The 57,671-nt window shown below is 71.8% G+C and carries 48 protein-coding genes and 3 rRNA genes (2 of these 51 only partly in view); 42 read left to right on the top strand and 9 right to left on the bottom strand.

All coding sequences use genetic code 11. The features are described 5' to 3' along the window. Positions 1-435, bottom strand: the 5' portion of a protein-coding gene (locus tag BDZ31_RS16350; protein WP_183343404.1) for an MBL fold metallo-hydrolase. Its footprint begins 252 nt before the window's first position; the window shows 435 of its 687 coding nt (coding positions 1-435); the start codon lies at positions 433-435; its stop codon lies off the left edge, out of view. A gap of 153 nt (positions 436-588) precedes the next feature. Here BDZ31_RS16350 and serA point away from each other — a divergent pair, with 153 nt between their 5' ends. Beyond that, positions 589-2,205: a phosphoglycerate dehydrogenase gene (gene serA, locus BDZ31_RS16345; protein ID WP_183343403.1), complete on the top strand. Its 1,617-nt coding sequence runs from the start codon at positions 589-591 to the stop codon at positions 2,203-2,205. Positions 2,206-2,406: 201 nt separating this feature from the next. Beyond that, the gene (locus BDZ31_RS16340; protein ID WP_183343402.1) at positions 2,407-3,996 is read left to right on the top strand and encodes a 2-isopropylmalate synthase; all 1,590 of its coding nucleotides are present in this window, start codon (positions 2,407-2,409) and stop codon (positions 3,994-3,996) included. Between the two features lie 266 nt (positions 3,997-4,262). Here the strand turns inward: BDZ31_RS16340 and BDZ31_RS16335 are convergent, their stop codons facing one another. From BDZ31_RS16335 to BDZ31_RS16325, 3 genes are all read right to left on the bottom strand, one after another. Next, positions 4,263-5,567, bottom strand: a complete 1,305-nt coding sequence (locus BDZ31_RS16335; RefSeq protein ID WP_183343401.1) for a DNA glycosylase AlkZ-like family protein — start codon at positions 5,565-5,567, stop codon at positions 4,263-4,265. 216 nt (positions 5,568-5,783) lie between these two features. After that, the gene (locus BDZ31_RS16330) at positions 5,784-6,887 is read right to left on the bottom strand and encodes a patatin-like phospholipase family protein (protein ID WP_183343400.1); all 1,104 of its coding nucleotides are present in this window, start codon (positions 6,885-6,887) and stop codon (positions 5,784-5,786) included. Continuing rightward, entirely contained in the window at positions 6,884-7,597 is a 714-nt protein-coding gene (locus BDZ31_RS16325) for a TetR/AcrR family transcriptional regulator (RefSeq protein ID WP_183343399.1), read from the bottom strand. The genes BDZ31_RS16330 and BDZ31_RS16325 overlap by 4 nt, the downstream gene beginning before the upstream one ends. A 303-nt stretch (positions 7,598-7,900) precedes the next feature. Between BDZ31_RS16325 and BDZ31_RS16320 the strand changes: the two genes are divergently transcribed. The 12 genes from BDZ31_RS16320 (at position 7,901) to BDZ31_RS16265 (ending at position 20,446) form a co-directional block, all read left to right on the top strand. Then, positions 7,901-8,977 carry a multicopper oxidase domain-containing protein gene (locus BDZ31_RS16320; protein WP_183343398.1) on the top strand — a complete coding sequence of 359 codons (1,077 nt, stop codon included), beginning with the start codon at positions 7,901-7,903 and terminating at the stop codon, positions 8,975-8,977. Positions 8,978-9,009: 32 nt separating this feature from the next. Beyond that, complete coding sequence (locus BDZ31_RS16315; protein WP_183343397.1) at positions 9,010-10,374, top strand: right-handed parallel beta-helix repeat-containing protein; 1,365 nt, start codon at positions 9,010-9,012, stop codon at positions 10,372-10,374. A 9-nt stretch (positions 10,375-10,383) separates the two neighbouring features. Continuing rightward, positions 10,384-10,740, top strand: a complete 357-nt coding sequence (locus tag BDZ31_RS16310) for a cupredoxin domain-containing protein (RefSeq protein ID WP_183343396.1) — start codon at positions 10,384-10,386, stop codon at positions 10,738-10,740. Positions 10,741-10,895: 155 nt separating this feature from the next. Continuing rightward, positions 10,896-11,486 carry a helix-turn-helix domain-containing protein gene (locus BDZ31_RS16305; protein ID WP_183343395.1) on the top strand — a complete coding sequence of 197 codons (591 nt, stop codon included), beginning with the start codon at positions 10,896-10,898 and terminating at the stop codon, positions 11,484-11,486. Between the two features lie 38 nt (positions 11,487-11,524). Beyond that, positions 11,525-12,895, top strand: a complete 1,371-nt coding sequence (leuC, locus tag BDZ31_RS16300) for a 3-isopropylmalate dehydratase large subunit (RefSeq protein WP_183343394.1) — start codon at positions 11,525-11,527, stop codon at positions 12,893-12,895. A gap of 3 nt (positions 12,896-12,898) precedes the next feature. After that, positions 12,899-13,459 carry a 3-isopropylmalate dehydratase small subunit gene (gene leuD / locus BDZ31_RS16295; RefSeq protein WP_183343393.1) on the top strand — a complete coding sequence of 187 codons (561 nt, stop codon included), beginning with the start codon at positions 12,899-12,901 and terminating at the stop codon, positions 13,457-13,459. A 13-nt stretch (positions 13,460-13,472) separates the two neighbouring features. Continuing rightward, positions 13,473-14,498, top strand: coding sequence for a 3-isopropylmalate dehydrogenase (gene leuB / locus BDZ31_RS16290; protein WP_183343392.1), 1,026 nt, complete (start codon positions 13,473-13,475; stop codon positions 14,496-14,498). 9 nt (positions 14,499-14,507) lie between these two features. After that, entirely contained in the window at positions 14,508-15,443 is a 936-nt protein-coding gene (locus tag BDZ31_RS16285) for a branched-chain amino acid transaminase (RefSeq protein ID WP_183343391.1), read from the top strand. A gap of 140 nt (positions 15,444-15,583) precedes the next feature. Further along, the gene (gene cimA, locus BDZ31_RS16280; protein WP_183343390.1) at positions 15,584-17,203 is read left to right on the top strand and encodes a citramalate synthase; all 1,620 of its coding nucleotides are present in this window, start codon (positions 15,584-15,586) and stop codon (positions 17,201-17,203) included. Continuing rightward, positions 17,200-18,321: an aminotransferase class I/II-fold pyridoxal phosphate-dependent enzyme gene (locus tag BDZ31_RS16275; protein ID WP_183343389.1), complete on the top strand. Its 1,122-nt coding sequence runs from the start codon at positions 17,200-17,202 to the stop codon at positions 18,319-18,321. Before cimA ends, BDZ31_RS16275 begins: the two co-directional genes overlap by 4 nt. Positions 18,322-18,332: 11 nt before the next feature. Beyond that, positions 18,333-19,691, top strand: a complete 1,359-nt coding sequence (gene argH / locus BDZ31_RS16270; RefSeq protein ID WP_183343388.1) for an argininosuccinate lyase — start codon at positions 18,333-18,335, stop codon at positions 19,689-19,691. Positions 19,692-19,798: 107 nt separating this feature from the next. After that, a complete protein-coding gene (locus BDZ31_RS16265; protein ID WP_183343387.1) occupies positions 19,799-20,446 on the top strand; it encodes a DNA-3-methyladenine glycosylase in 648 nt (215 codons plus the stop codon). Between the two features lie 338 nt (positions 20,447-20,784). Here the strand turns inward: BDZ31_RS16265 and BDZ31_RS16260 are convergent, their stop codons facing one another. After that, positions 20,785-23,277, bottom strand: a complete 2,493-nt coding sequence (locus BDZ31_RS16260) for a transglycosylase domain-containing protein (protein ID WP_183343386.1) — start codon at positions 23,275-23,277, stop codon at positions 20,785-20,787. Positions 23,278-23,385: 108 nt separating this feature from the next. On the opposite strand from BDZ31_RS16260, the gene tyrS reads away from it, so the two are divergent. The 5 genes from tyrS to BDZ31_RS16235 all read left to right on the top strand — a co-directional run bounded on the left by tyrS (position 23,386) and on the right by BDZ31_RS16235 (position 31,746). Beyond that, the gene (gene tyrS, locus BDZ31_RS16255) at positions 23,386-24,582 is read left to right on the top strand and encodes a tyrosine--tRNA ligase (RefSeq protein WP_183343385.1); all 1,197 of its coding nucleotides are present in this window, start codon (positions 23,386-23,388) and stop codon (positions 24,580-24,582) included. 1,054 nt (positions 24,583-25,636) lie between these two features. Further along, positions 25,637-27,184 (top strand): 16S ribosomal RNA (locus tag BDZ31_RS16250). Between the two features lie 273 nt (positions 27,185-27,457). Next, a 23S ribosomal RNA gene (locus BDZ31_RS16245) occupies positions 27,458-30,457 on the top strand. 108 nt (positions 30,458-30,565) lie between these two features. Further along, positions 30,566-30,682: ribosomal RNA gene (rrf, locus tag BDZ31_RS16240) — 5S ribosomal RNA — on the top strand. Together the 16S, 23S and 5S rRNA genes form the textbook arrangement of a ribosomal RNA operon. Before the next feature lie 704 nt (positions 30,683-31,386). Continuing rightward, positions 31,387-31,746: a hypothetical protein gene (locus tag BDZ31_RS16235; RefSeq protein WP_183343384.1), complete on the top strand. Its 360-nt coding sequence runs from the start codon at positions 31,387-31,389 to the stop codon at positions 31,744-31,746. 573 nt (positions 31,747-32,319) lie between these two features. Here the strand turns inward: BDZ31_RS16235 and BDZ31_RS16230 are convergent. Next, positions 32,320-33,423, bottom strand: coding sequence for an isocitrate/isopropylmalate family dehydrogenase (locus BDZ31_RS16230; protein ID WP_183343383.1), 1,104 nt, complete (start codon positions 33,421-33,423; stop codon positions 32,320-32,322). A 114-nt stretch (positions 33,424-33,537) separates the two neighbouring features. Here BDZ31_RS16230 and BDZ31_RS16225 point away from each other — a divergent pair, with 114 nt between their 5' ends. Further along, positions 33,538-33,870: a hypothetical protein gene (locus BDZ31_RS16225; RefSeq protein ID WP_183343382.1), complete on the top strand. Its 333-nt coding sequence runs from the start codon at positions 33,538-33,540 to the stop codon at positions 33,868-33,870. Positions 33,871-34,041: 171 nt separating this feature from the next. Here the strand turns inward: BDZ31_RS16225 and BDZ31_RS16220 are convergent, their stop codons facing one another. Together BDZ31_RS16220 and BDZ31_RS16215 are read right to left on the bottom strand one after the other, a co-directional pair. Next, entirely contained in the window at positions 34,042-35,283 is a 1,242-nt protein-coding gene (locus BDZ31_RS16220) for an MFS transporter (RefSeq protein WP_183343381.1), read from the bottom strand. Further along, on the bottom strand, positions 35,283-35,927 hold the full coding sequence (locus tag BDZ31_RS16215) for an HDIG domain-containing metalloprotein (RefSeq protein ID WP_183343380.1): 645 nt from the start codon (positions 35,925-35,927) through the stop codon (positions 35,283-35,285). Before BDZ31_RS16215 ends, BDZ31_RS16220 begins: the two co-directional genes overlap by 1 nt. An 82-nt stretch (positions 35,928-36,009) precedes the next feature. On the opposite strand from BDZ31_RS16215, the gene murA reads away from it, so the two are divergent. The 9 genes from murA to BDZ31_RS16170 all read left to right on the top strand — a co-directional run bounded on the left by murA (position 36,010) and on the right by BDZ31_RS16170 (position 46,412). Beyond that, positions 36,010-37,314 carry a UDP-N-acetylglucosamine 1-carboxyvinyltransferase gene (murA, locus tag BDZ31_RS16210; RefSeq protein WP_183343379.1) on the top strand — a complete coding sequence of 435 codons (1,305 nt, stop codon included), beginning with the start codon at positions 36,010-36,012 and terminating at the stop codon, positions 37,312-37,314. Between the two features lie 11 nt (positions 37,315-37,325). Beyond that, positions 37,326-38,399, top strand: coding sequence for an ATP phosphoribosyltransferase regulatory subunit (gene hisZ / locus BDZ31_RS16205; protein WP_183343378.1), 1,074 nt, complete (start codon positions 37,326-37,328; stop codon positions 38,397-38,399). Then, positions 38,396-39,034 (top strand): ATP phosphoribosyltransferase, encoded by a 639-nt coding sequence (gene hisG / locus BDZ31_RS16200; RefSeq protein WP_343075608.1) that lies wholly within the window; start codon positions 38,396-38,398, stop codon positions 39,032-39,034. The genes hisZ and hisG overlap by 4 nt, the downstream gene beginning before the upstream one ends. Further along, positions 39,024-40,334 (top strand): histidinol dehydrogenase, encoded by a 1,311-nt coding sequence (hisD, locus tag BDZ31_RS16195; protein ID WP_183343377.1) that lies wholly within the window; start codon positions 39,024-39,026, stop codon positions 40,332-40,334. Before hisG ends, hisD begins: the two co-directional genes overlap by 11 nt. Further along, complete coding sequence (gene hisB / locus BDZ31_RS16190; RefSeq protein ID WP_183343376.1) at positions 40,331-40,927, top strand: imidazoleglycerol-phosphate dehydratase HisB; 597 nt, start codon at positions 40,331-40,333, stop codon at positions 40,925-40,927. The genes hisD and hisB overlap by 4 nt, the downstream gene beginning before the upstream one ends. After that, positions 40,924-41,661 (top strand): imidazole glycerol phosphate synthase subunit HisH, encoded by a 738-nt coding sequence (hisH, locus tag BDZ31_RS16185; protein ID WP_343075607.1) that lies wholly within the window; start codon positions 40,924-40,926, stop codon positions 41,659-41,661. The genes hisB and hisH overlap by 4 nt, the downstream gene beginning before the upstream one ends. Next, on the top strand, positions 41,658-42,395 hold the full coding sequence (gene hisA, locus BDZ31_RS16180) for a 1-(5-phosphoribosyl)-5-[(5-phosphoribosylamino)methylideneamino]imidazole-4-carboxamide isomerase (RefSeq protein WP_183343375.1): 738 nt from the start codon (positions 41,658-41,660) through the stop codon (positions 42,393-42,395). The genes hisH and hisA overlap by 4 nt, the downstream gene beginning before the upstream one ends. 9 nt (positions 42,396-42,404) lie before the next feature. After that, entirely contained in the window at positions 42,405-43,172 is a 768-nt protein-coding gene (gene hisF, locus BDZ31_RS16175; RefSeq protein ID WP_183343374.1) for an imidazole glycerol phosphate synthase subunit HisF, read from the top strand. A 255-nt stretch (positions 43,173-43,427) separates the two neighbouring features. Further along, positions 43,428-46,412, top strand: a complete 2,985-nt coding sequence (locus tag BDZ31_RS16170) for a GMC family oxidoreductase N-terminal domain-containing protein (RefSeq protein WP_183343373.1) — start codon at positions 43,428-43,430, stop codon at positions 46,410-46,412. Between the two features lie 3 nt (positions 46,413-46,415). On the opposite strand, the gene BDZ31_RS16165 is transcribed toward BDZ31_RS16170, so the two are convergent. Continuing rightward, complete coding sequence (locus BDZ31_RS16165; RefSeq protein WP_183343372.1) at positions 46,416-47,969, bottom strand: PQQ-binding-like beta-propeller repeat protein; 1,554 nt, start codon at positions 47,967-47,969, stop codon at positions 46,416-46,418. Between the two features lie 28 nt (positions 47,970-47,997). Between BDZ31_RS16165 and BDZ31_RS16160 the strand changes: the two genes are divergently transcribed. From BDZ31_RS16160 to uppS, 13 genes are all read left to right on the top strand, one after another. Further along, entirely contained in the window at positions 47,998-49,371 is a 1,374-nt protein-coding gene (locus tag BDZ31_RS16160) for a CCA tRNA nucleotidyltransferase (RefSeq protein ID WP_183343371.1), read from the top strand. A gap of 103 nt (positions 49,372-49,474) precedes the next feature. Then, positions 49,475-50,245: a peptidoglycan editing factor PgeF gene (gene pgeF, locus BDZ31_RS16155; RefSeq protein WP_183343370.1), complete on the top strand. Its 771-nt coding sequence runs from the start codon at positions 49,475-49,477 to the stop codon at positions 50,243-50,245. Next, positions 50,233-50,901, top strand: a complete 669-nt coding sequence (locus BDZ31_RS16150; protein ID WP_183343369.1) for a YggS family pyridoxal phosphate enzyme — start codon at positions 50,233-50,235, stop codon at positions 50,899-50,901. Before pgeF ends, BDZ31_RS16150 begins: the two co-directional genes overlap by 13 nt. A 98-nt stretch (positions 50,902-50,999) precedes the next feature. Then, positions 51,000-51,602, top strand: a complete 603-nt coding sequence (locus BDZ31_RS16145; RefSeq protein WP_183343368.1) for a cell division protein SepF — start codon at positions 51,000-51,002, stop codon at positions 51,600-51,602. A gap of 58 nt (positions 51,603-51,660) precedes the next feature. Further along, complete coding sequence (locus BDZ31_RS16140) at positions 51,661-52,419, top strand: pyrroline-5-carboxylate reductase family protein (RefSeq protein WP_183343367.1); 759 nt, start codon at positions 51,661-51,663, stop codon at positions 52,417-52,419. Continuing rightward, positions 52,416-52,730 carry a YggT family protein gene (locus BDZ31_RS16135; RefSeq protein WP_183343366.1) on the top strand — a complete coding sequence of 105 codons (315 nt, stop codon included), beginning with the start codon at positions 52,416-52,418 and terminating at the stop codon, positions 52,728-52,730. Before BDZ31_RS16140 ends, BDZ31_RS16135 begins: the two co-directional genes overlap by 4 nt. Next, entirely contained in the window at positions 52,730-53,215 is a 486-nt protein-coding gene (lspA, locus tag BDZ31_RS16130; protein ID WP_183343365.1) for a signal peptidase II, read from the top strand. Before BDZ31_RS16135 ends, lspA begins: the two co-directional genes overlap by 1 nt. Continuing rightward, entirely contained in the window at positions 53,196-54,125 is a 930-nt protein-coding gene (locus tag BDZ31_RS16125; RefSeq protein WP_183343364.1) for an RluA family pseudouridine synthase, read from the top strand. The genes lspA and BDZ31_RS16125 overlap by 20 nt, the downstream gene beginning before the upstream one ends. A gap of 131 nt (positions 54,126-54,256) precedes the next feature. Then, positions 54,257-55,306, top strand: a complete 1,050-nt coding sequence (rpsB, locus tag BDZ31_RS16120) for a 30S ribosomal protein S2 (protein ID WP_183343363.1) — start codon at positions 54,257-54,259, stop codon at positions 55,304-55,306. Then, the gene (tsf, locus tag BDZ31_RS16115) at positions 55,303-55,899 is read left to right on the top strand and encodes a translation elongation factor Ts (protein ID WP_183343362.1); all 597 of its coding nucleotides are present in this window, start codon (positions 55,303-55,305) and stop codon (positions 55,897-55,899) included. The genes rpsB and tsf overlap by 4 nt, the downstream gene beginning before the upstream one ends. Next, on the top strand, positions 55,889-56,632 hold the full coding sequence (gene pyrH, locus BDZ31_RS16110) for a UMP kinase (RefSeq protein ID WP_183343361.1): 744 nt from the start codon (positions 55,889-55,891) through the stop codon (positions 56,630-56,632). The genes tsf and pyrH overlap by 11 nt, the downstream gene beginning before the upstream one ends. Continuing rightward, positions 56,629-57,186: a ribosome recycling factor gene (frr, locus tag BDZ31_RS16105; RefSeq protein WP_183343360.1), complete on the top strand. Its 558-nt coding sequence runs from the start codon at positions 56,629-56,631 to the stop codon at positions 57,184-57,186. Before pyrH ends, frr begins: the two co-directional genes overlap by 4 nt. A gap of 7 nt (positions 57,187-57,193) precedes the next feature. Further along, a protein-coding gene (uppS, locus tag BDZ31_RS16100; RefSeq protein ID WP_343075606.1) for a polyprenyl diphosphate synthase crosses the window boundary here: on the top strand, positions 57,194-57,671 show its 5' portion. It continues 239 nt past the right edge of the window; the window shows 478 of its 717 coding nt (coding positions 1-478); its start codon is at positions 57,194-57,196; the stop codon falls past the right edge of the window.

The raw sequence follows: 57,671 nt of genomic DNA, 5'->3' as shown, positions 1-57,671 counted from the left end.
CGCGATCTGGCCGGGCGTGTGACCCGGCGCCCGATGGACCTCGAGCGAGCCGACGCGGTCGCCGGGGGAGAGCAGCGTCGTCGGGCGCGTGGTCGTGCGGACGATCCTGCCGCCGCCGAGCGGCGGCTCGCCGGCCTCCATCGCGCGGTCGCCGTCCATCAGCCTCGCCTCGCGCGCGCCGACCAGCACCGGCACGTCGGGGAGCAGCGCGTGCAGCTCGTCGAGCGAGCCGGCGTGGTCGCTGTGCCCGTGCGTCAGCACGATCCGCGCGATCTCGCCGCCGGCCGCCCGCGCGCCCTCGACGATCGCCCTCCCGCTGCCCTTGACGCCGGTGTCGACGAGCGTGAAGCCGTCCTCCTCGCGCACGAGGAAGACGTTCACCGCCCCGAGCCGGGTCAGCTTGACGAGGTGGGCGCCGTGGGTGCTGGTGTTCATGCCGGTTGTGCCTCCGCGGGAGAACGGTCTCAGGCGAGACGCTAGTCTTCCCGCGCCGCCGATGACGACGATCAACCCTTGGAACGAGCCGATTCACATGACCGCTGAGCCCCTCCCGCAGGCCCCGAGCGCGACCCCTGAGGAGGTCGCGGCATGAGCGAGAGACTGAAGATCCTGGTGAAGGAGAAGCTCGCCGACAGCGGCGTCCAGCTGCTGCGCGAGCACTTCGACGTCGACCTCGGCGACAGCTGGAGCGACGACGAGTTCCGCGCGAGAATCGGCGACTACCACGGCATCCTGATCCGCTCGGCGACGAAGATGACCGAGGAGTACATCGCCCTCGGCAGCAACCTCCGCGTGATCGGCCGCGCCGGCGTCGGCGTCAACAACGTCGACGTCCCGGCCGCGACCAGACGCGGCATCATCGTCGCCAACGCCCCGCAGTCGAACGTCGTCACGGCCGCCGAGCACACGCTCGCGCTGCTGCTGTCGCTGGCGCGCAACGTCCCGCAGGCCGACGCCTCGCTCAAGGGCGGCAAGTGGGAGCGCTCGAAGTTCGGCGGCGTCGAGGTCTACGAGAAGACGCTCGGCGTGATCGGCTTCGGCCGCATCGGCCAGCTCGTCGCCGAGCGCGCGAAGGGCTTCGGCATGAAGGTCGTCGCCTACGACCCGTTCGTCGCCTCCGACCGCTACCGCGACCTCGGCGTCGAGAAGGCCGAGACGATCGCCGACGCCGTCGGCGACGCCGACTTCATCACCGTCCACCTGCCGGTCACGCCGGAGACGCGCGGCTCGCTCGACGCCGACTTCTTCGCGCACGTGAAGGAGGGCGCGCGGCTGATCAACTGCGCGCGCGGCGAGCTGGTCGACGACGCGGCGCTGAAGGCCGCGCTCGACTCCGGCAAGCTCTCCGGCGCGGCGCTCGACGTCTTCCCGAGCGAGCCGATCACCGACTACCCGCTGTTCGACGGCTACCCGAACGTCGTCGTCACGCCGCACCTCGGCGCCTCCACCGCGGAGGCCCAGGATCGCGCCGGCGTCCAGACGGCCGAGCAGGTGATCGCCGCGCTGACCGGCGGGACGGTCACGACCGCCGTCAACATCCCCGCGATCGCCGCCGAGGACATGGAGGTGCTCGGCCCGTTCGTGCCGCTCTGCCAGCAGCTCGGCAAGCTCGCCGTCTCGCTCGCGGACGGCTCGATCGACGCGCTCGAGCTGGAGTTCTTCGGCCGCATCGGCGAGCGCGACACGCGCCTGCTGTCGATCGCGGTCCTGCAGGGCGTCCTCTCCGGGCACACCGAGGAGGAGGTCAACCAGGTCAACGCGCCGAGCATCGCCGAGGAGCGCGGGATCGAGGTGACCGAGACCAAGCGCGCGACGGCGCGGGACTTCACCGACCTCGTGCGCGTCACGGTCGTCAGCGGCGACACGCGCCAGCGGGTCGTCGGCACGAACGTCGGCCGCCGCAACCGCCCGCACCTGCTCGAGGTGTGGGGCCAGCGCTTCGACCTGCAGCTGGAGCGAGACCTCGCGCTGTTCCGCTACGAGGACGTGCCGGGGATGATCGGCCGCGTCGGCTCGATCTTCGGCGAGAAGGGGATCAACATCGTCTCCGCCGCGGTCGGCCGCACGCCCGGCGACGACGACGGTCCCGCCCGCGACGGCAACGCGGTGATGGTCGTGACGACCGACGCGCCGGTCCCGGCGGAGGTCGTCGGGGAGATCGTCGCCGGCGCCGGCTTCCTCGACGGGCGCGCCGTCACGCTCTGACGCCGTCCCGGTGCGGGCGCGCCATCGGCGGCGCCCGCACCGGCTCGACGACGCTGGTAAGCTGCTCTGCGTTCATGTCGCGCCAGCTCGCCCTTCGACTTCTTCTCCTCCCCCCTCGGGGGGAATAGTGCGTGGCGGCCGCGTAGCCGCAAACCCAGCGAGAAGAGATCGAAGCACCGAGCCGACAAGGAAGAGCACGACATGACTCCCGCAGAGCAGGACCCCAACCGAGTACTGATCTTCGACACGACGCTGCGCGATGGCGAGCAGTCGCCGGGGATCTCGCTCAACACCAGCGAGAAGCTGGAGATCGCGCAGCAGCTCGCCCGGCTCGGCGTCGACATCGTCGAGGCCGGCTTCCCGATCGCCTCCCCGGGCGACTTCGAGGCCGTCCAGGCGATCGCCCGCCAGGTCGAGGGCCCGGTCATCGCCGGCCTCGCGCGCATCCACCCGGGTGACATCGACGCGGCCTGGAACGCGCTGAGAGACGCGCCGCGGCCGCGCATCCACACCTTCGTCTCGACCTCCGACATCCACATCGAGCACCAGATGCGCGCGACGCGCGCCGACGTGCTCGGGCTGACGCGGGCCGGCGTCGCGCACGCCAAGCAGTACGTCGACGACGTCGAGTTCTCGCCGATGGACGCGACCCGCTCCGACGTCGAGTTCACCGCCGAGGTGCTGCGGATCGCGATCGAGGAGGGCGCGACGACGATCAACATCCCGGACACCGTCGGCTACACGATGCCGCACGAGTACACGGCCTTCCTGGAGCGGCTGTACGAGCTGACGCCGAGCCTCAGAGACGTCGTCCTGTCGGTCCACTGCCACGACGACCTCGGCCTCGCGGTCGCCAACTCCTTCGCGGGCGTGCTGGCCGGCGCCCGCCAGGTCGAGTGCGCCGTCAACGGCCTCGGCGAGCGCGCCGGCAACGCGTCGCTGGAGGAGATCGTGATGCTGTTGCGCACGCGCAAGGCCGACGTCGGCCTCGACACGCGCGCCGTCACGACCGAGATCGCGCGCACGAGCCGCCTCGTCTCGCGCCTGACCGGCTACGCGGTGCAGCCGAACAAGGCGATCATCGGCCGCAACGCCTTCGCGCACGAGTCCGGCATCCACCAGGACGGCGTGCTGAAGCACCGCGAGACCTTCGAGATCATGGACGCGCAGTCGATCGGCCTCGACTCCAACTCGCTCGTGCTCGGCAAGCACTCCGGCCGCCACGCGCTGAGAGACGCGCTGGCGCAGCTCGGGATCGTCGTCGACGGCCAGGCGCTGAACACCGCCTTCAAGCGCTTCAAGGAGATCGCGGACAAGAAGAAGCAGGTCACCGCGATGGACCTGGAGGCGCTCGTGACCGACGAGCTGCGCGAGGAGATCCCCGCGTACTCGCTCGAGTGGTTCGAGGTCGAGGCGTCGTCGAGACGGCCGCCGCACGCGACCGTCGGCGTGAGACTGCCCGACGGCGCCGAGGCGACCGGCTCGTTCACCGGCGACGGCCCGATCGACGCGGTCTTCCACGCGATCAACGCGGCGACGTCGGTCGACGCGAAGCTGCGCGACTTCCGCATCGACGCGGTCACCAGCGGCCAGGACGCGCTCGGCGAGACGTCGGTCGTGCTCGAGGTCGACGGCGTCTCCGGCTCCGGCCAGGGCGTCTCGACCGACGTGATCGAGGCGGCCGGCCGCGCCTACGTGCGCGCGCTCTCCAACGCGGTCCGCCGGCGCTCCGTCGCCGCCGAGGCCGAGGAGGCGACCGCCGAGGCCGCCTCCCGCGTCACCACGCCGTAGCCCTCCTCGCCTCAGGCCGGCAGGCGCCCGTCGGACGGGCGCCGCGCCGGCCACCCCGCGCCGGCCGCCGTGCCGCGTCAGCCGCCGTGCCGCGCCGGCCGCCCCACGCCGTCCGCCGTGCCGCGCCGGCCGCCGCGCGCCGGCCGCCGCGCGCCGGCCGCCGTGCCGCGCCGGCCGTCCCGCGCCGACCGCCGTGCCGCGCCCGGTCGCCGCGCGCCGGCCGCCGCGCCCGTCCGGTGGCCGCCGGCCCGCTTGTCGCCGCGCGCTCACGCGGCGGCGATCTCGGCCGTCGCGCATCCGCGATGGGGCGCGAGGCGCCGGGCCTCGCGCTCGGCGGCGGCGACCGTCGCGGCCGGCAGCGCGCCGTCGAGCGCGGTCAGCTCGACCGCCAGCCGTCTGCCGCGCTTGCGGGCGCGCCACAGCGCCGCGGGGCGCCCGTCGACCAGCGCGACGCCCGGTCCGTTGATCGCCGCCCAGATCCGTCTGCGCGTGCCGGCGTCCGAGACGAGCAGCTCGCGGTCGCGCGCCAGCAGCAGCGGATCGCCGGCGGGGAGGAGGCGGACCCGCGGGGCGCCGGCGTCCGCGCCCGCCTGCGCGCCGCCCGCGCCCACGCCGCCCGCGCCCACGCCGCCCGCGCCCGCGCCGCGCGGGCCCGCGCCGCGCGGGCCCGCGCCGCGCGGGCCCGCGCCGCCTGCGTCCGCGCTGCCCGCGCCCGTTCCGCCCGCGCCCGCTGCCTCCAGCGCATCGCGGTCGGCGGCGAGCAGCCAGGCGGTCCCGCCGCCCTCCAGCTCGATCGCCTCCAGCTCGCCCGCGACCAGCGCCCACGCTCGCAGCGCCTGCGCCGGCGCGATCCCGGCCCACTGCGCGAACCGCGCGGGCGTCGTCGGGCCGTACCAGCGCAGGTGTCGGCGGACGACCTCGGCGGCCGCCTCGTCGCGGTTGACCGCCTCCGGAGCGGCCTGCGGCCCGAGCCACCGGTCGGTGCGGGCGAAGAGCGGCTGCCGCCCGGCCCGGCCGGCGATGCACAGCCGGCCGTGGAGGCTCGCCGCCACGAGCAGCCCGCGGCGGGCGTGGTGGCTCTGGCAGCCGTCGCACCACGGCAGCAGCTCGTCGGGCAGCCGCTCGCGCAGCTCGGCATGGAGGTCGTCGCGGCTGAGCGGACCGCCGTCGAGCGCCGCCTCGAACGCGGGGAGCGCGACGTCGAGCGCGGCCGCCGGGCCGACCCCCTCGCCGGCCGGCGGGATCGCCCGCCCCAGCAGGAACCGCCAGGAGGCCTCGTCGGCGGGCATCAGCCCGGCGGTGAAGGTCGCGACGTCGCCGGCGGGCACGAGCGCCGTCGCCGTCCGAGGGTTGTAGAGCGCGACGACGGTCCTGTCGTCGTGGAGCGCCGCGTCGAGCCAACCGACGCTGAGCTCGTCGCAGCGAGCGCTCAACGCCGCCGCGGCTGCGCCCGGCGGCGAGTCCTGGAAGGCCCAGCCGCCCGCGAGCGCGTCGAGCGGCTCGCGCGCAGGCCCGACGAGCCCTTGAGCGGCGAGGCGAAACGCGACGATCTGGCCCGAGGAGAAGCTCATGGCGCCCAGCCTACGACCGCCGCGCCGGCCGCGATTGGAGGAACGCGACACCCACGCCCGTCCCGCCGCGGCCCGTCGCGCCTCGCCGCCGCCCGTCGCGTCCCGCCGCCGCCCGTCGCGCCCCAGCCTCCGCACCCTGCATCCCCGCCGAACTCCGGTCGTTTGGGGGTCGTATGGAACCCCAGACGACCGGACTTCGGTCGCCGGCGCCTGGCGTCAGCTCGCGGACGCGAGCGCGAGGCCCTGGCGGAAGCCGGCGGCGAACGCGTGGGCGGCGTGGTCGTCGTCGCCGGGCGGTGCGGCGAGGACGGCGGCGGCCGGGCGGTCGGGCGCGACGATCGTCACCTCGGCGCCGCGGCGGCGCAGCGTCAGCGCCTCGAGCGCGGCGGCCGAGCGGGAGGTGGCGCGGATGACGCCATGCGGCGCGGCGTCGCCGGCGGCGCTGCCCGTCGGGTTGAGGCACAGCACCCGTGTCTCGCGGCCTGCCGGCGCGACGTCGATGCTGGTCGGGCTCCACAGCCCGCCGTCGACGTACTCGCGGTCGCCGATCCGCACCGGCCGGTAGAGCCACGGGACCGCGCACGACGCCTGGACCGCCTCGGCGACGGTCGCGGATGGAGCGCCCGGCGAGCCGAAGACGACCCGCCGGCCGCTCTCGCGCTCGACGCAGACGACGCGCAGCCGGCCGTCGAAGCGCAGCTTGTCGCGTGCGATCCGCCGGCCCAGCTCGTCGAGCGTCGCGCCCGGCCGCTCGATCCTCCCGAGCACGTTCGCGCGCAGCAGCGCCCCGGGCGGCCGCGTCGCCGCCAGCGCGTACGGCGCCAGCGGCGTCCCGGCGGCGCGCGCGACCCTCGCCGCGCCGCGAGGGACGACGCCGAGCACCCCGCGCGCCCGCGCCGGCAGCCCCCGCCGCCCGCCGCCCGCCTCCGTGCCACCCTCGCCGGCCGCTTCGCTGCCGCCCGCCTCCGCGTCGCCCTCGCCGGCCGCTTCGCCGCCGCCGCCCGCCGCGCCCGTCGACGCCGCGCCGGCGCCGGTCGCGCCCGCGTCGACAGCGTCGCCCGCGGACGGACCGCCGCCCGTCATCTTGTCGCCCGCCGCCGTCGGCAGCGCCGGCGCCGTGCCGGCCTCCGGCCGCTCCGGCGCGCGGCCGGCGAGCAGCGACGCGGCGACGATCGCGCCGGCAGAGGTGCCGACGAGGTGCTCGCAACGCCGGAAGTCGATGCCGGCCCCGTGCGCGAGCCCGGCGAGCACGCCGTGCATCCACCGCTCGCCGAGCGCGCCTCCGGCACCGAGCACGAGCACGTCGGGCCCGTCGTTCACCGCCCCCGCCCGTGCGTCTGATCGGCGGCCGGCGCGCCGCCCGCCACCGCCGCGCCACCCCGCGGCTCGGCGAGTCGCTCCGCCCACGCGGCGCGCTCGTCGGCGCCCATCGCGAAGGGGATGAACAGCTCGGTCAGCGCCGCGCTCAGGTCGGCGGGGGTGTGGGGCCGGTCGGACGGCGCGAAGCTGCCGTGCAGGCCGAGCCCGTCGGCGAGCGCGACGAACAGGCGCGCCCCCTCGGCAGCCCGTGGCGAGCCGGCGGCGGTCAGCGCGACCTCCGTCAGCTCGACGTAGGTCGCCACGCACTGCTGGGCGGCCTCGCGCAGGCGCGGCCGTCGCGACGCCTCCAGGTAGAGCTCGAACTGGACCCGCTTCAGCGGCCGCTCCCACGGCGATCCCTCGGCCAGCTCACGCGCGAAGTCGGCGGCGATCTCGGCCGGCGAGGCGGTCGTGCCGCGCAGCCGCTCGGCGAGCGCGCGCAATCGCGCCGCCTCCTCGGTGACGAACAGCATCAGCGCCTCTTCGAGCAGATGGTCGATCGACTCGAAGTAGTAGGTCGTCGTCGCGAGCGGGACGCCGGCTGCCTCGGCGACGGCGCGGTGGGTCGTCGCCTGCACGCCGCGCTGGTCGATCACGTCGAGCGCCGCCTCGAGCAGCTCGCGCCGGCGGCGCTCGCCGCGTGCCCGGCGCACCTTCGTCACGGAAGCCATCTCGCCAGAATCCTAGAGACCGCATGGTGACAAAGGCTGGACTTTTGTCCAGCTTCTGCCGTAGCATGCGCCAAGCCGTGTGCGATCCCGCACATCGCGTGCGGCGTCGGAGGAGAAACGGCACGTTCGTGCGGCCTTCCGGTCGCACGGAGTTGGAGGACGAAGGTGACGAAGGAACCGCGACAGCGCGGGACGCAGTCGTCCCGCGAGGCCCCGATCGCGCCGCAGACGCCCGACGAGCCGCGACCGCCCCTGCCCGGCGAGCCGTTCGGCGACCCCGCACCGGCGCCGAGCTTCGGAGGCATGGACCGACGCGGCTTCTTCGCGCTCGGCGGCGCCGGCGCCCTCTACTGCACGCTCGCGGCGACCGGCAACATCGGCAGCGACCCGAAGCAGACGCGCAAGGCCGTCGCGGCCGCCGACAAGGCGGCGTCGAAGGTGAGACGCCCGAGACGGATCGCGCTCGACCCGCGCGACCGCGACAGATTCCCGACGCCGGACCCGCAGCCGGGCGGCCAGGTGCGCGAGTACTGGGTCCAGGCCCGCTCGACGATGTGGGACTGGGCGCCGAGCGGCCGCGACGAGTGGATGAACGCGCCGATCCCGGCGAAGAAGAGAAAGCGCCAGTTCCGCGCGTTCACCTACCAGCTGTTCAGCCCCGGCTTCGTGCGGGCGCTCGCGCCGGCGACGATGCCCGGGCCGACGCTGCACGCCGAGGTCGGCGACACGATCGTCGTCCACCTCCGCAACGCCGACAGGCACTTCAACCAGGCGATCACGATGCACCCGCACGGCGTGCGCTACACGCCCGACTACGACGGCTCCTACTTCGGGCCGTTCACCCGCGTCGGCGGCTTCATCGCGCCGGGGGAGGAGTTCACGTACACGTGGGAGTGCCCGCCCGACTCGGTCGGCGTCTGGCCCTACCACGACCACGGGCCCAACCACACGCTCAACACCTTCCGCGGCCTCTTCGGCGCGATCGTCATCCGCGAGAAGGGGGCGAAGGCGCCCGACGTCGAGGAGATCGTCTGGTTCCACTCGCTCGGCCCGGAGGTGACCGGCCTCAACCGGGTGCTCCACTGCATCAACGGCTACGCCTACGCCGGCAACACGCCGACGTTCCGCGCGAAGGTCGGGCAGGACGTCGCCTTCCACGTGATCGGCGGCAACAACGACTTCCACACGTTCCACATCCACGGCCACCGCTGGAAGGACAACGGCGGGCAGCTCAACACCGACACGCCGACCGTCGGGCCGTTCGAGACGATCACGGCGCGGTTCGTCGAGGACAACCCCGGCCGCTGGATGTACCACTGCCATGTCATGTCTCACCAGGACGCCGGGATGGCGGGCTGGTACATCGTCGACCCGGCATGAGATCCGGGCGCGCGACACGAGAGGAGAGGTGCATGCGGCTCACGCGAGCCACGATCGCGGCACTGGCGATCGCGCTCACCGTCCCGGCGGCCGCCGTGGCGCAGAGCTATCCGGGCCCGTCCGACCCCGGCAAGGTCAGACCGCGCCCGGGCGGCAAGACGGTGACGTTCAAGGTCTGCACCAAGGCGCAGGCCAAGCAGCTGAAGAAGAAGCGGGGCAAGAAGAAGCCGAACTGCTCGCCGACGATCCAGGCGGCGGTCGACAAGACGCGCCCGGGCGACACGGTGCGCGTGCCGCCGGGCGTCTACCGGGAGAGCGTCACGATCGACGCCAGACATCCGCGGATCAAGCTGATCGGCTCGCCGAAGAACCCGCGCAGAACGGTGATCGACCTCGCCGGCCTCAGCAAGGCCAAGCGCCAGAACGGCGTGATCGTCAACGGCGCCCACGAGGTCACGATCAACGGCTTCTACGCTCGCAACTACCTCGGCAACGGCTTCTTCGCGATCAACGTCACCGGCTACAAGCTGACCAACCTCGTGGCCGGCTGGGGCGGCACCTACGGCGTCTACGCCTTCAACTCCAAGGGCGGCGAGATCTCCAACTCGGAGGCGTTCTACAACAACGACTCCGGCTTCTACATCGGCCAGACGCCGAAGCAGTCCAAGCCGATCCGCTCGATCGTCAAGAACGTCCGCTCGTGGGGCAACCAGCTCGGCTTCTCGGGCACGAACATGCGCTACACCACGATCACGAGAAGCCGCTGGTACAACAACGGCCTCGGCATCGTCCCGAACGCGCTCGACTCCGAGAAGTGGCCGCCGCCGGAGCAGAACGTCATCGCCGACAACGACGTCTTCTGGAACAACTTCAACTACTTCAGAGGCGCGCCGTTCGAGGTCCGGCAGGGCGCGAAGGGCCTGGCGTACCCGGTCGGCAGCGGCATCCTGCTGTACGGCAGCCAGAACACGAAGATCGAGAGCAACCGCGTCTTCGGCCACTTCCTCGTCGGGGTCGGGCTGGTCGACGCGATAGAGCTGAGAGACGACGACCAGGCGGCGATCCGCGGCGTCGAGGTGCGCGGCAACGTCTTCGGCCGCGACGGCACCGACCTCAACAACTACGACCTGTTCTACCCGGGCACGACGATCAAGGGCGAGAGCCGCGACGTCTGCTTCGCCGACAACGTCGGCGTCCAGCGGACGCTGCCCTCCGACGGCGCGACGATCAAGCCCTGCCCGTTCACGGGCGGCATCCCGATCAGCGGCGAGGCCTTCTCGACCGCGACGAGATGGCTGACCGACTCGACCCACGAGGCGGCCTGGGTCCGTCATGACCATCCGCCGTACGAGGGGATCAGACCGCTCGTCTACTACACCGGCAGAAAGTCGAAGTAAGGAGCCGCGATGTCCCGCCGCCTGATCGTCCTGCTCGCCGCCGTGGCGCTCGCCGCGCTCGCGGTGGCGCCGGCGCAGGGCGCCAAGAAGAAGCCCCGCAGCAAGACGGTCGGCGTGATCGACTACGCCTTCACCCCGGCGAAGATGACCGTCAGACCGGGGACGAAGATCGTCTGGAAGTGGAGCAAGGCCAACAGCGCCCCGCACGACGTGAAGCTCGCGAAGGGGCCCAAGGGCGTGAAGAAGTTCACCTCGCCCGTCTACACGGCCAGCATCTCGTGGTCGCGGACGTTGAAGGTGAAGGGCACCTACCGGCTGCTCTGCACCTACCACGCCAACATGCGCCAGACGATCGTCGTGAAGTAGCGCTTCGGGGGAGGAGCAGGGGCGCCGCCGGGCACGGGCGGCGCCCCGACCTCCCGCCGTCGCCCCGGCATCCCAGCGCCGGGGCGGCCCGCCCGCCCGCGGCCCACGCGACGGCCACGGTCGAGACGCGCGTACGTGATAACGTACAGCCGACCATGGCCGCCGTCGACGCCAACTCAGTCGTCGCGATCGGATCGCGCGTCCGCGCCCTGCGCGAGGCGATGGATCTGTCGCTGCGCGACCTCGCCGAGCGCTCCGGCGTCAGCGCCCCGATGCTGTCGCAGGTCGAGCGCGGCGAGACGAGCCCGACCCTCCAGGTCGCGGCCCGCATCGCCAACGGCCTCGACCTGCGGCTCTCGCAGCTGCTGCGCCTCGACGAGGACGGCGCCGTCACGATCGTGCGCGCCGACGAGCGCCGCAGAGGCCCGACCAGCGTCAGAGGCCACCGCTACGAGGTGCTGACCCCGCCGCTGCCCGGTCAGCGTGCCGAGCTGTCGCGCCACGTGCTCGACGGCGGCGCCGCGACCGGCGGCCCCGGCGACCCGCCGGTGCACGAGCCGGGCAGCCGCGAGACCGCGTTCGTGCAGAGCGGACGGGTCGTCCTCCACTGCGACGGCGCCGTCTACGCGCTGGAGGCCGGCGACACCGTCACGTTCGACGCCGACCTGCCCCACCACTTCGAGAACCCCGGACCGGAGGAGGCGTCGCTGCTGGCGATCGTCTCCGCCGGCCTTCGCCGCAGCTAGCCCCGCCGCCCCCGCCCCGCAGAAGGAGCCCCGCACCGATGCCAACGACGCTGTTCGACAAGATCTGGGCCGCCCACGAGGTGGCTCCCGGCCTGATCTACGTCGACCTCCACCTCGTGCACGAGGTCACCAGCCCGCAGGCGTTCGACGGGCTCCGCATGGCCGGCCGCAGCGTGCGCCGCCCGGACCGCACGCTCGCGACCGCCGACCACAACACGCCGACGGACGGCACGCCGGTCGCGCGGCTGATCAAGGACGAGCTGTCGCGCGTCCAGGTCGAGACGCTCGAGCGGAACTGCGCCGAGTTCGGCGTCCCGGTCTACTCGCTCGGCTCCGAGCGCCAGGGGATCGTCCACGTCATCGGCCCGAACCTCGGCGTCACGCAGCCGGGGATGACGATCGTCTGCGGCGACTCTCACACCGCCACCCACGGCGCCTTCGGCGCGCTCGCCTTCGGCATCGGCACCAGCGAGGTCGAGCACGTGCTCGCGACCCAGACGCTCGTGCAGAAGAAGCCGAAGTCGATGCGGATCCTCTACAGGGGCGACCTCGGCTTCGGCGTCACCGCCAAGGACCTGATCCTTGGCACCATCGGCCAGATGGGCACCGACGGCGCGACCGGCCACGTCGTCGAGTTCGCCGGCCCCGTCATCGAGAAGCTGTCGATGGAGGGCCGCATGACGATCTGCAACATGACGATCGAGGGCGGCGGCCGCGCAGGCATGATCGCCCCCGACGAGACGACCTTCCAGTTCGTCGAGGGCCGCCCGGCGGCGCCGCAGGGCGCCGAGTTCGACGAGGCCGTCCGCCAGTGGCGGACGCTGAAGACCGACGACGGCGCGACCTTCGACCACGAGATCGTCGTCGACGCCGCGGCACTCGCCCCGCAGGTCACGTGGGGCACGGCGCCCGACATGGTCACCGACGTCGCCTCGGTCGTCCCCGACCCGCAGCACGAGGGCCACGAGCGGGCGCTCCACTACATGGGCCTGGAGGCCGGCACGCCGATCCAGGAGATCAGACTCGACCGCGTCTTCATCGGCTCCTGCACCAACTCGCGGATCGGCGACCTGCGCGCCGCGGCGGAGGTCGTCAAGGGCCGCAAGGTCGCCAGCTCGGTCAACGCGATGGTCGTGCCGGGCTCGCAGGAGGTGAAGGCGCAGGCGGAGGCCGAGGGCCTCGACGAGGTCTTCAAGGCGGCCGGCTTCGACTGGCGCGTCGCCGGCTGCTCGATGTGCCTCGGCATGAACCCCGACATCGCCGCGCCCGGCGAGCGCGTCGCTTCGACCTCGAACCGCAACTTCGAGGGCCGTCAGGGCCGCGGCGCCCGCTCGCACCTGGTCAGCCCGCAGATGGCCGCCGCCGCGGCGATCGAGGGCCGTTTCGTCGACATCCGCGACTGGAGCTGAGCAATGGAGCCGTTCGAGACGATCACGTCGAGACCCGCCGTGCTGATGCGCGACGACGTCGACACCGACCAGATCATGCCCAAGCAGTTCCTGAAGCGGGTCGAGCGGACCGGCTTCGGCGAGTTCCTCTTCTACGACTGGGCCAAGGAGGACGGCTGGGACCTGCCGAGAACGCAGGTGCTGGTCACCGGCCGCAACTTCGGCTGCGGCTCCTCGCGCGAGCACGCGCCGTGGGGCCTGGAGGACTACGGCTTCAAGGCGATCGTCGCCGAGAGCTTCGCCGACATCTTCAGATCGAACTGCACGAAGATCGGCCTGCTGCCGATCCAGCTCGACCGCGCCACGGTCGAGGCGATCTCCGCGTCCGACACCGTCCAGGTCGACCTCGCCGAGCAGGAGGTCCGCTGGGACGGCGGCAAGGCGTCGTTCGAGATCGATCCCGACACCAAGCACCGCCTGCTGAACGGCCTCGACGACATCGCGCTGACGCTCCAGCAGGGCGAGGCGCTGTCGGCCTACGAGCAGCAGCGCGAGCGCTCCGGCCCCGTCACGACGGCGCTCTGAGCCCGGCACAGATATGACGAAGACCATCGCACTCCTGCCCGGTGACGGCATCGGGCCGGAGATCACCGCGCCGACGGTCGAGCTGCTGAACAAGCTCGGCGACTTCTCCTTCGAGGAGCATCTGTTCGGCGGCGCCTCGATCGACGCCCACGGCACCGCCCTCACCGACGAGGTGACGGCCGCCTGCCAGCGCGCCGACGCCGTCCTGCTGGCCGCCGTCGGCGGTCCGAAGTGGGACACGACCGACCCGGCCAAGCCGCGCCCGGAGCAGGGCCTGCTCGGCCTGCGCAAGGCGCTCGGCCTCTACGCCAACCTGCGCCCGGTCCGCCCGGTGCCGGCGCTGTACGACGCCAGCCCGCTGAAGCGCGAGATCATCGACGGCACCAACCTGCTCGTCGTGCGCGAGCTGACCGGCGGCTTGTACTTCGGCGACCGCGGCCGCAGAGACGACGTCGCCTGGGACACGATGATCTACTCGGTCGAGGAGATCGAGCGGATCGTCCGCACCGGCTTCAAGGCCGCCAGAAAGAAGCTGACGAGCGTCGACAAGGCCAACGTGCTCGAGTCCTCCCGCCTCTGGCGCGAAGTCGTCCTGCGCGTCCACCGCGACGAGTTCAGCCACATCGAGCTGGAGCACGTGCTCGTCGACAACGCGGCGATGCAGCTGATCTCCAACCCGACCGCGTTCGAGGTGATCGTCACCGAGAACATGTTCGGCGACATCCTCAGCGACGAGTCGGCGATGCTGACCGGCTCGATCGGCCTGCTGCCGAGCGCGTCGCTCGGCGGCGACGGCCCCGGCCTGTTCGAGCCGGTCCACGGCTCGGCCCCCGACATCGCCGGGAAGGGGATCGCCAACCCGCTCGCGATGTTCCTGTCGGCGGCGCTGCTGCTGCGTCACGGCTTCGCGATGGAGGACGAGGCGGCGGCGGTAGAATCGGCGGTCGATCGAGCGCTGGCCGAGGGCCTGCGGACGGCCGACCTGGGCGGAGACGCCAACACGGCGGACGCGGCCGCGGCCGTGCTGAACTACCTGTAAGGAGCAGTCGTGGAGCAAGCGGACCTCATCTGGATGAACGGGGAGCTCGTCGCCTGGGAGGACGCGAAGATCCACGTACTCACGCACGCGCTGCACTACGGCACCGGCGTCTTCGAGGGCATCCGCGCCTATGAGACGGAGCGGGGCACGGCGATCTTCCGCAACGACGACCACGTCGAGCGGCTGTTCAGATCGGCCGACCTCTACTACATGCCGGTGCCGTACACGCGCGAGCAGATCAAGGCCGCCACGCACGAGCTGATCGCGCGCAACGGCCTGCCGGCCTGCTACATCCGGCCGATCGTCTTCCGCGGCACGGGCGTCATGGGCCTCAACCCGCTCGACGCCCCCGTCGAGGTGGCGATCGCCGCCTGGTCGTGGGGCGCCTACCTCGGCGACGAGGGCAAGACGAAGGGCGTGCGCGCCAAGGTCTCCAGCTGGCGGCGGATCAGCGGCGAGTCGCTGATCCCGCACGCAAAGGCCTCCGGCCAGTACCTCAACAGCGTGCTGGCGAAGATCGAGAGCCACAAGGCCGGCTACGAGGAGGGGATCCTGCTCGACGACAACGGCTTCGTCTGCGAGGGGACCGGCGAGAACCTCTTCCTCGTGCGCGACGGCAAGATCATCACGCCGTGCGAGACGAACGGGATCCTCGACGGGATCAACCGCCGCTCGGTCGTGCAGATCGCCCGCGACGAGGGCTTCGAGCTGGTCGAGCGCAACATCGCGCGCGCCGAGCTCTACCTCGCGGAGGAGATCTTCATGACCGGCACGGCCGCCGAGCTGACGCCGATCCGCGAGATAGACGACCGCCCCGTCGGCGCCGGCGAGCCCGGCCCGGTCACGAGGAAGCTGCAGAAGATCTTCGACGACGCGCTCCATGCGCGCGACGAGCGCTACCTGCACTGGAACGACATCGTGCCGGTCGCGGCGGAGACCGCGTAGACTGCTCCGAGCGGTCATGACCTTCCACTCGTTCATCGGGCGAATTACCGGCGCGGCCGGCTGAGCGCGCGCAGCGTGCGCGCGCGTGCCGGTCGCCGCAGCCGACCGAACGCCCACCGAACGAGAATGGAACGCACGAGATGACCACGATCCAGCTGTACGACACGACCCTCCGCGACGGGATGCAGGGGGAGGGCATGTCGCTCTCCGCCGCCGAGAAGCTGCGCGTCGCGCACAGACTCGACGCGCTCGGCGTGCACATGATCGAGGCCGGCTTCCCCAGCTCCAACCCGAAGGAGCTGGAGCTGTTCGACCTGCTCTCGCGCGAGCGCTTCGAGCACGCGCTGATCGCCGCCTTCGGGATGACACGCCGCCGCGACGCGCGCGCCGAGGACGACCCGGCGCTGCGCGTGCTGGTCGACTCGTTCGCGCCGGTCTGCACGATCGTCGGCAAGACGTGGAGCCTCCATCTGGAGAAGGTCGTGAAGGTCGACCGCGACGAGAACCTGCGGATGATCGAGGAGTCGATCGCCTTCCTGCGCGCGGAGGGCAAGCGGGTCGTCTACGACGCCGAGCACTGCTTCGACGGCTGGCACGCCGACCGCGACTACGCGCTGCGCTGCCTGCGCACGGCCGCCGAGGCCGGCGCCGAGACGGTCGTCATGTGCGACACCAACGGCGCCCACCTGCCCGGCCAGATCGCGACCGCGGTCGCCGACGTCGTCGCCCATCTGGAGGGCACCGGCGTCCAGGTCGGCATCCACTGCCATGACGACGCCGGCGTCGGCGTCGCCAACTCGCTCGCGGCGGTCGGCGCCGGCGCGACCCACGTGCAGGGGACGATGAACGGCTACGGCGAGCGCTGCGGCAACGCCAACCTCGTCTCGATCGTCCCCAACCTGCAGCTGAAGCTCGGCCACGCCTGCATCAGCGACGAGCAGCTGGCGTCGCTGACGGCGACCTCTCACTACCTCGACGAGCTGCTCAACCGGACGCCGAACGCCGACGCGCCGTACGTCGGCAAGAACGCCTTCGCGCACAAGGGCGGCATGCACGTCGCGGGCGTGATGGCCGACGCGACGACCTTCGAGCACATGGATCCGGCGCTGGTCGGCAACCGTCGCGAGCTGCTGATCTCCGAGCTCGGCGGCAAGGGCACGGTGCAGGCGCGCGCCGAGGAGGCCGGCATCACGCTCGACGACGCCGCCTCGCGCCGGCTGATCGAGCGGGTCAAGGAGCTGGAGCACCGCGGCTACCAGTTCGAGGCCGCCGACGGCTCCTTCGAGCTGCTGCTGCGCAAGGAGGCCGGCGACTACGAGCCGCTGTTCACGCTCGAGTCGTGGCGCGTGATCGTCGAGCAGCGCGCCGACGGCAAGGTCGAGACCGAGGCGACGATCAAGATCTGGGTCGACGGCGAGCGCTACGTCCGCACCGGCGAGGGCAACGGCCCGGTCCACGCGCTCGACAACGCGCTGCGGGCCGTCCTCAGCGACACCCACCCGCATCTCGACGACACCGGCCTCGTCAACTTCAAGGTCCGCATCCTCGACGAGACGAAGGGGACCGAGGCGGTCACCCGCGTCCTGCTCGACGCCTCCGACGGCCAGGAGGTGTGGGGCTCGATCGGCGTCTCGGAGAACGTGATCGCCGCCTCCTGGTACGCGCTGGTCGACTCGCTCGAGTACGCCGTCCAGGACGGGCGCGAGGAGCAGGCGGCAGCCGCGCGCGCCGCCGGCGCCGGGAAGAGCGCCGCCCCGTGACCGTCGAGACGGAGACGATCCCGCTCGCCAAGCCCGTCATCGGCCCCAAGGAGGAGGCGCTCGTCCTCGAGGTCCTGCGCTCCGGCCAGCTGTCGCTCGGCCCGCGCCTCGCCGCCTTCGAGCAGGCCTTCGCCGCGCGGCTCGGCGTCGAGCACGCGGCGGCGGTCTCCTCCGGCACCGCGGGCCTCCACCTCGCGCTGCGCGCCGTCGGGGTGGAGGAGGGCGACGAGGTCGTGACCAGCCCGCTGTCGTTCGTCGCCTCCTCCAACGCGATCCTCTACGAGCGCGCGACACCGGTCTTCGCCGACATCGACCCGGTCACGCTCAACCTCGACGTCGACGCCGCCGCGGCGGCGATCACCGAGCGCACCCGCGCGCTGCTGCCGGTCCATATCTTCGGCTACCCGGCCGACACCCCGGCGCTGGAGGCCCACGGCCTGCCGATCGTCGAGGACGCCTGCGAGGCACTCGGCGCCTTCCACGCCGACGGCCTCCCGGTCGGCGGCCGCGGCCATCCGGCGGTCTTCGGCTTCTACGCCAACAAGCAGATCACGACCGGCGAGGGCGGCCTGATCGCGCTCGGCGACCAGCGCCACAAGGTCCGGATCGACTCCGAGCGCAACCAGGGCCGCGCGCCTGACATGGGATGGCTCGACCACGATCGGCTCGGCTTCAACTACCGGCTCTCCGACGTCGCCTGCGCGCTCGGGATCGCCCAGCTTGGCCGGCTCGACGCGATGCTCGCCGACCGCGCCCGCGTCGCCGACGCCTACCGCGCCGCCTTCGCGGCCGATCCCGTCGAGGACCTGACGCTGCCGTGCGAGGACCGCGGCGGTGAGCGCCGCGGCTGGTTCGTCTTCGTCGTCCAGCTGCCGCACCGCGTCGACCGCGACGCGACGATCCGCGCGCTGGCGGCGAGGGGGATCCAGAGCAAGCCGTACCTGCCGGCGATCCACCTGATGAGCTTCTACCGCGAGCGGTTCGGCTTCCGCGAGGGCCAGTTCCCGATCTGCGAGGACGTCGCCGCCCGCTCGATCGCGCTGCCGTTCTTCCCGGCGATGACCGAGGGCCAGGTCGCGCGCGTCGTCCGCGAGCTGCGCGCCGTGCTGGGCGCGTAGACTCGCCGGCCATGTCCCGCTTCTCCGAGCCTCAGCACCCCGTCTTCCAGCAGCTCAACGCGTCGATCGGCTTCGACTGGCGCCTCGGGCCCTACGACGTCGACCTGTCGCGCGCCCACGCGAAGATGCTCGCGGCGCAGGGGATCATCGGCGAGGACGACCGCGACGCGCTGCTGCGCGCGCTCGACGCCGTCGAAGGCGAGCTGCGGGAGGGGAGCTTCCCGTTCGAGCCCGACGACGAGGACATCCACATGGCGATCGAGCGGCGGATCACGCAGCTCGCCGGCAGCGTCGGCGGCAAGCTGCACACCGCCCGCTCGCGCAACGACCAGGTCGCCACCGACATGGCGCTGTTCACGCGCGCCCACGCGCAGGCGGCGCAGACGGCGATCAAGGCGCTGATGGGGGCCCTCGTCGACGCCGCAGAGCGCCACCTCGACTGGAAGATGCCGGGCTACACCCATCTCCAGCGGGCGCAGCCGGTCTATCTCAGCCACCACCTGCTCGCATACGTCTGGATGCTGGCGCGCGACCTGGAGAAGTTCGCCGCGGTCGAGCGGGCGACGGCGAGACTGCCGCTCGGCGCCGGCGCGCTGGCCGGGGTCAACTTCGACACCGACCGGCAGCTGGTCGCCCGCGAGCTCGGCTTCGCCGGCGTCGCGGAGAACTCGATCGACGCCGTCTCCAACCGCGACTTCGTGCTCGACTACCTCGCCGCCGCGGCGACCTGCGGCACGCACCTGTCGCGTCTCGGCGCCGAGATCGTGCTGTGGTCGAGCTCCGAGTTCGCCTTCGCCGAGGTCTCCGACGCGTGGGCGTCGGGCTCGTCGATCATGCCGCAGAAGAAGAACCCCGACGCGGCCGAGCTGCTGCGCGCGAAGGCGCCGCGGATCGCCGGCCACTTCGTCGCGCTCCAGGGCGTGATGCACGCGCTCCCGCTGACCTACAACAAGGACATGCAGGAGGACAAGGAGCATCTCTTCGACGCGGTCGACACGCTCGAGCTCTGCCTCGCCGCCGCGACGGGCATGATCGAGGGGATCAGATTCGACCGCGAGCGGATGGCCGAGGCGGCCTCCGACGAGTTCCCGGCCGCGACCGACGTCGCCGACCTGCTGGTCCGCCGCGGGCTGCCGTTCCGCGAGTGCCACGGGGTCGTCGCCGGCCTCGTCAAGCAGGCGGTCGACAGCGGCCGCACGCTGACGCAGCTGACGCTGGAGGAGATCCGCGCGCAGTCGCCGCTGCTCGACGAGGAGTACTACGCGGTGCTCGGCGGCGACCGCTGGCTGGAGTCGAAGGACTCCGAGGGCGGCACCAGCCAGCGCCGCGTGCGCGAGCAGCTCGACCGCGCCCGCGCCCTGCTGGCCTGACGCCTCGCCGCGGCCGCGGCGCCCGCCGCGGCCCCGCTGTCCAGCCGTCCCGCCCCGACCGCTCGCTCACCGCGCCGCTCTGCCCGACCGCTCGCAACCGCGCCCCAATGGAACCCGTCGCCACCGAGCCGCTGCCCCGCTCCTTCTACGACCGCCCGGTCGTCGAGGTCGCGCGGGACCTCGTCGGCTGCGTCGTGACCCACGGCGAGACCTCCGGCGTGATCGTCGAGACCGAGGCCTACCACGACTCCGAGCCGGCCTGCCACGCCTACGTCGGGCTCACGCCCCGCACCCGCGTGCTGTTCGGCCCGCCGGGCCACGCGTACGTCTACCGCTCCTACGGCATCCACGCGCTGCTCAACGCGGTCTGCGAGCACGAGGGCGTCGGGGCCGCCGTGCTGATCCGCGCGCTCGAGCCGCTGGCGGGCGTCGAGCTGATGCGCGATCGCCGCCGCCTGACACGCCCGGAGGATCTCTGCTCGGGGCCGGGCAAGCTGACGCAGGCGCTCGGCGTCGAGCTGGAGCTGAACGAGAGCGATCTCGTCGACGGCCCGATCGCGATCGCGCCGCGACCGCCCGCATGGGAGGGCGTCGAGCTGCTCGCCTCGACGCGGATCGGCATCACGAAGGCCGCCGAGCTGCCCTGGCGCTTCTGCGCCCGCGGCAGCCGCAGCGTCTCGAAGCCCTGGCCGCCGGGCCTGAACGACCGCCGCACCGCCCCGTCCCCGCGCCCGCGCGGCCGCCGCCAGCGCTGAACGACCGGCACGCCGGCCCGTCGCCGTGCTTGCGCCGCCAGCGCTGAGCGACCCGCACGCCGGCCCGTCCCCGCGCCCGCGCGGCCGGCGCTGAGCGACCGGCACGCCGGCCCGTTGCGGCGCTCGCGCGGCCGGCGCTGAGCGACCCGCACGCCGGCCCGTCGCCGCGCTCGCGCGGCCGGCGCTGAGCGACCCGCACGCCGGCCCGTCGCTCGCGGGCGGCGGCCAGCGCCCGGCGACCGCACGCCGCGCCATCTGCGTGCGACTGCCGCCGCCCACCCCGCGCTGCCCGCCAGCACCGCCCGCGCCGCGCTGCCCGCGGCCGCGGAGAACCGTCGCTACGGCGTCGGCGCCGCCGCGCCGCCGCCCGTGGCGGCGCCGCCGGTGCCCCCGCCGGTGGTGCCGCCGCCGCCGGCCGGCGCGCCGGTGTCGCCGCCGGTGGTGCCGCCGCCACCGGTGTCTCCGCCGGCGCCCGCGCCGGTGTCGCCGCCGGTCGTGCCGCCGCCGCCGCCGGCCGGGGCCCCGGTGTCGCCGCCCGTCGTCCCGCCGCCGCCGGCCGGCGCGCCGGTGTCGCCGCCGGTCGTGCCCCCGCCGCCGGTCCCGCCGGTGGTGCCGCCGGTTCCGCCGGTCGTCCCGCCCGTCGCGCCGTCGGTGCCCGCGGCCGTGCCGCCGCCGCTGGTCCCCTCGCTGTAGCCGCCGTCGCCGGAGGGCGCGGGCGCGGTGTAGAGCTCCGGCGCCTCGGTCGTCGAGGTCTCGTCGCTCTCCTCGCCGTCGTCCCCGTCGTCGCCCTTCAGCGCCAGGGCCTCGGCCTTGCGCTGGTCGAGGATCGCCTGCGCGGAGACCATGAAGTTGTGCCACAGCTGGGCCGGGTAGGTGCCGCCGGCGACCGGCTCCCCGGCGTACTGCGTCAGCATCGGGACCAGTCTGTCGGGATAGCCGACCCAGACCGCGACGGTGAACTGCTCGTTCCAGCCGACGAACCAGGCGTCGCCGTAGTTCTCTGTCGTGCCAGTCTTGCCGGCCGCGAAGCCGTCGATCTGCGCGTTCGTGCCGGTGCCGTAGGAGACGACCGTCTGGAGGATCTCCGAGGAGGTCTGCGCGGCGGCCGGCGAGATCACCTGCTTGGCCTGGAGCGACTTGCGGTTGTCGGCGATCACCTTGCCGTCGGCGTCTCTGACCATGTGGATGCCGATCGGGCCGCGTCTGGGCGCGCCGAGCTTGTCGTTCCAGACGCGCTTCCCGCCGGTCGCGAAGGTCTGGTAGGCGTGGGCCATGTCGAGCGGCGTGACACCCTCTCTCAGGCCGCCGAGCGTCATCGCGAGGTTGGTCGAGATCGGTGTGCGGATCCCCATCTTCCTCGCCACGCGCGCGATCTTCTTCGTCCCGACCTGGATGCCGACCTCGGCGTAGACGGCGTTGTCGGAGTTGGTCGTCGCGTTGCGCAGCGACGACGAGCCGGAGTACGAGTCGCCGTAGTTTCTGACGACGAACGCCTCCTTGCCGCCGGTCCCCGGGACGGGGAACTCCTTCGGCGCAGAGGAGTAGACGTTGTCCGGCGAGATCCCGCTCTCGAGCGCCGCCACGAGCGTGAACGGCTTGAAGGTCGAGCCCGGCTGGCGCTGGCCCTGCGTCGCGAGGTTGAACGGGCGGGTCGTGTAGTCCTCGCCGCCGACCATCGCGCGGACCTCGCCGGTCTTGTTGTCGATCGCGACGAGCGACGCCGAGGGCAGGCCCGAGCCGGGCGGCAGCAGCTGGCGGATCGAGTCCTCGGCCGCTCTCTGCAGGTCGAGGTCGAGCGTGGTCGTGATCTCGAGCCCGCCGCTGAACGCTCTGAACGGGTCGAAGTGGTCGACGACCTGCTGGCGGACCCAGCTGGTGAAGTACGGCGCCGCCGTCGGCTCCTGCGGCGGCGTCAGGTCGTCCTGCGTCGGCAGCGGGTCCTCGCGCCCCTCCTCGTACTCGGCGGGCGTGAGGTACCCCTGGTCGCGCATGTAGCGGAGCACGAGGTCGCGCCGCGCCTGCGCGTTGTCCGGGTTGTTGACCGGGTCGTACATGCTCGGCGAGGCGACGACCGCGGCGATCATCGCCGCCTCGGGCGGGGTCAGCTGCGAGGCGCACATGTTCGCTCTCGTCGAGCCGCACCCGCCGGCCTCGCCGTAGCCGTGGCGCTTGCCGTAGTAGACGCGGGCGGCCGACTCGATCCCGTGGGCGCCGTTGCCGAAGTAGATCTGGTTCAGATACTCGGTGAGGATCTTCTCCTTGCTCCACTTGCGCGTGAGGTGGTACGCCAGCGCCGCCTCGCGGAGCTTCTGGAACAGCGTTCGTCTGTTCTGCGCCTCGAGCGCGTTCTTGACGAACTGCTGCGTGATCGTCGAGGCGCCCTGGACCGCGCCGCCTCTCGTGACGTCGGCCCAGACGGCGCGCGCGATGCCCTTCACGTCGAAGCCGCTGTTCTGGTAGAAGCGCTTGTCCTCGATCGCGATGATCGCGTGCTTCATCGCGGGCGCGATCTGGTTGTCGCTGACGAGGACGACGTTCTGGTTGTTCTGCATGATCCCGAGCTTGCGGCCGCGGTAGTCGAGCAGAACCGAGTTGTTCTTGTTGTTCGCCTTGTACTGCTGCTCGTTCTCGAGGTCGGGCAGGTCGGAGGCGACCGCCATCATCATCCCGAAGACGGTCGAAACCATCGCGAGCAGCGAGAGCCCGGCGAGGATCGAGAACAGCCGGAGCTTCTTGATCTTCGGCTTCGTTCCCTCGCGCCGGCGACGACGCGGAACGGTCAGCCTGAAGCGGCGACGGCCCGGCGCGGGTGTGTTCCCATCGAAGCTCATACCTTCGTCCGGTGACTGAGGCCCCGTGTCCGCCGGAGCCGTCTCACCGGTTTGGCGGGCCATGGCGACGAGGCCCCGCCGGGGCGTGCAGTCTAGCATTGGGGTCGCATGGCTCCCGAGACCTCCAGCCCGGCCGCGGCCGCCAGATGGCTCGCGCGCAACGCGGTCGACTCGCTTCCGGCGGGCGGCCTGCAGCGCAAGCTGGAGGAGGCCGCGCGTGAGCGACGCCCGCTGCGCGCGAAGCTCGGGATCGACCCGACGGCGCCCGACATCCATCTCGGCTTCACCGTCGTGCTCGGGAAGCTGCGCGAGTTCCAGGACCTTGGGCACACGGTCGTGCTGATCATCGGCGACTACACCGCGCGCGTGGGGGACCCGAGCGGTCGCTCCTCGACGCGGCCGATCCTCTCCGGCGAGCAGATCGACGCCAACGCCAGGACCTTCCAGCAGCAGGCGATGAAGGTCCTCGATCCCGATCGGCTCGAGGTCCGCCGCAACGGCGAGTGGCTCGAGATGCCGACCGAGGACCTCTTCCGGCTCGTGCGCTCGACGACGGTCGCGCGGATCATGGAGCGCGACGACTTCGTCAAGCGCACCGCGGCGAGAGCGCCGATCTCGCTGCTGGAGCTGCTCTACCCGCTGCTGCAGGGCTACGACTCGGTCGCCGTCGACGCCGACGTCGAGCTCGGCGGCACCGACCAGAAGTTCAACCTGCTCCTGGGACGCGACATCCAGAGCGCCTACGGGAAGCCGGAGCAGGTGATCCTCACGATGCCGATCCTGCCGGGGATCGACGGCGAGCGGAAGATGTCGAAGTCGTTCGGCAACTACATCGGCGTGACCGAGCCGGCCGAGGAGATCTACGGCAAGACGCTGCGCCTTCCTGACGAGGCGATGGGCAGCTGGTACGACCTCCTGCTCGGCGAGCCCCTGCCGCCGGACGCCAACCCCCGCGACGCCAAGCGCGCGCTTGCCCGCAGGCTGGTCGCCCGCTTCCACGACGAGCGCGCGGCGGAGGCGGCGGAGCAGGCGTTCGACCGCATCCACCGCGAGCACCGGCCACCGGAGGAGATGCCCGATGCCCGGCTGGAGGCGAACGGCGACGGAGCCGTCCACCTGCCAGCCCTGCTTGCGAGCACCTTCGGTGTCTCGAGCTCGGAGGCGCGGCGGCTGTTGAAGCAGGGCGGGGTGAAGCTCGACGGGACCCCGCTGGCGGCGGAGCCGCTCGACCGGCCCGCATCCGAGTTGGACGGACGGGTCCTCCAGCTCGGCAAGCGTCGATTCGCCCGGCTGCGGGGCGACTGAGCGAGCGATGGCGGTCTCCGGAGGCAAGATGCGAGTGGAGACCGCCCCCGGCGACGGCCAGACCGCTGGCCTGAACGCCTCCCCGCGCGTGCGCGCGCGCATCGACTTCGCCGAACGCGGAGTCGCCGAGACCGCCGCCCGCCGCGCGGCGACCGCCAACGTTGCGGCTGCGCCCGGATGGGATCGGGCCGCGACCCGGCCCGCCAGGCAACCGGCCACCTCGCTTGTGCGGCGCGGCGACCCCGGGGAGGGGGACCGCATCGAGCCGCTCGCCCCTCGCGCGCGTACGCGCGCGTGCGCCGGCGCGCCCTGCGGCCAGCACCTGTCCGATCACCGGCGCCGCGAGCTGCGCGTGGCCGCTGCGACACGCGGAGCGAGTGGCCCTGCACGACCCGACCGGAGGCGACGGAACCCCGCCGAAAGCCGCCAGTAGAAATTTCTCCCGGCGGATTCTCCCCGCCACAGCTGGAAATCCCAGATTTTCGCCCCGGCGAGAAAGAGCGTCTACGCGCCAAAACGGCGCTCCAACGGGCCGAAAACGCCTGTCAGAGCACCGCTCGACCGGCCGAAAAGCCCGTCAGAACGGGAACTTTTGACGATTTCTTCACCCCAGAACGCATCTCGAAATCGACTCTGTATAGTTCTCGACGCGGCGCAGGACGGGCCGCCCGGAAGGACCAAGCGAAAGGTCGCACCGGGGAGTGGAAAGCGCAGTATCCTTCCACTCCGCGCCCGAGTGCGCTATACTTTCGCGCCCCGCTCTGAGAGCAGATAGCTCCCAGCGCGTGTCAGACGGAGGAGTCCCCTCCCGAGAGGCACGGCGGTCTTTGAAAACTCAACAGCATGTGCACCTGATCCACTGGGCTTCGGCCCATGAAGATCGGTGCGTCCAGGTTTCGAGTGGCCTGCTTCGTCTACGTCAGCGTGGCGAGGCAATCATACGGCCACACAGAGTCATTTGATTTACCCGTCCGGTGCTCCGAGTCTCCCGATTGTGTACATGGGAACTCCTCGTGTGAGCATCGCGACACTCTCTGAGAAGTACACGCAGTTCTTCACGGAGAGTTTGATCCTGGCTCAGGACGAACGCTGGCGGCGTGCCTAATACATGCAAGTGGAGCGACGAACCAGGGCTTGCCCTGGGGCAAAGCCGCGAACGGGTGAGTAACACGTGGGTAACCTGCCCTGATGATTGGGACAACCCGAGGAAACTCGGGCTAATACCAAATGTGCTCTTCGGCCTCAAGGCCGCTGAGGAAAGGTAGCTTCGGCTAACCGCATCAGGATGGGCCCGCGGCCCATTAGCTTGTTGGTGAGGTAACGGCTCACCAAGGCTCCGATGGGTAGCTGGTCTGAGAGGACGATCAGCCACACTGGGACTGAGACACGGCCCAGACTCCTACGGGAGGCAGCAGTAGGGAATCTTGCGCAATGCGCGAAAGCGTGACGCAGCAACGCCGCGTGGAGGAAGACGGCCTTCGGGTTGTAAACTCCTTTCAGTTGGGACGAAGCTTCGGTGGTGAATAGCCATTCGGAGTGACGGTACCTTCAGAAGAAGCCCCGGCTAACTACGTGCCAGCAGCCGCGGTAATACGTAGGGGGCGAGCGTTGTCCGGAATCATTGGGCGTAAAGCGCGTGTAGGCGGTTCGGTAAGTCTGCTGTGAAAGTCCAGGGCTCAACCCTGGAATGCCGGTGGATACTGCTGAGCTTGAGTCCGGAAGAGGCGAGTGGAATTCCTGGTGTAGCGGTGAAATGCGCAGATATCAGGAGGAACACCAATGGCGAAGGCAGCTCGCTGGGACGTGACTGACGCTGAGACGCGAAAGCGTGGGGAGCAAACAGGATTAGATACCCTGGTAGTCCACGCCGTAAACGATGGGCACTAGGTGTGGGGGGTGTCGACTCCCTCCGTGCCGACGCTAACGCATTAAGTGCCCCGCCTGGGGAGTACGGCCGCAAGGCTAAAACTCAAAGGAATTGACGGGGGCCCGCACAAGCAGCGGAGCATGTGGTTTAATTCGACGCAACGCGAAGAACCTTACCTGGGCTTGACATGTGCCTGACCGCCGTGGAAACACGGCTTCCCTTCGGGGCAGGTTCACAGGTGGTGCATGGCTGTCGTCAGCTCGTGTCGTGAGATGTTGGGTTAAGTCCCGCAACGAGCGCAACCCCCGTCGCATGTTGCCAGCATTTAGTTGGGGACTCATGCGAGACTGCCGGTGACAAACCGGAGGAAGGTGGGGATGACGTCAAGTCATCATGCCCCTTATGTCCAGGGCTACACACGTGCTACATTGGCGCGTACAGAGGGCTGCGATACCGCGAGGTGGAGCGAATCCCTTAAAGCGCGTCTCGGTTCGGATTGCAGGCTGAAACTCGCCTGCATGAAGGCGGAGTTGCTAGTAATCGCGGATCAGCATTGCCGCGGTGAATACGTTCCCGGGCCTTGTACACACCGCCCGTCACACCACGGGAGTGAGCAACACCCGAAGCCGGTGGCCTAACCCGCAAGGGAGGGAGCCGTCGAAGGTGGGGCTCGTGACTGGGGTGAAGTCGTAACAAGGTAGCCGTAGCGGAAGCTGCGGCTGGATCACCTCCTTTCTAGGGAAGGCTTTTCACGAAGCCGTCCGATCGCTTGTCGATCGGAACCTCGAATGTCGACCGAGACCTGGTCGTGCAGCACGCCGAGCAAGTGCTCGGTGGAGCCGCATACATGCTGTTGAGTTTTGAGAGACCGGCTCCCGCCGGTCCTTCCGCTTGTCTGAGACACGGAAGGGAGAGCGGGAGCGACGCCTCTCCACGGACCTTGAAAACTGCACAGTAGCCAATGAAACGGGTATCACCGATCATTTCGTAAAGATTGATCAAGATCACCGTCAAGATAGTAAGGGCACACGGTGGATGCCTTGGCACCTAGAGTCGATGAAGGACGTGAACGGCTGCGATAAGCCGCGGTGAGGCGCTGAATAGCCTTTGACCCGCGGATTTCCGAATGGGGAAACCCAACGTCGGTAATGCGACGTTACCGCCCGGTGAACACATAGCCGGGAGGGAGACAAGCGGGGGAAGTGAAACATCTCAGTACCCCGAGGAAAGTAAATCAACCGAGACTCCCTGAGTAGTGGCGAGCGAAAAGGGACCAGCCCAAACCTGTTGTGTGTAAGCGGCCACGCGTTGCGCAGCAGGGGTTGTAGGGCGTTTGTTCCGGGGTGTGGCTGCCCCGGCGGAAGTTACAAAGTCACGCAGTAGTCGAAGAGCCTGGAACGGCTCACCAAAGAGGGCAACCGTCCCGTAGACGAAACTCCGTGACCTTCCGTCAAGCGTTCCTGAGTAAGTCCGCGCCCGTGAAACGCGGACTGAAGCTGGGGGGACCACCCTCCAAGGCTAAGTACTCCTAGGTGACCGATAGCGGACTAGTACCGTGAGGGAAAGGTGAAAAGTACCCCGGAAGGGGAGTGAAATAGTACCTGAAACCGCGTGCCTACAAGCGGTGGGAGCAGACTTGTTCTGTGACCGCGTGCTTTTTGCATAACGAGCCGGCGAGTTACTCGTCTGCGGCAAGGTTAAGCGATGAGCGGAGCCGTAGCGAAAGCGAGTCCGAACAGGGCGACAGAGTCGTAGGCGGTAGACCCGAAACTGAGCGAGCTACCCATGGGCAGGTTGAAGCGGGGGTAAGACCTCGTGGAGGACCGAACCGACCTAGGTTAAAAACTGGGCGGATGACCTGTGGGTCGGAGTGAAAGGCTAATCAAGCTCAGTGATATCTGGTTCTCTCCGAAATATATTTAGGTATAGCCTCGGATAAATTTGCGTATTGGCCGTAGAGCACTGTTTGGACGCGGGGCCCCACCAGGTTACCAACTTCAGGCAAACTCCGAAGACCATTACGTTTACTCCGGGAGTCAGTTGCTGGGGGATAAACTTCAGCGTCAAGAGGGAAACAGCCCAGACCGCCAGCTAAGGTCCCTAAATGCTAGCTAAGTGGCAAACGATGTTCGAGTGCATAGACAACCAGGAGGTTGGCTTAGAGGCAGCCACCCTTGAAAGAGTGCGTAACAGCTCACTGGTCAAGTGTTCGAGCGCGGATAATGTAACGGGGCTTAAGCTAGCTACCGAAGCTGCGGGTGTGTGAGACCTTCGGGTCGATCACGCGGTAGGAGAGCGTTCCGATGCCAGTAAAGCGGCGGGGTAACCCAGCCGTGGAGGCTTCGGAAGTGAGAATGCCGGCATGAGTAACGAAAGAGGGGTGAGAATCCCCTCCACCGATTGCCCAAGGATTCCTGAGTAAAGTTCGTCTGCTCAGGGTTAGTCGGGACCTAAGGCGAGGCCGAAAGGCGTAGTCGATGGCTAACAGGTTGATATTCCTGTACCACGTCGTGTTCGCTTGACCGATGGGGGGACGGGGAAGGCTACGGGAACCCAGGCGATGGTCGTCCTGGGGTAAGCATGTAGGGGTGGACCTAGTGAAATGCGGGTCCGCATAACCTGAGGTGCGATGCCAGCTGGCTTCGAGCCGGCGAGTCCCTTACGCCATGCCTCCGAGAAAAGCCTCTAGGGAGAACACACGTGCCCGTACCAAAACCGACACAGGTGGGCAAGTAGAGAATACTAAGGTGATCGAGATAACCCTCGTTAAGGAACTCGGCAAAATCGCCCCGTAACTTCGGGATAAGGGGCGCCCTAGTAGGGTGATGGTCTTCGCGACCGGAGCCCGAGGGGGCCGCAGTGAATAGGTCCAAGCGACTGTTTACCAAAAACACAGGTCTCTGCTAAGTCGAAAGACGACGTATAGGGGCTGACGCCTGCCCGGTGCCGGAAGGTTACGTGGAGGTGTTAGGGTTCGCCCGAAGCACCGAAGCTAAGCCCCGGTAAACGGCGGCCGTAACTATAACGGTCCTAAGGTAGCGAAATTCCTTGTCGGGTAAGTTCCGACCTGCACGAATGGCGTAACGACTTGGACGCTGTCTCAACGAGGGGCTCGGTGAAATTGCAGTCTCGGTGAAGATGCCGGGTACCCGCGGCTAGACGGAAAGACCCCGTGAACCTTTACTACACCCTGGTATTGGAATTCGGTGCATTTCGCTCAGGATAGGTGGGAGGCTTGGAAGCGCTGGCTGCGGCTGGCGTGGAGCCAACCTTGAGATACCACCCTTGATGTATTGGGTTTCTAACACCGCGCCGTGAATCCGGGCGGTGAACAGTGCCAGGCGGGTAGTTTGACTGGGGCGGTCGCCTCCCAAAATGTAACGGAGGCGTACAAAGGTTCCCTCAGTACGGTTGGAAATCGTGCGAAGAGTGCAAAGGCAGCAAGGGAGCTTGACTGCGAGACCGACAGGTCGAGCAGGTGCGAAAGCAGGTCTTAGTGATCCGGCGGTAGCAAGTGGAAGTGCCGTCGCTCAACGGATAAAAGGTACTCCGGGGATAACAGGCTTATCGAGCCCAAGAGTCCACATCGACGGCTCGGTTTGGCACCTCGATGTCGGCTCGTCGCATCCTGGGGCTGAAGTTGGTCCCAAGGGTTGGGCTGTTCGCCCATTAAAGCGGTACGCGAGCTGGGTTCAGAACGTCGTGAGACAGTTCGGTCCCTATCTGCCGTGGGCGTTGGAGAGTTGAGAGGATTTGTCCCTAGTACGAGAGGACCGGGATGAACGCACCTCTGGTGTATCTGTTGTCCTGCCAAGGGCATCGCAGGTTAGCTACGTGCGGATCGGATAACCGCTGAAGGCATCTAAGCGGGAAGCCGGCCTCAAGATGAGCTCTCCCATCCCCTTGAGGGAGTAAGAACCCTGGAAGACCACCAGGTTGATAGGCCAGATCTGGAAGAGCAGCAATGCTTGTAGGAGACTGGTACTAATTGTTCGAGGGCTTGACGGATTTTGATACCCGTCTCAGTGGCGCTGTGCAGTTTTGAAGGCCCGTGGAGGCCGCGTTCTCTCCGCTTCGACGGAGGACGAGCGCGAATCCGCGTGGTCTCGCAATGTTTCCGGTGGCTATAGCGAGAGGGAAACACCTCTTCCCATTCCGAACAGAGCCGTTAAGCCTCTCAGCGCCGATGGTACTTGGCCCGAAAGGGCCTGGGAGAGTAGGACGCCGCCGGTTCTTGATTGAGCCCCAGCCGCTTCTAGCGGCTGGGGCTTTTTTTCGTTGGCGGGACGGGTGCCCGGCGTCGGTGAGCTGCGCCTGCCGATCAGCGGCTCGCCGGCGATCGCCCCTCGTGCGGGACCAAGCCGCGTCCTCCACAGGTAGGCGCGGCGCCGAGCCGCTGCGTTGGCGATGCGTCCGTCTTGATGGTGCGCGCGACGGCGACGGCGTGGCGTTGGTGATGCGCCGGCGTCGGTGGCGCTGGCGCGTTGATGACGGCGCTGCGTTGCCGATGGGCCTGCGCGTGGCGCTGGCGCGTTGGTGACGGCGCTGCGTTGGTGATGCGGCCGCCTCGATGGCGCAGGCGCGTTGCTGGTGCGGCCGCCTCGAAGGCGCACGCCCCTCGCGGTGCTCGGGCGCCGGGTCGGTGACGCATCTCAGACGCTTACGCCGATGTGCGATGAGCAGGGACGCTGAGCTCTCAGTCGTGAGCGCGCATGCCGCTGGTGCGGTGCCTACAGCACGGGGAGCGATGCTCAGGGTCGGCTGTTCGGGGCCGAACGCCGGGGGCTTCAGGTGAGCGGTGACGACGGCGCTGTGGTGCGCGAGGTCCGCGCACGGCGTGTGTCCGCGAGGGGCGTCGTGCATGGCGCCGGGATCGGAGAGACCGTGCCGGCGCGGCGGGCCCGGGTCTCACGGAGACGGCGCGGACGATGCGGCCGATGCGGCTCGAGCAGCGGTGCGGCAGCAAGCTCGGCGTAGAGGTCGCCGCCGGCGATCCGTGCGGGCTCGGGGTTCGCGGGGTGGCGGCCGACGTCGCTGCCGCCGGAGCCGGTCGCCTCGTCGACGTCGACCGGGCGAAGCACGGCCTCGGCGAGGTCCAGCAGCGCCGCGGCCAGCAGTCTTGGAGTGCGCGAAGAGAACATGTGTTCGTGAAGGTAGAACGTGTCTCGGATGGAATCGCGTCGGCGGTCGCTGCGGCTGGGCTGAAGTCCGAAAAGCCCAATGTTCACGGGCAGAGATCGTGCATTGACGTGCAAGAGATGTTGCAGGGGATGCGAGCGCACGTTCGGCCGAGGTGATCCCGTCAGCGCCCCGGGCGCCCACCCGCGTGGCGGTCGTGCCGGTTCCCGGCCGCGCCGGTCAGGGGCCAGCCGGGATACGGGACCGTTGGCCATCGCGAGAGAGGGGCCGCCGTGCGATGGGGTGGATGCTCGGCGAGGGGTGGGTCGCCGCCGGCGGTGCCCGAGCGGCGGGACGCTCTGCGGAAGGGGCTTGCGCGGACGGCGCGGTCGCAAGCGGCCTGGCGTCGCGGCGTACCGGTGCGAGCGGCGAGCAGGTGGACGAGACGCGCGCGTGTCCGGTGCGGGCCGGGCGGCGGGGCGGCTGGCGCGGGCGGGGCCGCGGGGCGGCTGGTGCGGGCGGGGCGGCTGGCGCGGGCCGGGCGGCGGGGCGGCTGGCGCGGGCGGGGCGGCGGGGCGGCTGGTGCGGGCGGGGCGGCTGGTGCGGGCCGGGCGGCGGGGCGGCCGGCGCGGGCCGGGCGGCGGGGCGGCTGGCGCGGGCCGGGCTGGAGGGGCAGGCGTGCGGGCCGGGCTGCAGGGGCCAGACGGGCGGGCCGGTGGGGTTGCCCCGCCCGGGATGGGGGCGGTGGACGCTCAGCTGGTGCTGAGCGTCGACCAGACCTCGATCTTGGTGCGGATCCGTTCGATGACGGCATCGGTGAACTCGGTCGTGCCGGCATGGCCGCCGAGGTCCGGGGTCTTGATGCCGCCGGCGATCGCCTCGAGCACCGACTCGTAGATCGCACGGGAGGCGCGCTCGGCGCCGCGATGGCCGCGCTCGGCCGCGTGGCGCAGCACGGCGCCGCCGGCGAGCAGCATCGCCATCGGGTTGGCGACGTCCTTGCCTCTCAGCGCCGGGGCGGTGCCGTGGGGCGCCTCGGCCATCGCGACCTGCGTCTCGTAGTTCTCGTCGAAGGAGAGCAGGACCGACTCGGCGCCGGCGATCGAGCCGAACATCGGCAGCACGAGATCCGACAGGCAGTCGCCGTCGCGGTTGAGCGCCGGGACGACGAGCGGCTGGTCGGCGGCACCGCCGACGAGACCGGCGTAGGTCGCGTCGATCAGCACCGGCTCGTACTGGACGTCGCCGTGGCGCGCCGCGGCCGCGTCCATCTCCTCCTTCAGCATCCCCTCGTAGACGGGGGAGACGGTCCACTTCGGGCCGCCGTAGACGCGCGCCTGCATCGCGCGCGCGGCGCGGAAGGCGTACTCGGAGACGGCGCGGCAGGTCGAGCGGGTGACGTGCTCGGTGCGGTAGGCGACCTCGTCGGCGGCGCCGGCGTCGCCCTCGCGCCACTGCTTGGCGCCGTAGGCGTCCTCGATCGCCATCCGCACGATCGAGATCGGATAGTGGACGCCGGCGATCGGCGTCACGCCCGGGATCCGGCGACCGGTGCGGATGATCACCTTCCCGTCGACCTCCTCGCGGAGGATGCGGTTGGGCGAGCCGACGTCGTCGGCGCCCTCGGGGGTGATCGTCGCGGCCTTGATGCCGAAGCCGCTCGCGCGCATCGCGACGGCGGCCTCGTGCACGACCGCGTTGTCGGTCGCGCGGCGGTTCTCCAGCGAGAGGTCGAAGCGCTCCAGCTCCAGCGGGAGGCCCGTGACTTCGGGGTCGAGCACGCGGACGGCCTGCTCAAGCAGCTCCTGGCCGGTCTCGTCGCCCTCGAGGATGGTGATCTTCAGCGGCTCAGGCACGCCGGTGACGATAGCCCAAGGGTCCGCACCGGAAACCTGTCGGCGACCCCGGTGCGATCGGCTGCTACGGGGTGGTCGGGGGCCCGGCGGCGGGCGGCGCTAGGGTGCCCGGGCATGAACGCGGAGAGATGCACATGGTGCGGCGTCGAGGTCGGCGGCGACGAGGGGTATCGCGTCGCCGAGCAGGCCGGCGAGCGGCTCGCCGTCTTCTGCCGCCTCGAGCACGTCGTCCCGTGGGCGATCCAGGGGCCCCACTGGGAAGCCGGGACGCTGCGCGAGCAGCCGCGCGAGGAGCCGGCGCTGAGCGAGTGCGCGCACTGCGGCGCCGCGGTCGACGACACGCGCGTGCTCGCGGTGCGGCATCGAGGCGAGTACCGGATCGCCGACGCGTTCTGCACGACCGACCACCTGCGCGCCTGGGCGGCGGCCGGCGGGCGGTGGCGGTAGGGGCGGAGGGGCGCGCGTTGGGGTCGGCGGGCGGTAGGGCGTGGGGCGGTCGCGTGTCGGGGCGGTGGCGGTTGGGGGCGGGGCGGCGCGCGTTGGGGACGGCGGGGGCGAGGCGGCGGGCGCTCGGGCGCAGTCGGCGGGCGGTGGGGCGGCGCGGCTGCGGGCGAGCGGTCAGCTGTCGCCGGCGCTGGAGCGACTGGCGGTGGCGCCCACGGCGGGGCGGGCGGCCGGGGGCTTGAGGGTGGCGCGGAGGGCGATCGAGACGATCGCGCCGACGACGGGGCCGGCGCAGGCGAGCACGAGCGCCCAGCGGACGTCGGCGACCTCGACGATCACGCCCGCGAGCGCGGCGCCGGCGGCGGCGCCGGCGACGTTGGCGGTCATCATCCAGGTCGTCGCCTCGGTCGTCGTGCCGGGCGGGGCGACGTGGTCGATCAGCAGGTAGGCCGCCGCGGCCGACGGCGCGAGCGCGAGGCCGGCGATCGCGATCATCACCGCCATCATCGGGATCGAGTCGGCGAGCAGCAGCGGCAGCGTGCCGACCGCCAGCACGACGTGCAGCACGATGAACCGCTCCACGACCGGGCTCGACCACGTCCGGGCGCCGTACCAGATGCCGCCGAGGACGCTCGAGACGGCCATCACCGACAGCAGGATGCCGGCGATCTCGGCCTTCTCGCCGTGCGCGACGGCGAACGCCGGCATCGCGACCTCGATCGCGCCGAACGAGATCCCGGTCGGCACGATCGCCAGCATCAGCGTCCGCATCCCCGGCGAGCCGAGCGCACCGGCGGCGCTGCGCTCGATCGTCTCGCTGCGCCACTCGCGCGACAGCGAGCCGGTCGCGAAGCCGAGCGTGCCGATCAGGCTCAGCGCGATCGCGACGATCAGCGCCATGCTCGTCGAGCTCAGCGCGATCAGCACCGTCACGATGATCGGGCCGATGATGAAGAAGAACTCCGACACGATGCCCTCGAACGTGTAGGCCGTGTTGCGGGCGTCGGTGTCGTGCTCGAAGACCCTCGCCCACACCGACCGCATGCACGCGCCGAGCGGCGGCAGCGCCGCCCCGCCGAGGAACGCGAACGCCGCCAGCGCCCAGGTCGGCGCGCCGTGGCGGGCGCACAGCAGCACGCCGATGACGGCGAGCGCGTTCGCGATCGTCGACGGGATCAGCACCGCCGGCTGGCCGAAGCGGTCGACCAGCCGTCCCTGGATCGGCGCCAGCACCCCGGCGCCGATCGCCCACGCGGCGCTGGTGGCGCCGGCCTGCGCGAACGACCCGGTCTCGGCTCTCACGAGCAGCACGATCGCGAGCGAGAAGATCCCGATCGGGATGCGGCCGATCAGCAGCGAGACGATCAGGCGCGTCGCCCCGGGCGGGCGCACGAGCACGCGGTAGGCGCCGAGCATCAGGCAGCCGTGTCGGGGCGTTGCGACGGGGCGTCGGAGGGGCCGGAGGGCGGTGTCGACGCCGGGCCGTCGGCGTCGCCGCGGTCGAGCAGCACGTCCTCGCGCTCGGCCAGCGCCGCGATCACGAACGCGACGTGCTCGTCGAAGTCGACGCCGAGATCGGCGGCGCCGCGGCGGAGGTGATCGCGGTCGATCGCCGCCGCGAAGCTCGCTGTCTTCATCTTCTTCTTGACCGACTTCGGCGTCATGCCACGCAGGCCCTTGGGTCGGACGTACGCGCACGCGAGGACGAACCCGCAGAGCTCGTCGACGGCGTACAGCGCCCGCTCCAGCTCCGAATCGCGCGACAGCTCCATCTCGTCCGCGTGCGATCCGATTGCTCGAATCATCTCATCCGGATAGCCGCGACGCGACAGCTCCGCCATCGCGACCCGCGGGTGGCCGTCGGTCAGCGACGGATGCCGCTCGTAGTCGAGATCGTGAAGCAGGCCGGTGATGCCCCACAATTCTTCGTCGCCGCCAAGTTGGCGCGCATACGCTCGCATCGCTGCTTCCACCGCGAGCATGTGACGCCGCAGCGACGGCGATTCGGTCCACTCGCAGAGGAGGGTCCATGCCTCGTCGCGCGAAATCCCCCCTGGCATGGCTGTTACCCTAGCTCAGCACTCCGGCCCCGACGCAATCCGTGTGACCGACCTGCGGGGCCGGCGTCGCCATCCCCCTCTCATGGATAAGTTCGTCATACAAGGCGGCGTGCCGCTGTCCGGAACGTTCGTGCCCGCGGGCAACAAGAACGGCGCGCTGCCGATCCTGGCCGCCGCGTTGCTCACGGACGACGAGGTCATCGTCCGCAACGTGCCGCGCATCAGCGACGTGCAGGCCCAGATCGAGCTGATCGCCGACCTCGGGGCGCGCGCCGACTGGGTCGACGACAACGTCGTCGCGATCCGCGCCGACGGCGTCGGCAAGACCGACCTCGACCGCAGGCTGTCGGAGCGGATTCGCGCGTCGTTCCTGCTCGCCGGCCCGCTGCTCGCCCGCTTCGGCCGCGCGCTGATGCCGCCGCCCGGCGGCGACGTGATCGGCCGCCGCCGGCTCGACCCGCACCTCGACGCCTTCCGGGCGCTCGGCGCGACGATCGAGCACGACCGCGACATCCTGCTGACCGCGCCGCGCGGCCTCACGGCCTGCGACTTCCTGATGGACGAGCCGTCTGTCATGGCGACCGAGAACGCCCTGATGGCGGCCGCGCTGACGCCCGGCGCGACGGTGATCCGCAACGCCGCCTCCGAGCCGCACGTCCAGGACCTCGCGCGCATGCTCGTGAAGATGGGTGCCGCGATCGACGGCATCGGCTCCAACGTGATGACCGTCCACGGCGTCGATCGGCTCCGCGGCTGCGACCACAGCGTCGGCCCCGACCACATCGAGATCGGCTCCTTCATGGCGCTCGCCGGCGTGACCGGCGGCGAGCTGCTGATCAAGGACACCTATCCCGAGGACCTGCGGATGATCCGCCTCGTCTTCGCCCGCCTCGGCCTCGAGACCGAGATGCGCGGCAACGACATGTTCGTCCCCGGCGGTCAGAAGCTCGTCATCACCAACGACGCCGGCGGCTACCAGCCGAAGGTCGAGGACGGGCCGTGGCCGGCCTTCCCCGCCGACCTGACCTCGATCGCGCTCGCACTGGCGACGCAGTCTGAGGGCTCGGTCATCATCCACGAGAAGATGTTCGAGAACCGGCTCTTCTTCACCGACAAGCTGCAGCTGATGGGCGCCGCGATCACGATCTGCGACCCGCACCGGGCGCTGGTCGTCGGGCAGCGCCGCCTGCGCGGCGAGCGGGTCGAGTCGCCGGACATCCGCGCCGGCATGGCGATGCTGATCGCCGCCCTCTGCGCCGAGGGCACGACGGAGATCGGCAACATCCGCCAGATCGACCGCGGCTACGAGCGGATCGACGAGCGCCTGCGCGCGCTCGGCGCGCGCATCGAGCGCGTCGAGGACAGCGAGCGCATCCACGCCCACTGAGGGAGGGTCCCGTGATCCACCCGATCCCCAGCGGCACGCGCGACGTGCTGCCCGACGAGATGCGAGAGCTGCGCGCGATCCTCGCGGCCGCGCACGGCGTCTTCGACGCGGCCGGCTACGGCGAGGTCTCGACGCCCGCGCTCGAGTACGAGGACACGCTCGCGATCGGCGGCGTCGGCGGCGCGCTGCCGGCCTACCGGCTGTTCGACGAGCAGGGCGCCGTGCTGACGCTGCGCTCGGACATGACGGTGCCGATCGCGCGCCTCGTCGCGACCCGCTTCGCGACCGCCGAGCCGCCGCTGCGCCTCTGCTACGTCGCGCACGCCTACCGCGGCGTGCGGCCGCAGCGCGGCCAGTCGCGCGAGTTCCTGCAGGCCGGGATCGAGCTGATCGGCGCGCCGGCGCCGGAGGGCACCGCCGAGGCGCTGACCGTCCTCTGCGACACGCTCGACGCCGTCGGGCTGAAGCGGTACCGGATCGGCCTCGGCGACGTGGCGCTCTACCAGCAGCTGCTCGACGCGAGCGGCATCGAGGGTGAGCCGCGCGCGCGGATCCTCAACGAGCTGGTCACGCGCGACTTCGTCGGCCTCGAGCGCGAGATCGACGAGCTGCGGCTCGACGACGCCGCGGCGATCGAGCGGCTGAAGCGGATCCCGCAGCTGCGCGGCGGGCCGGAGGTGCTCGCACGGCTCGACGGCGCCGGCCACGCGGCGGCCGAGGGGCTGCGCTCGGTCCACGCGCTGCTGGAGCCGCGCGTCGCCGAGCGGGTGATCTTCGACCTCGGCCTCGTGCGCAAGCTCGACTACTACAGCGGCGCTATCTTCGAGGTCTACGACCCGACGCTGGGCGTCACGCTCGGCGGCGGCGGCCGCTACGACGACCTGCTCGGCCGCTTCGGCCGCCCGCTGCCGGCCGTCGGCTGGGCGCTGACCGTCGAGCGGCTGCACATCGCGCTGGCCGGGGAATCCTCGCCTGGCGGCTCGGATTCCCTTGGAAGAACTCGCCCGGAGGCTCGTTCTTCCGACGGAAGGGAACGCACTTCTGGCCCGGGGGTTCGTTCTTCCGGCGAGGAGGCGCGGGCGTGAGCGCGCTGCAGGAGAGGCTGACGATCGCCGTGCCGCGTGGGGCGCTGATGCGCGAGGCGCTCGACCTGCTCGACACGATCGGGATCGACACCAGCGAGGTCCGCGCCAACGACCGCAAGCTGCTGTTCGAGGAGGTCGGCATCGTCACGATGCGGCCCTCCGACGTGCCGACCTACGTCGAGGCCGGCGCCGCCGACATCGGCATCACCGGCAAGGACGTGCTGATGGAGCAGTCCGAGCGCGAGGTCTACGAGCTGCTCGACCTCGGCTTCGGCCGCTGCGTGATGGTGCTCGCCTCCGTCGCCGGCGACGACCCCGCCGCCGAGGCGCTGCGCCGCCTCGGCGTGATGCGCGTCGCCACCAAGTACCGCAAGATCGCGATGGCCCACTTCGAGCGCACCGGCCGCCAGGCCGAGATCGTCGAGGTGAAGGGCTCGGTCGAGCTGGCGCCGCTGACCGGGATGGTCGACGCGATCGTCGACCTGACCGCGACCGGCACGACGCTGCGCGAGAACGGCCTCGTCGTGCGCGAGGAGATCGTCGTCTCGACCGCGCGGCTGATCGCCAACCCGGTCGCCCACAAGCTGAAGGCGGCCGCGATCGACGACCTGCTGGAGCGGCTGCGTGCGGCTTGAGCGCCGCACGCTCGCCAGTGCGCAGGGCGCCGCGGCGCTCGCCGCGGAGCTGCGTGCGCTCGTGCCCGCCGGCGCCTCGGTCGCCGAGCCGGTCGCCGCGATCCTCGCCGACGTGCGCGAGCGCGGCGACGCGGCAGTCGTCGAGCTGACGCGCCGCCACGACACCGGCGGCGCCGAGCCGAAGCCGCTGCGCGTCGACTTCGACGAGCTGGAGGCGGCGCTCGCCGGCCTCGACCCGCAGGTCCGCGCCGGACTCGAGGTCGCCGCGCAGAACATCGGCGTCGTCGCCGCGCTCGGCGTCGACGACGAGCGCGAGGCGACGCTCGGCCACGGCCAGACGGTCCGCCTGCGCGAGGTCCCGGTCCGCCGCGCCGCCGTCTACGTCCCCGGCGGCCGCGCCCCGTACCCGAGCACGGTGCTGATGGGCGTCGTGACGGCGGTGGCGGCCGGCGTCGAGGAGGTCGTGCTGTGCGCGCCGCCCGGGCACGACGGCGACGTCCACCCGGCGATCCTGGCGGCGGCCGAGCTGGCCGGCGCGAGTGAGGTCTTCCGGATGGGCGGGGCGCAGGCGGTCGCGGCGCTCGCCTTCGGCACCGAGACGGTCGCGCCGGTCGACGTGATCGTCGGCCCCGGCTCGCTGTGGGTCCAGGAGGCCAAGCGCCAGGTCTCGGCCGCCGGCCTCGTCGGGATCGACGGCTTCGCCGGGCCCAGCGACGTGCTGGTCGTGCTCGACCACGGCGCCGACGTGCGGCTCGCCGCGCTCGACCTCCGCGCCCAGGCCGAGCACGGCGCCGACAGCCTCGTGATCGCGGTCTCGCCGGACGCCACCGCGCTCGACGCCCTGTCGGACGGGCTGGCGCGGGTCGATGAGCCCGGTGCCGGTGCGCTCGTGCAGACCGCCGACCTCGACGACGCGCTCGCGCTCGCGAACGCCTTCGCGCCCGAGCACCTCGAGCTGATCGGCCCCGGCGCCGAGGCGCTCGCGCCGCGGGTCCGCAACGCCGGCTGCCTGTTCGTCGGCAGCACCGGCGCGACCGCCTTCGGCGACTACGTCGCCGGCTCCAACCACACGCTGCCGACCGACGGCGCCGCCCGCTTCGCCTCCGGCCTCTCGGCCCGCCACTTCCGCCGCCGCATGGCGGAGGTGCGGATCCCCGACGCGGCCGCGGCGACGCTCGCGCCCGCCGGCGTCGCGATCGCGCGCGCCGAGGGCTTCGAGATCCACGCGCAGTCGATGGAGGCGCGGGTGCCCCGTCAAGGGGCTCGGAATCCGCCGTTGAGGGAGAATCCACCGTCATGAGCGACCGCACCGCGACGATCGACCGCAAGACCGGCGAGACCGACATCCGCCTGACGCTCGACCTGGAGGGCACGGGCGAGGGCGAGCGCACGACCGGCGTCGGCTTCTTCGACCACATGCTCGACCTGCTCGCGCGCCACGGCCGGCTCGACCTGACCGTCGACGCGAGGGGCGACCTGGAGACCGGCGCCCACCACACGGTCGAGGACGTCGGCATCTGCATCGGGCAGGCGCTCGACCGCGCGCTCGGCGATCGCCGCGGGATCTTCCGCTACGGCTCGGCGACCGTCCCGATGGACGAGGCGCGCGCCTCCTGCGCGATCGACATCTCCGGCCGCGCCTTCGTCGCCTGGGAGGTCTCGCTGCCGCCCGGCGCGATCGGCAACTTCGACCACGAGCTGGCCGAGGAGTTCTTCCGTGCGGTCGCCGGCAACGCGAGAATGGCGCTGCACCTGACGGTCGAGGCCGGCACCAACGTCCACCACATCGTCGAGGCGCTCTTCAAGGCGTTCGCGCGCGCGCTGCGCGCCGCGGTCGCGATCGATCCGACCGAGACCGGCGTGCCCTCCACCAAGGGGACGCTCACAGCGTGACCGGAACGCCGCAGACCGGAAGAGCGAGCTCCCCGGGCGAGTTCCTCCAAGGCGATGCAAGGCCGCAGGCCGCGGCGTCGCCCAAGATCGCCATCCTCGACTACGGGATGGGCAACCGCCGCTCGGTCGAGAAGGCGTTCGAGCAGGTCGGCGCGCGGCCGCTGATCACGCGCGACCACGACGCCGCGCGCGCCGCCGACGGCGTCGTCGTCCCCGGCGTCGGCGCCTTCCCGCGCGCGATGCGCAACCTGCGCGAGCTGGGGCTCGACGAGCTGGTGCGCGAGCGCGCCGCCGCCGGCGTCCCGGTGCTCGGGATCTGCCTCGGCATGCAGCTGCTGTTCGAGCGCTCGGTCGAGGTCGAGCCGGCCGAGGGCCTGGGGCTGCTCGGCGGCCACGTCCGCCCGCTCGACGCGCGCGGCCAGCGCGTCCCGCACATCGGCTGGAACGTCGTCCGCTTCGAGCACGCCACGCGCCTCAACGCCGGGCTGCCGCAGGAGGTCGCCTTCTACCACGTCCACTCGTTCGTGGTCGAGCCGTCCGACGCGGGCGACGCGCTCGGCACCGCCGAGTACGGCGAGCGCTTCGTCAGCGCCGTCGCGCGCGGCAACGTCTACGGCGTCCAGTTCCACCCGGAGAAGTCGTCGCGGCTCGGCCTGCGGCTGCTCCAGAGCTTCAGCGCCGCCTGCGAAGGCGCCGCCGACCCGTCCTCCCACGACACCACCCGCGCCGCATGATCCTCTACCCCGCAATCGACATCCGCGGCGGCAGCGCCGTCCGCCTCAGACAGGGCGACTTCGGCGACGAGACCGTCTACGACGCCGACCCGTTGAGCGCCGCGCGCGCCTGGGTCGAGGGCGGCGCCAGATGGCTCCACGTCGTCGACCTCGACGGCGCCCGCGACGGCAGACCGGCCAACCTCCACCACCTCGAGCGGATCGCCGGCGAGCTGGGCGTCCCGGTCGAGTTCGGCGGCGGCCTGCGCTCGCGCGCGTCGGTCGACGCCGCCGTCGCCGCCGGCGCCGAGCGGGTGATCCTTGGCACCGCCGCCTTCACCGACGTCGACTTCCTCGACGACGTCGTCGCCGCCTACGGCGAGCGGGTCGTCGTCTCCGTCGACGTGCGCGGCGGCAAGGTCGCCAGCTCCGGCTGGAAGGAGCAGACCGAGATGGAGGCGACCGCGGTGATCGAGCATCTCCAACGCCGCGGCGTGAAGAAGCTCGTCTACTCGAACATCGAGCGCGACGGCATGCTGACCGGCCCCGACGTCGACGAGGTCCGCCGGATCGCCGAGTCGGTCAGAGGCAGCTTCATCTACTCCGGCGGGATCGGCACGCTCGACCACCTCGCGGCGCTCGCCGGGCTGCGCCAGGTCAACCTCAACGGCGTGATCGTCGGCAAGGCGCTGTACGAGCGGAAGTTCACCGTCGCCGAGGCGCTCGGCGCGCTGAAGCCGCCGGCGAGGGGCTGAGGGGCGGCGATGCACGCCAAGCGCGTCATCCCCTGCCTCGACGTCGACGCCGGCCGCGTCGTGAAGGGCACGAACTTCGTCGGCCTGAGAGATGCCGGCGATCCGATCGAGCTGGCAGAGCGCTATGACGCCGCGGGCGCCGACGAGCTCGTCTTCCTCGACATCACCGCGACCTCCTCGCAGCGCGAGACGGTCGTCGAGCTGGCGCGCCGCACGGCCGACAACGTCTTCATCCCGTTCACGATCGGCGGCGGGATCCGCTCGGTCGCCGACGCGCAGGCGGTGCTCGACGCCGGCGCCGACAAGGTCGCCGTCAACTCGGCCGCGGTCAAGCGCCCGCAGCTGATCGACGAGCTGGCCGAGCAGTTCGGCGCCCAGTGCGTCGTGCTCGCGATCGACGCGAAGCAACGGGAGGACGGCTCCGGCTGGGAGGTCTACGTCGCGGGCGGCCGCACGCCGACCGGGCGCGACGCGGTCGCGTGGGCGCGCGAGGGCGCCGAGCGCGGGGCGGGGGAGATCCTGCTCACGAGCATGGACCGCGACGGCAGCAACGACGGCTACGACCTGCCGCTGACCAGCGCGGTTGCCGAGGCGGTGACGATCCCGGTGATCGCCTCCGGCGGCGCCGGCGAGCTCGACCACCTCGTCGAGGCGCTGGAGGCCGGCGCCGACGCGGTCCTGTGCGCGTCGATCCTCCACTACGGCAGATTCACCGTCGCGCAGATCAAGGAGCGCCTGGCGGCCGCCGGCGTCTCGATCCGCGCGCTCGAGGGCTGAATCCGCTCCGCGCGCGGCCCCGGCGGGCCGCGCGGCGCCTCGCTCGGCAGCCCGGCGGGCGAGCCGGCGCGGCGCGATCTGCTTGATTCAGTCGGCGCGAGAACGGGGCGCCGCGCGCCGCCGCGCCACGCGGCGAGGCGGCGCGGAGCAGCGCTTGACCGTCCGTCGAGCGGGGAGTACGGTCGCCGGACGCCGACGCACCGGAGCAGGGCGCGTCGGTTGCCCGGCGAGCGACCAGGCGAGGGGGCCGTGGCGGTGGGGAATCGGAGCGACGCGACGCCGCCGGCCGCGCGACAGCTGCGCGCGGGCCTGCGCGTGCTCGGCGCGCTGCTGTTGATCGGCGCGCCGCTGTGCGTGCTCGGAGCGCTCGTCGGTCCGGCGCGCGGCTTCTTCGCCGCGCAGCCGTTCGTCGCCGGCGCGGCCGGGAAGGCGGCGCTGCTCGGAGCGACCGCGCTCTACGCGGCCGGCGACCTGCGCCGGCGGCTGGCGCTCGCGCTCGTCGTGCTCGTCGCCCACGCCGCCTCGGTCGCGCTCGCGCTGCTGGCGCTCGCCGCCGCCGCGACCGGCGGCGCCGCCGACCTCGGCCCGCTCGACACGACCGTCGCGACCGTGCTGTGGGCGCTCGTCGCGCTCGACGGCGCGATCGCGCTCGCGCTCGGCCTGCTGATCGCACCGGCGTGGCGGGCGGGGCCCGCGGCGGGCGGGGCGCGCGGCGGCGCGGCGGGCGGTCCGGCGCGGGACGACGGCGAGACGGGCCGGGGCGCGAGCGGCGGCCGCGCGCTGATCGCCGCGGCGTCGGCGCTCGCCGCGGCGCCGGACCCGCTGGCGCCGCCTGGGCCGCCGACCGCGGCCGAGCGGCGGGTGGGGCGGCTGTGCCGAGCGCTCGCCGGCGTCGCAGCGCTCGCGGCCGCGAGCTGCGTCGCCGGCTTCCTGCTGCACGGCACGCGCGACGCCTTCGCGCAGCTGCCGTTCGTCGTCGGCACCGCCGTGCTGGCGGTCGGCGTCGGACTGCTCGCGGCGCTCGTCGCGCGCGACGTGCGCGCCAACCTGCCGCTGACCGGGCCGCTCGCCGTCGGGCTCCTCGTGCCGGCGGTCGCGGCGCTCGCCTTCCTGCCGTTCACCGACCTCGACCGGCCGTTCCCGCTGTTCGGCTGGGAGCCGGGCGTCTGGCTCGCACTCGTCGTCCTGATCGCCGTCGCGGGCGCGCTCGCGGCGGCGCTGCTGCGCGCCGTGGGCACGGCGTGGCGGGCGCGCGAGCGGATCGTCCACCTCGCGCCGCTGCAGCAGCGGGCGCTGCTCGCGCTCGCCGACACGCTCATCGACGGTCGGCACGAGGAGCGGGTCCCGCCGCGCGACGTCGCCGCCAACGTCGAGGGGTACCTTGGCGCGATCAGGGCCAAGCGCGCATGGGGCCACCGAACCGTGCTGACCGCGCTCGAGCTGCGGCCGCTGCTGGCGGCGTGGCCGCCGCTGTCGCAGATCGAGCCGGCGGCGCGGCGCGCCTTCCTGGAGCGGCGGTTCCTGCATCCGCCGCCGTGGCCGCGGTTCGCCAAGAACCCGACGCAGGTGACGATCCGCGTCGGCCAGCAGCTGTCGTTCGCCGGCTACTACAACGACCCGCGCTCGTGGAGATCGATCGGCTACGTGCCCTTCTCGCGGCGCGGCCGCCCGACCGAGCGCGCGGCGCCGCTGAGACTGGAGGTCGAGCTGCCCGACGCGGTCGAGGGCGACCTGCTGCGCGCCGACGTCTGCGTCGTCGGCAGCGGCGCCGGCGGCGCGATCGTCGCCTACGAGCTGGCGAGAGCCGGCCGCGACGTGCTGCTCCTCGAGCGCGGCCCGTACGTCCAGCCGCACGAGTTCAGCGAGGACGAGGTGGCGATGATCGGGCGCCTGTACGGCGACGGGATCATGCAGCAGAGCCGCGACTTCCGCTTCACGATCCAGCAGGGCGGCTGCGTCGGCGGCTCGACGACCGTCAACAACGCGGTCTGTTCCCGCGCCCCCGACGCCGCGCTCGCGCGCTGGAACGACCCGGCGCGCCACGACGCGCGGATCGACCTCGGGCGGCTCGCCGACAGCTACGCCGACGTCGAGCGCTTCCTCGGCGTGCACACGCAGGACGACGCGGTGCTCAACCGCTCCGGCGAGCGCTTCCTCGCAGGCGCCGAGGCATCCGGCCTGGCGCCGGACCGCCTCGAGGTCGGCGTCGTGCGCGCGAACGTCGCCGACTGCGTCGGCTGCGGATATTGCAACATCGGCTGCGCCTACGGCCGCAAGCTGTCGATGCTCGACCGCACCCTCCCGCGCGCCCAGGCCGACTTTCCGGGACGGGTGCGGATCGTCGCCGAGTGCGACGTCGAGCGGATCGTCACGCGCCGCGGCCGCCACGGCGGGCCGGCGCGCGCGGTGGGACTGCGCGCGCGCCTCGGCGGCCGCGCGATCGGGATCGTCTGCGAGGACGTCGTCATCGCGGCCGGCGCGATCGCGTCGAGCCATCTGCTGCTGCGCAGCGGGATCGGCGGCCGCTTCGGGCCGGGACCGCGGCTGCCGGTCGGGCGTGGGCTCGGCTTCAACATCGGCGCGCCGCTGACCGCCGAGCTGCCGGATGCGGTCAACGCCTACGACGGCCTCCAGATCTCCCACCACGGCCTTCCGCGCCGCGAGTCGGGCTACGTCTTCGAGACCTGGTCCAACCCGCCGGTCGCGCAGGCGCTCGCCATGCCCGGTTGGTTCGAGCGCCACTTCGAGAACATGCGCTGCTACGACCGGCTGATGGCGGTCGGGGTGATCTCCGGGACCGCCGGCAACGCGCGCGTCAGACGGGCGCTGACCGGCGGCGCCGACGTCGACTACCGGCCGTTGCCGGAGGACCTGCGCCGGCTCGGCCGCGGTCTCCAGCAGCTCGGCCGGCTGCTGTTCGCGGCCGGCGCCAAGCGGGTGATGCTCAACACGTGGGGCTACGACGAGCTGCGCTCGCCGGCCGAGCTGAGCCGGATCCCGCGGCTGGTCGACGATCCCGACTACGTCACGCTCGGCACCGGCCATCCGCAGGGCGGCAACGCGATCGCGGCCGACCCGCGCCGCGGCGTCGTCGACGAGCGGTTCGCCGTCCACGGCTTCGCGAACCTGCACGTCTGCGACGCGAGCGTCTTCCCGGCGACGATCACCGTCAACCCGCAGCTGACGGTGATGGCGCTGGCGCACTACGCGGCGCCGCTGATCGCCGCGGGCGGCGGCTGAGCGTCAGCGCTGGTCGCCGCTTCTTCTCGCCGCTCTTCTCGCGGCCGCTCTGCGCTCGGCGCTCCGTCTCGCCGCTCTTCTCGCGGCGGCTCTGCGTTGCGCCGCTCTGCGCTGCTCGGCTCTGCGGGCCGCTCTGCGCGCCGCGGCCTTGCGGGCCCTCGCGCGTCTGGCGAACGCCTGCGCGCTCTCGTACTCGAGCCGCGCGGCCCGCTTGGCCGCGCGCTGCGCCCGTCTCCACGCCGGCGGCGTGCGCGTCGGCAGCATCTCGAACATGTTCGCGTAGCCGACGAGGTAGATCGCGCGGCGGTCGGCGACGACCGGCGTGAACGAGCCCTCCGGGAAGAAGAACACTCTTCTGCCGGTGCGCACGTCGAGCCCGTGCGTGTCGTTGGAGCCGAGGTTGGAGAAGTAGACGACGTCGCCGATGATCGTCGAGGAGCCGGAGATGCGGTTGCCGACGCCGGTCGCCCAGCGCTTGGCGCCCGAGCGCGCGTCGAAGGCGTAGAAGTTGCCGTCGTAGGAGCCGGCGTAGACCGTCGGTCCCAGCCCGCGGACGTTCGAGACCGACGGCGCGGCGTAGACGTACCCGCCGGTGCCGGTCGCCCACGCCAGCTTCCCGTCCTTCGCCGAGAACGAGTACACGCGGCTGTCGGTGTTGCCGAGGTAGACGCGCCCGAAGGCGACGGCGGGGGTCGAATAGAATCTGCCCGAGCCGAAGCCGAAGCGGGTCCCGCTCGTTCCGACCGACCAGACCTGCCGCCCGTCGCGGGCGCGGACCGCGTGGACGCGACCGCCGTAGTCGCCGAAGTAGAGCGTTCCGTTGGCGTACGCCGGCGAGCCCTTGATCGCGCCCGAGGCCTTGTACGTCCATCTCGTGTGGCCGGTCTTCGCGTCGAGCGCGTAGAGCGTGCCGTCCTCGGTGCCGAAGAAGAGAGATCTGCCGAGCAGCAGCGGCGAGGACTCGGCGCGGCTCGGCAGCTCGCGCGTCCACACGCCTCTGCCGTCGACCTCGCGGAACGCGCCGACGCGGCCGCCCGAGCCGGTGCGCGACTCGAGCGCGACGACGTAGACGTGGCCGTCGCCGATCGCGGGGGAGGCGGCGGCGAGCCTGCCGAAGTGGACGCGCCATCTGATGCCGCCGGTGACCTTGTTGATCGCCCGCAGCCAGCCGTCGTCGTCGAGCAGGAACAGCGTCGCCCCTCTGATCACCGGCGGGAACTCCAGCAGCGCCGTGCCGCGGTAGGTCCAGCCGCGTCTGAAGCGCGGTCTCAGGTAATCGGGAGCGCTGCTCCAGTCGCGCGTGCGGGCGTCGTTCAGGCCGTAGGTCGGCCACGAGAAGGTGTCGACGGCCAGTCTCCGTCTCGTCGGTTTCGGCGGCGGCGGAGGCTGCTCGGCCTCGGTCGTCTCGGTCGCCGTGAAGGCGACGTCGGGGTTGGAGACGTCGCCTGGCTCGCGCAGCAGCACGAACGCGGCGGCTCCGCCGGCCAGCAGCAGCACGACGACCACCGTGAGAGCGACGAGCAGACCGCGCCGACGGCGTGGTTTCGGGCTCGGCATCGGCCGCGCATGGTAGTACAGCCCTGCGATGACGACCGCCCATGACCTCGTCGGACGGCTGCGCGAGCTGTCCGCGGCGGCCCCGCTGCTGCCGCTGCTGGACGGCCTCCCGGAGGCGTGGATCGTCGGCGGCGCGGTGCGCGACCTGCTGCTCGGCGGGGCGCCGCTCGACCTCGACCTCGTCGTCGTCGGCGACGCGCCGGCGGTCGCCGCGAGGCTCGCCGGCGCGCTCGGAGGCGAGCTGCAGGTCCACGATCGCTTCGGGACCGCGACGGTGCGCGCCGGCGGGCATTCCTACGACGTCGTGCGGGCGCGCGCCGAGTCCTATCCCCGTCCCGGCGCGCTGCCGGAGGTCCGCCCGGGGACGCTGGAGGAGGATCTGGCGCGGCGCGACTTCACCGTCAACGCGATCGCGCTGGCGCTCGACGGGCGGATCGCGGCCGCGCCGCATGCGCTGGAGGACCTGGAGGCGCGGCGGCTGCGCGTGCTGCACGACGCCAGCTTCCGCGACGACCCGACGCGGCTGCTGCGGCTGGTGCGCTACGCGACGCGGCTGGGGTTCGCGGTCGAGCCGGCGACGGCGGCGCTGGCGCGGGAGGCGATCGACGCCGGCGCGCTCGGGACGGTCACCGGCACGCGGATCGGCGCCGAGCTGCGGCTGCTGCTGCGCGAGCCGAGCGCCGCCGACGCGCTCGCGGAGGTCGCCGGCTGGGGCGGAGGGGACGCGCTCGTGCCGGGCCTGCGCTTCGACGCCGCGCCGGCGGAGCGGGCGCGGGCGCTGCTGCCGGCCGACGGGCGCGACGACCTGCTGCTGCTCGCCGCCGCCTGCCTGCGCGTGGCGCCGGCCGCGCTCGTCGGCTGGCTCGACGCGCTTGGCTTCACCGCCCGCGAACGCGACACGGTCGCCGAGGCGGCAGGCGGCGCGAAGCGGCTCGGCGACCGGCTGGCGGCGCTGGTCGCCGGCGGCGCGCCGCGGCCGTCGGCCGTCGCCGCCCTACTGCGCGGCCGCTCGCCGGAGCTGGCGGCGCTGGCGGGGGCGCTGGCGGGTGGGGAGCGGGCCGGCGGAGCCGGCGGCGCGAGGGCCGGCTCCGCGGGGACCGGCGGAGCGGGCGCGGGGGCCGGCGGCGTCGGGGCAGGTGAAGCGGGCGAGAGGGCCGGCGGTGTGGGGCCGCGCGGACGCGCCGCAGCGGCCGAGGCGGTCGTCCGCCGCTGGCTGGAGCGCGATCGGCATGTGCGGCTGGAGATCGGCGGCGACGACCTGCGCGCCGCCGGCGTGCCGCAGGGCGAGGCGATCGGGCGCGGGCTCGCCGCCGCGCTGGCGGCCAAGCTCGACGGCGACGCCCCAGACCGCGAGGCCGAGCTGTCGGCGGCGCTGGCAGCCGCCGCCGCTCGCCCGGCGTGAGCGCCCCGGGCCGGCGTTCGCGATCTGCGTCAATCTGCCCACCGCAGCGGTAGGCAGATCGACGCAGATCGTGGCGCGCGTCGGCGGGCTACCATCCCGGCCGATGGACCTGCCCGCCTCCCGGACGCCCGCGCTGCCCGCTCCGTTCGCCTGGCACGGCGACCATGTCGGCATCGAGCTGCCCGGCGGCGCCGCGCTCTTCACGACCCGCCGCGGCGGGGTCTCGACCGGTCCGTACGCGAGCCTCAACCTCGGCCGCTGGACCGACGACGACCCGGCCGCCGTCGACGCCAACCGCGACCGGCTGGCCGAGGCGATCTGCCTGCCGCGCGCGGCGGTCGCCCAGGGCTTCCAGGTCCACGAGACGACCGTCAGGCGCGTCACCGTCGCGCCGGATCCCGACGCGGACCTTGAGCAGGCCGACGGCCAGGCGACGGCGCTGACCGACGTCGCGCCGCTGGTGCTGACCGCCGACTGCCTCCCGGTCGCGCTGATCGCCTGCGGCGCGGTCGCGATGGTCCACGCCGGCTGGCGCGGCCTCGCCGGCGGCATCCTCGCCGAGGGAGTCACCGCGCTGCGCGAGCTGGGCGCCGACGGCCAGATCGCCGCCGCGATCGGCCCGGGCGCCGGCGTCTGCTGCTACGAGGTCGGCGACGAGGTGCGGGCGGCGTTCGCGCGCCACGCGGCGAGCGCCTTCGACGGCCGCAACGTCGACCTGAAGGCGATCGCCGCGCGCGAGCTGCGCGACGCGGGCGTCCACGAGGTCCACGACGCCGGCCTCTGCACGATCTGCTCGGACCCCGAGCTGTTCTTTTCCCACCGGCGCGACGGCGGCGTGACCGGACGACAGGCAGGAGTGGCATGGCGCGCCTGATCTACGACCTCGACCTCGAGCGCGTGCGGGCGAACGTCGCCGCCGCGCGGCTGCGGATCGACGAGGCGGCGGCGATCGCCGGCCGCGACCCCGGCGACGTGGAGCTGCTGGCGGCGGTGAAGTACGTGCCGCTGGAGTCGGTCGGCGTGCTCGCCGAGGCCGGTCTGACGCTGCTGGGCGAGAACCGCGCCCAGGACCTGGAGGCGAAGGCGGCCGCCTACGAGGGGCGCTTCACCTGGGACTTCATCGGCCACCTCCAGAGCCGCAAGGTCAAGCAGATCCTCCCGTGGGTGCGGCTGATCCACTCGCTCTCCAGCGACTCGGCGCTGGAACAGCTCGGCAAGCACGCCGGCGGGCGGCCCGACCTGGAGGTGCTGGTCGAGGTCAACGTCTCCGGCGAGGCCTCCAAGAGCGGCATCGCGCCGAGCGAGCTGGCGGCCTTCGTCGAGCGCTGCCCGGTGACCGTCTCGGGCCTGATGACGATGCCGCCGCTGGCCGCGCGTCCGGAGGACAACCGTCGCCACTTCGCCGCGCTGCGCGAGCTGGCCGAGGCGCACGGCCTCAGACGGCTGTCGATGGGCACCTCGCAGGACTACGAGGTCGCCGTCGAGGAGGGCGCCACGATCGTCCGCCTCGGCTCGACGTTGTACGAATAGCGCTCCCGAAGGGCCGCCGAACCGCGCGCTCGGCCGCAGAGGCGCATAATGAGTCGGGTTGCAGGGATTCACATGCCCTGCGCGAACCCCTCACCGTCATGGCATTTCGCGACACCTGGCACCGCGCGCTCGTCTATTTCGGGCTTGCTGTCGAGCACGACTACGAAGACGAGCCCGAGTACGAGCAGCGTGAGCGCCGCCCGCAGCGCGAGCGCGAGCCGCAGTACGCCGAGCCCGAGGTCGATCTCGAGGACCAGTACCGGGAGCGTCCGAACGTGCGCCGGCTCTCCAGCAGCCGCCGCCGTCGCGACGAGATCGACGACATCTTCGCCGACGACGATCCCGTCTCCCGGCGCACGAGCGTCCTGCGGCCGGTCGGCGGCAGCGGCGGCGGAGCCGGTGTCCGCAACGGTCGCAGCGGGGAGGTCCGCGTGCATCTGGTCGTACCCAAGTCGTTCAACGACGCTCAGGACGTGGCGGACAAGTTCAAGGACTCGATCCCCGTGATCCTCAACCTGCAGGGCTCGGACACCGACCTCTCCAAGCGGCTGATCGACTTCTCCTCGGGCCTCACCTACGCGCTCGACGGCGGCATGCAGCGGATCGCCGACAAGGTCTTCCTGCTCACGCCGCGCAACGTCGAGGTCTCCGCCGAGGAGCGCGCGCGGCTGATCGAGAAGGGCTTCTTCAACCAGAGCTGACGCGGCCTCCTGCGCCCGCGCGCGGCGCGAGCGGCCGGCCCGCTACGCTTCCGCGCATATGCAGGTAGGACTGATCGGATCGGGCAACATGGCCAGCGCGCTCGCGCGCGGCTGGGGCGACCCGATCCTGTGCACCGACGTGGACTTCGCCCGCGCCGAGGCGCTGGCGGCCGAGGTCGGCGGCGAGGCCGTCGCCTCCAACGCCGAGCTGGCGCGGCGCGCGGACGTCGTCTTCCTCTGCCACAAGCCCGACCAGCTCGACGAGGTCGCGGGCGAGGTCGCCGACGGGACGACGCCGATCGTCTCGATCCTCGGCGCGACGCCGCTGTCGGCGCTGCAGGCCGCCTACCCCGGCCAGCCGGTCTTCCGCCTGATGCCGAACGTCGCCGTCGAGGTCGGCCGCGGCGTGATCTGCATGGTCGAGCCCAAGGGGGTCGACCCCGAGTTGGCGGCCGAGGTGCTCGTGCTGCTGGAGCGGATCGCGACCGTCGTCAAGCTGAGAGACGGACAGATCGACGCCGCCACCGCCGCGATGGGCGTCGGCCCCGCCTACGTCGCGCTGCTGGTCGAGGCCCAGGTCGACGCGATCGTCCGGCTCGGCATCCCGGCGCACGTCGCCGACGAGCTGGTGACCGAGACGATGGCCGGCACGCTCGACCTGCTCGCCGAGCGCGACGGCGACACGCTCGCCGTCCGCCGCGCGGTCACCTCGCCCGGCGGCTCGACCGCGCGTGGGCTGGCGGCGCTCGACGCCCACGGCCTGCGGACCGCGTTCCAGGCGGCCGCCGACGCCGTCGTCTTCGGGGGCAGACGGTGAGCGCGGCGACGCTGGTCCTCGCGACGGTGCGCGAGGACGTCGCCGACTACGTCGGCGCGGTCTTCACCGTCTACCTGATCTGCATCTTCGCCTACGTCGTGCTCAGCATCCTCTTCGCGGTCGGGGTGCGCCCGTCGTACTCGCGCTGGACGAGCGCGATCTTCGACTTCCTGCGCCAGGTCGTCGAGCCCTACCTCAACCTCTTCCGCAGATTCCTGCCGAACCTGGGGCCGTTCGACCTCAGCCCGATGGTCGCGACCTTCGTCCTGATCATCGTCTGGCAGATCGTCGTCGGCCTGATCGCGGGCTGATGAGCGCGGCCGCCGCGAGCACAGCCGGCACGGCCCGCGGCAGCTGGCTGAAGGTCGCGGTCGTGATGGCGGTCGTGCTCCTGCTCGACCAGGTCACGAAGGCGATCGTGCGCGGCGACGTCGCCGTCGGCGAGAGAAACGAGGTGCTGCCGTTCCTGTCGATCGGCCACGTCCACAACGACGGCGTCGCCTTCGGCTTCCTCGGCGGCGGCGGGACGATCGTGCTCGTGATCGTGCTGGCCGCGATAACGGCGCTGGTCGTCTTCTTCGCCCGCAACGCCGGCAGACCGCTGATGTGGCTGCCGACCGGCCTGCTGCTCGGCGGCGCGCTCGGCAACCTGATCGACCGCGTCCACCAGGGCTACGTCACCGACTTCATCCAGCTGCCGAGCTTCCCCTCGTTCAACGTCGCCGACATGGCGGTCACGTTCGGCGTGATCGCGCTCGTGATCGTGCTGGAGCTCAATGCCCGCGCTCAGGGTTGAGGTCGGCCCCGGCGAGGCGGGGGAGCGGCTCGACCAGTTCCTCGCCAGGCTCGGCGAGATCGGCTCGCGCTCGAAGGCGCAGCGGCTGATCGACGCCGGCCTCGTGACCGTCGACGGCAAGGCGCTGCCGAAACGCCACAAGGTCGGCGCCGGCGAGACGGTCGCGGTCGAGCCCGAGCCGGAGCGCGCGGTCGAGGAGGCCGGCGACGCGCCGTTCGAGGTCGTCTTCGAGGACGAGCACCTGCTCGTCGTCGACAAGCCGGCCGGGGTCGTCGTCCACCCGGCGCCCGGCCATCGCAGCGGCACGCTCTCGCAGGCGCTCGCCGGCCGCGCCGCGGGCGGCGAGGACCCGGCGCGCGCCGGGATCGTCCACCGCCTCGACCGCGACACCTCCGGGCTGCTGATCGTCGCCAAGTCGGAGGCGGCCCACCGCGAGCTGAAGCGGATGATCGAGGCGCGCGAGGTGCGGCGCGAGTACCTCGCGCTGGTCGAGGGGACGCCGCCGGCGCGCAGCGGCACGATCGACGCGCCGATCGGGCGCGACCGCCGTGTCCGCACGCGGATGTCGACCGAGACCGACGACCCGCGCGAGGCGCGCACCCACTTCACGCTCGAGCGGGCGCTGCCCGGCGCCGCGCTGCTGCGCGTCGTGCTCGAGACCGGCCGCACCCATCAGATCCGCGTCCACCTGCTCGCGATCGGTCACCCCGTCGCAGGCGACCCCGAGTACGGCACCGGCGGCCGCCTCGGGCTGGAGCGGCAGTTCCTCCACGCCGCGCGCCTCGCCTTCGCGCATCCGCTGACCGGGGCGCCGGTCGACGTCCGCTCCGAGCTGCCGGCCGATCTCGCCGCGGTGCTGGCGCGGCTGGAGGCGCAGGCCGGGAGTGGCCGCGACGGCGAAGTCGCGTAGACTATTCGGCCGTCCGTAGTCCACTACCCCGGACGCGCACGGGCGCGCGACCCTGCCCGGTGCATCGAGCACCGGGTTCTCGCGCCCGCGACCGGGATCCGCACAGAACCACTTTCAAGGGAGTCACGACCGTGACGAATGGTCAGGTTGACCTCAAGGACCTGCTCGAGAACGGCGTCCACTTCGGGCATCAGACCCGCCGTTGGAACCCGAAGATGCGCCGCTTCATCCACGGCGAGCGCGCCGGCATCTACATCATCGACCTGCTGAAGACGCAGGAGCTGCTGCGCGAGGCGCAGGAGTTCGCCGAGGGCGTCGCCCGCCGCGGCGGCACCGTCCTCTTCGTCGGCACCAAGAAGCAGGCGCGCGACGGCATCAAGGAGGTCGCCGAGGCGGCCGGCATGCCGTACGTCAACCACCGCTGGCTCGGCGGCCTGCTGACGAACTTCGGCACGATAACCAACCGCATCCGGCGCCTCCACGACCTCGAGCGCTACGACAGAGAGGGCCAGCTCGACCTGCTCCCGACGCGCGAGCGGCTGGCGGCCAGAGCGGACCTCGAGAGACTTCAGGCGAACCTCGGCGGCGTCAAGCACATGAGCCGCATCCCGGACGCGATGTTCGTCGTCGACCTCAAGACCGAGGCGATCGCGGTCAGAGAGGCCAAGCGCCTGCGCATCCCGATCATCGGCCTCGTCGACACCAACTGCGATCCCGACGACGTCGACTACGTGATCCCCGGCAACGACGACGCGATCAAGTCGTGCCTCGTCGTCACCAGAGCGCTCGGCTCGGTCGTCGGCGAGGGCCGCTCGGTCTTCCGCGCCGAGGAGGAGAAGGCGCGCAAGGAGGCCGAGGAGAAGGCCCGCCGCGACGCCGAGGAGCGCGCCAAGCGCGAGGCCGAGGAGAAGGCCAAGCGCGAGGCCGAGGAGGCCGCCAAGCGCGAGGCCGAGGCCGCCGCCAAGCGCGAGGCCGAGGCTGCCGCCGCCGCGCAGCAGGCGCAGGCCGCCCAGCAGGCCGAGGCCGCCGCCGCGCAGGCCGCGCGCGAGGCGCAGGCCGCGCAGCCCGCCGCGCCCGCCCCCGAGGCGCCGGCCGCGCCGGCCGAGACGCCGGCCGCCGACAAGCCCGCCGACAACAGAACGACCACCGACTCCGGCTCCGAGGGGGAGCCCACCGCATGAGCATTTCCGCCCAGGACGTGAAGGCGCTGCGTGAACGCACCGGCGCCGGGATGATGGACTGCAAGAAGGCGCTCGTGGAGGCCGACGGCGACGTCGAGGCCGCGGTCGAGGCGCTCCGCATCAAGGGCATCGCGAAGGCCGAGAAGCGCGGCGAGCGCGGCACCAGCGAGGGCACCGTCCAGTCCTACATCCACGCCAACGGGAAGATCGGCGTGCTCGTGGAGGTCGACTGCGAGACCGACTTCGTCGCCCGCAACGACGACTTCGTCGCGTTCGCGAAGGACCTGGCGCTGCACATCGCGGCCGCCGCTCCGCTCTCCGTCGACGACGAGGGCGTCCCGGCCGAGGAGGTCGAGAAGGAGCGGCGCATCGCCGAGGAGCAGTTCGCCGACAAGCCGGAGAACATCCGCCCGAGAATCGTCCAGGGCAAGATCGACTCGTGGCTGAAGGAGGTCGTGCTGCTGCGTCAGGCGCACGTCAACGCCGACAAGTACGAGGGCCGTTCGATCGAGGAGATCCGTGCCGCGCTTGCCTCGAGAACCGGTGAGAACATCGTCATCCGCCGCTTCCAGCGGTTCGCCGTTGGCGACTGACGCACACCCCGCCGAGGACGCGCCGGTCTACCGGCGCGTTCTCGTGAAGGTGTCGGGCGAGTCGCTGATGGGCTCGCAGGAGTACGGCACCGATCCCGAGCGGATCCGCGCGATCGCCCGCCAGCTCGCGAGCGTCCACCGGCTCGGCGTCGAGGTCGGCGTCGTCGTCGGCGGCGGCAACATCTTCCGCGGCCTCGCCGCGCAGGCCTCCGGGATGGACCGCGCGACCGGCGACTACATGGGCATGCTCGCGACGGTGCTCAACGCGCTCGCGCTCCAGGATGCGCTCGAGAAGCAGGAGGTCGCGACGCGGGTGCAGTCGGCGATAGCGATCTCCGAGGTCGCGGAGCCGTACATCCGCCGCCGCGCGATGCGCCACCTCGAGAAGGGAAGGATCGTGATCTTCGCGGCCGGTACCGGCAATCCGTTCTTCACGACGGACACGGCTGCGGCGCTGCGCGCGATCGAGATGCACGCCGAGGTGATCCTGATGGCGAAGAACGGGGTGGAGGGCGTCTACAGCGCCGACCCGGCCGTCGACCCCGACGCGACCTTCATCCCCGAGATCACGCACATGGAGGCGATCGAGCGCCGCCTGCGCGTGATGGACTCGACGGCCCTGACGCTCTGCATGGAGAACAGACTCCCGATCGTCGTCTTCAACATGGGCGACGAGCGGAACATCGATCGGATAGTTTGCGGTGAGCGAGTCGGGACCCTGGTGAGGACATGATCGAAGAGCTGCTGCAGGACGCGCGCGAGCGCATGTCGAAGTCGGTCGAGGCGACCCGTCACGAGTTCGGGTCGGTGCGCACCGGCCGCGCCACCCCGGCGCTGCTCGACCGCGTGATGGTCGAGTACTACGGCGCCCAGACGCCGCTCAAGCAGCTTGCGACGATCTCCGCCCCGGAGGCGCGCCTGCTGTCGGTCCAGCCGTTCGACAAGAGCTCGATCAAGGCGATCGAGAAGGCGATCATGGAGTCCGACGTCGGCCTCACGCCGAACAACGACGGCAACCTGATCCGTCTGGTGATCCCGGAGCTGACCGAGGAGCGCCGCAGACAGCTCGTCAAGGTCGTGCGCGGGATCGCGGAGGAGGGCCGCATCAGCATCCGCAACGCGCGCCGCGACACGATGCACGACCTGCGCGAGCTGCGCGACGCAGGCGAGGTCGGCGCCGACGACGAGCACCGCGCCGAGGCCGAGCTGCAGAAGCTGACCGACGAGAAGGTCGCCGAGCTCGAGAACTTCCTGAAGAACAAGGAAGAAGAGATCCTCGAGGTCTAGGGGCGGCGTGACGGGCGAGCGCGGCGTGGCCGACGACCAGGACGGGCCGGGCCGCAGGGTCCGGCGCGTCGCGATCATCACCGACGGCAACGGCCGCTGGGCGCAGCAGCGCGGGCTCGACGTCACCGAGGGCCACCGCGCCGGCGCCGAGAACGTCAAGGCGCGGCTGCGCGACGCGGTCGAGCTGGGCATCGAGCAGCTGGCGATCTACGCCTTCTCGACCGAGAACTGGGGCCGCTCGGAGGGCGAGGTGCTCGGGCTGATGGAGCTGTTCCGCGAGTACATCGCGGCCGAGACGCCGGAGCTGCACGAGGAGGGCGTGCGGATGCGCTTCATCGGCCGCCGCTCGGAGCCGATCCCGACCGACATCGTCGAGCAGATGGAGTGGGCCGAGCGGCTGACCGCCGGCAACGACAGAATCACCTTCTTCATCCCCTTCAACTACGGCGGGCGGGCCGAGATCGTCGACGCCGCGCGGAGCTTCA

Source organism: Conexibacter arvalis, from assembly GCF_014199525.1.
Taxonomy (GTDB): domain Bacteria; phylum Actinomycetota; class Thermoleophilia; order Solirubrobacterales; family Solirubrobacteraceae; genus Conexibacter; species Conexibacter arvalis.
The sequence above is the reverse complement of the archived record's forward strand: the minus strand, read 5'-3'. Positions and strand labels throughout refer to the sequence as shown.

Coding starts and splice junctions, on each gene's coding strand:
- serA (WP_183343403.1), top strand. CDS start 589: ATGAGCGAGAGACTGAAGATCCTGGTGAAGGAGAAGCTCGCCGACAGC.
- BDZ31_RS16340 (WP_183343402.1), top strand. CDS start 2,407: ATGACTCCCGCAGAGCAGGACCCCAACCGAGTACTGATCTTCGACACG.
- BDZ31_RS16335 (WP_183343401.1), bottom strand. CDS start 5,567: ATGAGCTTCTCCTCGGGCCAGATCGTCGCGTTTCGCCTCGCCGCTCAA.
- BDZ31_RS16325 (WP_183343399.1), bottom strand. CDS start 7,597: ATGGCTTCCGTGACGAAGGTGCGCCGGGCACGCGGCGAGCGCCGCCGG.
- BDZ31_RS16320 (WP_183343398.1), top strand. CDS start 7,901: ATGGACCGACGCGGCTTCTTCGCGCTCGGCGGCGCCGGCGCCCTCTAC.
- BDZ31_RS16315 (WP_183343397.1), top strand. CDS start 9,010: ATGCGGCTCACGCGAGCCACGATCGCGGCACTGGCGATCGCGCTCACC.
- BDZ31_RS16310 (WP_183343396.1), top strand. CDS start 10,384: ATGTCCCGCCGCCTGATCGTCCTGCTCGCCGCCGTGGCGCTCGCCGCG.
- BDZ31_RS16305 (WP_183343395.1), top strand. CDS start 10,896: ATGGCCGCCGTCGACGCCAACTCAGTCGTCGCGATCGGATCGCGCGTC.
- leuC (WP_183343394.1), top strand. CDS start 11,525: ATGCCAACGACGCTGTTCGACAAGATCTGGGCCGCCCACGAGGTGGCT.
- leuD (WP_183343393.1), top strand. CDS start 12,899: ATGGAGCCGTTCGAGACGATCACGTCGAGACCCGCCGTGCTGATGCGC.
- leuB (WP_183343392.1), top strand. CDS start 13,473: ATGACGAAGACCATCGCACTCCTGCCCGGTGACGGCATCGGGCCGGAG.
- cimA (WP_183343390.1), top strand. CDS start 15,584: ATGACCACGATCCAGCTGTACGACACGACCCTCCGCGACGGGATGCAG.
- argH (WP_183343388.1), top strand. CDS start 18,333: ATGTCCCGCTTCTCCGAGCCTCAGCACCCCGTCTTCCAGCAGCTCAAC.
- BDZ31_RS16265 (WP_183343387.1), top strand. CDS start 19,799: ATGGAACCCGTCGCCACCGAGCCGCTGCCCCGCTCCTTCTACGACCGC.
- BDZ31_RS16260 (WP_183343386.1), bottom strand. CDS start 23,277: ATGAGCTTCGATGGGAACACACCCGCGCCGGGCCGTCGCCGCTTCAGG.
- tyrS (WP_183343385.1), top strand. CDS start 23,386: ATGGCTCCCGAGACCTCCAGCCCGGCCGCGGCCGCCAGATGGCTCGCG.
- BDZ31_RS16235 (WP_183343384.1), top strand. CDS start 31,387: ATGCGGCTCGAGCAGCGGTGCGGCAGCAAGCTCGGCGTAGAGGTCGCC.
- BDZ31_RS16225 (WP_183343382.1), top strand. CDS start 33,538: ATGAACGCGGAGAGATGCACATGGTGCGGCGTCGAGGTCGGCGGCGAC.
- BDZ31_RS16220 (WP_183343381.1), bottom strand. CDS start 35,283: ATGCTCGGCGCCTACCGCGTGCTCGTGCGCCCGCCCGGGGCGACGCGC.
- BDZ31_RS16215 (WP_183343380.1), bottom strand. CDS start 35,927: ATGCCAGGGGGGATTTCGCGCGACGAGGCATGGACCCTCCTCTGCGAG.
- murA (WP_183343379.1), top strand. CDS start 36,010: ATGGATAAGTTCGTCATACAAGGCGGCGTGCCGCTGTCCGGAACGTTC.
- hisB (WP_183343376.1), top strand. CDS start 40,331: ATGAGCGACCGCACCGCGACGATCGACCGCAAGACCGGCGAGACCGAC.
- hisA (WP_183343375.1), top strand. CDS start 41,658: ATGATCCTCTACCCCGCAATCGACATCCGCGGCGGCAGCGCCGTCCGC.
- hisF (WP_183343374.1), top strand. CDS start 42,405: ATGCACGCCAAGCGCGTCATCCCCTGCCTCGACGTCGACGCCGGCCGC.
- BDZ31_RS16165 (WP_183343372.1), bottom strand. CDS start 47,969: ATGCCGAGCCCGAAACCACGCCGTCGGCGCGGTCTGCTCGTCGCTCTC.
- BDZ31_RS16160 (WP_183343371.1), top strand. CDS start 47,998: ATGACGACCGCCCATGACCTCGTCGGACGGCTGCGCGAGCTGTCCGCG.
- pgeF (WP_183343370.1), top strand. CDS start 49,475: ATGGACCTGCCCGCCTCCCGGACGCCCGCGCTGCCCGCTCCGTTCGCC.
- BDZ31_RS16150 (WP_183343369.1), top strand. CDS start 50,233: ATGGCGCGCCTGATCTACGACCTCGACCTCGAGCGCGTGCGGGCGAAC.
- BDZ31_RS16145 (WP_183343368.1), top strand. CDS start 51,000: ATGGCATTTCGCGACACCTGGCACCGCGCGCTCGTCTATTTCGGGCTT.
- BDZ31_RS16140 (WP_183343367.1), top strand. CDS start 51,661: ATGCAGGTAGGACTGATCGGATCGGGCAACATGGCCAGCGCGCTCGCG.
- lspA (WP_183343365.1), top strand. CDS start 52,730: ATGAGCGCGGCCGCCGCGAGCACAGCCGGCACGGCCCGCGGCAGCTGG.
- BDZ31_RS16125 (WP_183343364.1), top strand. CDS start 53,196: ATGCCCGCGCTCAGGGTTGAGGTCGGCCCCGGCGAGGCGGGGGAGCGG.
- tsf (WP_183343362.1), top strand. CDS start 55,303: ATGAGCATTTCCGCCCAGGACGTGAAGGCGCTGCGTGAACGCACCGGC.
- frr (WP_183343360.1), top strand. CDS start 56,629: ATGATCGAAGAGCTGCTGCAGGACGCGCGCGAGCGCATGTCGAAGTCG.